The 57,671-nt window shown below is 63.1% G+C and carries 47 protein-coding genes (1 of these 47 cut by a window edge); 29 read left to right on the top strand and 18 right to left on the bottom strand.

Annotated features, from left to right (window positions below):
- Positions 1-92: 92 nt before the first annotated feature.
- Positions 93-1,457, top strand: coding sequence for a DEAD/DEAH box helicase (locus L6418_RS09755; protein ID WP_237246730.1), 1,365 nt, complete (start codon positions 93-95; stop codon positions 1,455-1,457).
- A 69-nt stretch (positions 1,458-1,526) separates the two neighbouring features.
- Here L6418_RS09755 and L6418_RS09750 read toward each other — a convergent pair whose 3' ends face one another.
- The gene (locus tag L6418_RS09750) at positions 1,527-1,664 is read right to left on the bottom strand and encodes a hypothetical protein (protein ID WP_237246729.1); all 138 of its coding nucleotides are present in this window, start codon (positions 1,662-1,664) and stop codon (positions 1,527-1,529) included.
- 367 nt (positions 1,665-2,031) lie between these two features.
- Between L6418_RS09750 and mdoH the strand changes: the two genes are divergently transcribed.
- Positions 2,032-3,918, top strand: coding sequence for a glucans biosynthesis glucosyltransferase MdoH (gene mdoH / locus L6418_RS09745; RefSeq protein ID WP_269807806.1), 1,887 nt, complete (start codon positions 2,032-2,034; stop codon positions 3,916-3,918).
- Positions 3,919-3,970: 52 nt separating this feature from the next.
- On the top strand, positions 3,971-5,590 hold the full coding sequence (locus tag L6418_RS09740; RefSeq protein ID WP_237246727.1) for a glucan biosynthesis protein: 1,620 nt from the start codon (positions 3,971-3,973) through the stop codon (positions 5,588-5,590).
- 24 nt (positions 5,591-5,614) lie between these two features.
- Here L6418_RS09740 and L6418_RS09735 read toward each other — a convergent pair whose 3' ends face one another.
- The 6 genes from L6418_RS09735 to mfd all read right to left on the bottom strand — a co-directional run bounded on the left by L6418_RS09735 (position 5,615) and on the right by mfd (position 14,776).
- Positions 5,615-6,028, bottom strand: coding sequence for a Spy/CpxP family protein refolding chaperone (locus L6418_RS09735; protein WP_237246726.1), 414 nt, complete (start codon positions 6,026-6,028; stop codon positions 5,615-5,617).
- 100 nt (positions 6,029-6,128) lie between these two features.
- On the bottom strand, positions 6,129-6,374 hold the full coding sequence (locus L6418_RS09730) for a hypothetical protein (protein WP_237246725.1): 246 nt from the start codon (positions 6,372-6,374) through the stop codon (positions 6,129-6,131).
- A 283-nt stretch (positions 6,375-6,657) separates the two neighbouring features.
- Positions 6,658-9,486 carry an adenosylcobalamin-dependent ribonucleoside-diphosphate reductase gene (locus L6418_RS09725; RefSeq protein ID WP_237246724.1) on the bottom strand — a complete coding sequence of 943 codons (2,829 nt, stop codon included), beginning with the start codon at positions 9,484-9,486 and terminating at the stop codon, positions 6,658-6,660.
- A 375-nt stretch (positions 9,487-9,861) separates the two neighbouring features.
- Positions 9,862-10,428, bottom strand: coding sequence for a hypothetical protein (locus L6418_RS09720; protein ID WP_237246723.1), 567 nt, complete (start codon positions 10,426-10,428; stop codon positions 9,862-9,864).
- An 87-nt stretch (positions 10,429-10,515) separates the two neighbouring features.
- The gene (serB, locus tag L6418_RS09715) at positions 10,516-11,352 is read right to left on the bottom strand and encodes a phosphoserine phosphatase SerB (RefSeq protein ID WP_237246722.1); all 837 of its coding nucleotides are present in this window, start codon (positions 11,350-11,352) and stop codon (positions 10,516-10,518) included.
- A 4-nt stretch (positions 11,353-11,356) separates the two neighbouring features.
- Positions 11,357-14,776 carry a transcription-repair coupling factor gene (gene mfd, locus L6418_RS09710; protein ID WP_237246721.1) on the bottom strand — a complete coding sequence of 1,140 codons (3,420 nt, stop codon included), beginning with the start codon at positions 14,774-14,776 and terminating at the stop codon, positions 11,357-11,359.
- Between the two features lie 137 nt (positions 14,777-14,913).
- On the opposite strand from mfd, the gene L6418_RS09705 reads away from it, so the two are divergent.
- From L6418_RS09705 to L6418_RS09670, 8 genes are all read left to right on the top strand, one after another.
- Positions 14,914-17,415, top strand: a complete 2,502-nt coding sequence (locus tag L6418_RS09705) for an HD domain-containing phosphohydrolase (RefSeq protein ID WP_237246720.1) — start codon at positions 14,914-14,916, stop codon at positions 17,413-17,415.
- A gap of 46 nt (positions 17,416-17,461) precedes the next feature.
- Positions 17,462-18,145 (top strand): 2-C-methyl-D-erythritol 4-phosphate cytidylyltransferase, encoded by a 684-nt coding sequence (gene ispD, locus L6418_RS09700; RefSeq protein ID WP_237246719.1) that lies wholly within the window; start codon positions 17,462-17,464, stop codon positions 18,143-18,145.
- 87 nt (positions 18,146-18,232) lie between these two features.
- Positions 18,233-18,706 carry a 2-C-methyl-D-erythritol 2,4-cyclodiphosphate synthase gene (ispF, locus tag L6418_RS09695; protein WP_237246718.1) on the top strand — a complete coding sequence of 158 codons (474 nt, stop codon included), beginning with the start codon at positions 18,233-18,235 and terminating at the stop codon, positions 18,704-18,706.
- Positions 18,703-19,416: a tRNA (adenosine(37)-N6)-threonylcarbamoyltransferase complex dimerization subunit type 1 TsaB gene (tsaB, locus tag L6418_RS09690; protein ID WP_237246717.1), complete on the top strand. Its 714-nt coding sequence runs from the start codon at positions 18,703-18,705 to the stop codon at positions 19,414-19,416. Before ispF ends, tsaB begins: the two co-directional genes overlap by 4 nt.
- Positions 19,417-19,854 carry a ribosomal protein S18-alanine N-acetyltransferase gene (gene rimI / locus L6418_RS09685; RefSeq protein WP_237246716.1) on the top strand — a complete coding sequence of 146 codons (438 nt, stop codon included), beginning with the start codon at positions 19,417-19,419 and terminating at the stop codon, positions 19,852-19,854.
- Entirely contained in the window at positions 19,851-20,585 is a 735-nt protein-coding gene (locus tag L6418_RS09680; RefSeq protein ID WP_269807805.1) for a uracil-DNA glycosylase family protein, read from the top strand. The genes rimI and L6418_RS09680 overlap by 4 nt, the downstream gene beginning before the upstream one ends.
- The gene (locus tag L6418_RS09675) at positions 20,582-23,830 is read left to right on the top strand and encodes a PAS domain S-box protein (protein WP_237246715.1); all 3,249 of its coding nucleotides are present in this window, start codon (positions 20,582-20,584) and stop codon (positions 23,828-23,830) included. Before L6418_RS09680 ends, L6418_RS09675 begins: the two co-directional genes overlap by 4 nt.
- Positions 23,831-23,902: 72 nt before the next feature.
- Entirely contained in the window at positions 23,903-24,868 is a 966-nt protein-coding gene (locus L6418_RS09670) for a diguanylate cyclase (protein ID WP_237246714.1), read from the top strand.
- Between the two features lie 83 nt (positions 24,869-24,951).
- On the opposite strand, the gene queD is transcribed toward L6418_RS09670, so the two are convergent.
- From queD to L6418_RS09645, 5 genes are read right to left on the bottom strand one after another with little or no spacing between them, the layout of a single operon-like run.
- Positions 24,952-25,392, bottom strand: a complete 441-nt coding sequence (gene queD / locus L6418_RS09665; RefSeq protein ID WP_237246713.1) for a 6-carboxytetrahydropterin synthase QueD — start codon at positions 25,390-25,392, stop codon at positions 24,952-24,954.
- 30 nt (positions 25,393-25,422) lie between these two features.
- Entirely contained in the window at positions 25,423-27,357 is a 1,935-nt protein-coding gene (locus tag L6418_RS09660) for a DUF3488 and transglutaminase-like domain-containing protein (protein WP_237246712.1), read from the bottom strand.
- Positions 27,354-28,316 (bottom strand): DUF58 domain-containing protein, encoded by a 963-nt coding sequence (locus L6418_RS09655; RefSeq protein WP_237246711.1) that lies wholly within the window; start codon positions 28,314-28,316, stop codon positions 27,354-27,356. Before L6418_RS09655 ends, L6418_RS09660 begins: the two co-directional genes overlap by 4 nt.
- A gap of 12 nt (positions 28,317-28,328) precedes the next feature.
- Positions 28,329-29,246 (bottom strand): MoxR family ATPase, encoded by a 918-nt coding sequence (locus L6418_RS09650; protein WP_237246710.1) that lies wholly within the window; start codon positions 29,244-29,246, stop codon positions 28,329-28,331.
- A gap of 7 nt (positions 29,247-29,253) precedes the next feature.
- Entirely contained in the window at positions 29,254-29,622 is a 369-nt protein-coding gene (locus L6418_RS09645) for an Mth938-like domain-containing protein (RefSeq protein ID WP_237246709.1), read from the bottom strand.
- A 122-nt stretch (positions 29,623-29,744) separates the two neighbouring features.
- Between L6418_RS09645 and L6418_RS09640 the strand changes: the two genes are divergently transcribed.
- The 6 genes from L6418_RS09640 (at position 29,745) to L6418_RS09615 (ending at position 37,015) form a co-directional block, all read left to right on the top strand.
- Positions 29,745-30,995 (top strand): pyridoxal phosphate-dependent aminotransferase, encoded by a 1,251-nt coding sequence (locus L6418_RS09640; protein WP_237246708.1) that lies wholly within the window; start codon positions 29,745-29,747, stop codon positions 30,993-30,995.
- A 22-nt stretch (positions 30,996-31,017) separates the two neighbouring features.
- Entirely contained in the window at positions 31,018-32,331 is a 1,314-nt protein-coding gene (locus L6418_RS09635; protein WP_237248726.1) for a homoserine dehydrogenase, read from the top strand.
- Positions 32,332-32,468: 137 nt separating this feature from the next.
- Positions 32,469-33,902, top strand: a complete 1,434-nt coding sequence (gene thrC / locus L6418_RS09630) for a threonine synthase (RefSeq protein ID WP_237246707.1) — start codon at positions 32,469-32,471, stop codon at positions 33,900-33,902.
- A 182-nt stretch (positions 33,903-34,084) separates the two neighbouring features.
- Complete coding sequence (locus L6418_RS09625) at positions 34,085-34,756, top strand: response regulator transcription factor (protein WP_237246706.1); 672 nt, start codon at positions 34,085-34,087, stop codon at positions 34,754-34,756.
- 12 nt (positions 34,757-34,768) lie between these two features.
- Positions 34,769-35,674: an AEC family transporter gene (locus L6418_RS09620; protein WP_237246705.1), complete on the top strand. Its 906-nt coding sequence runs from the start codon at positions 34,769-34,771 to the stop codon at positions 35,672-35,674.
- Between the two features lie 66 nt (positions 35,675-35,740).
- The gene (locus L6418_RS09615; RefSeq protein ID WP_237246704.1) at positions 35,741-37,015 is read left to right on the top strand and encodes a glycerate kinase; all 1,275 of its coding nucleotides are present in this window, start codon (positions 35,741-35,743) and stop codon (positions 37,013-37,015) included.
- 38 nt (positions 37,016-37,053) lie between these two features.
- On the opposite strand, the gene L6418_RS09610 is transcribed toward L6418_RS09615, so the two are convergent.
- The 6 genes from L6418_RS09610 to L6418_RS09585 all read right to left on the bottom strand — a co-directional run bounded on the left by L6418_RS09610 (position 37,054) and on the right by L6418_RS09585 (position 42,404).
- Positions 37,054-38,235: an alanine--glyoxylate aminotransferase family protein gene (locus L6418_RS09610; protein ID WP_237246703.1), complete on the bottom strand. Its 1,182-nt coding sequence runs from the start codon at positions 38,233-38,235 to the stop codon at positions 37,054-37,056.
- Between the two features lie 90 nt (positions 38,236-38,325).
- Positions 38,326-38,985 carry a lactate utilization protein C gene (locus L6418_RS09605; RefSeq protein WP_237246702.1) on the bottom strand — a complete coding sequence of 220 codons (660 nt, stop codon included), beginning with the start codon at positions 38,983-38,985 and terminating at the stop codon, positions 38,326-38,328.
- Positions 38,982-40,388, bottom strand: coding sequence for a LutB/LldF family L-lactate oxidation iron-sulfur protein (locus tag L6418_RS09600; RefSeq protein WP_237246701.1), 1,407 nt, complete (start codon positions 40,386-40,388; stop codon positions 38,982-38,984). Before L6418_RS09600 ends, L6418_RS09605 begins: the two co-directional genes overlap by 4 nt.
- A complete protein-coding gene (locus L6418_RS09595; RefSeq protein WP_237246700.1) occupies positions 40,388-41,116 on the bottom strand; it encodes a (Fe-S)-binding protein in 729 nt (242 codons plus the stop codon). The genes L6418_RS09600 and L6418_RS09595 overlap by 1 nt, the downstream gene beginning before the upstream one ends.
- Positions 41,117-41,179: 63 nt before the next feature.
- Positions 41,180-41,599, bottom strand: a complete 420-nt coding sequence (locus tag L6418_RS09590; protein ID WP_237246699.1) for a heme-binding protein — start codon at positions 41,597-41,599, stop codon at positions 41,180-41,182.
- 46 nt (positions 41,600-41,645) lie between these two features.
- Positions 41,646-42,404 carry an IclR family transcriptional regulator gene (locus L6418_RS09585; protein WP_237246698.1) on the bottom strand — a complete coding sequence of 253 codons (759 nt, stop codon included), beginning with the start codon at positions 42,402-42,404 and terminating at the stop codon, positions 41,646-41,648.
- Between the two features lie 143 nt (positions 42,405-42,547).
- Between L6418_RS09585 and L6418_RS09580 the strand changes: the two genes are divergently transcribed.
- From L6418_RS09580 to glcD, 12 genes are all read left to right on the top strand, one after another.
- A complete protein-coding gene (locus L6418_RS09580; protein WP_237246697.1) occupies positions 42,548-44,752 on the top strand; it encodes a phosphoketolase in 2,205 nt (734 codons plus the stop codon).
- Between the two features lie 48 nt (positions 44,753-44,800).
- Positions 44,801-46,126: a four-carbon acid sugar kinase family protein gene (locus L6418_RS09575; protein ID WP_237246696.1), complete on the top strand. Its 1,326-nt coding sequence runs from the start codon at positions 44,801-44,803 to the stop codon at positions 46,124-46,126.
- Positions 46,127-46,240: 114 nt separating this feature from the next.
- The gene (locus L6418_RS09570; RefSeq protein WP_237246695.1) at positions 46,241-47,458 is read left to right on the top strand and encodes an ABC transporter substrate-binding protein; all 1,218 of its coding nucleotides are present in this window, start codon (positions 46,241-46,243) and stop codon (positions 47,456-47,458) included.
- A gap of 83 nt (positions 47,459-47,541) precedes the next feature.
- The gene (locus L6418_RS09565) at positions 47,542-48,414 is read left to right on the top strand and encodes a branched-chain amino acid ABC transporter permease (RefSeq protein ID WP_237246694.1); all 873 of its coding nucleotides are present in this window, start codon (positions 47,542-47,544) and stop codon (positions 48,412-48,414) included.
- A gap of 1 nt (position 48,415) precedes the next feature.
- The gene (locus tag L6418_RS09560; RefSeq protein WP_237246693.1) at positions 48,416-50,359 is read left to right on the top strand and encodes an ABC transporter permease subunit; all 1,944 of its coding nucleotides are present in this window, start codon (positions 48,416-48,418) and stop codon (positions 50,357-50,359) included.
- Between the two features lie 10 nt (positions 50,360-50,369).
- A complete protein-coding gene (locus L6418_RS09555; protein ID WP_237246692.1) occupies positions 50,370-51,092 on the top strand; it encodes an ABC transporter ATP-binding protein in 723 nt (240 codons plus the stop codon).
- A 141-nt stretch (positions 51,093-51,233) separates the two neighbouring features.
- Entirely contained in the window at positions 51,234-52,736 is a 1,503-nt protein-coding gene (locus L6418_RS09550) for a CoA-acylating methylmalonate-semialdehyde dehydrogenase (protein WP_237246691.1), read from the top strand.
- Between the two features lie 22 nt (positions 52,737-52,758).
- Positions 52,759-53,712: an AEC family transporter gene (locus L6418_RS09545; protein ID WP_237246690.1), complete on the top strand. Its 954-nt coding sequence runs from the start codon at positions 52,759-52,761 to the stop codon at positions 53,710-53,712.
- Between the two features lie 31 nt (positions 53,713-53,743).
- Complete coding sequence (locus L6418_RS09540) at positions 53,744-54,631, top strand: 2-hydroxy-3-oxopropionate reductase (protein ID WP_408641562.1); 888 nt, start codon at positions 53,744-53,746, stop codon at positions 54,629-54,631.
- A 4-nt stretch (positions 54,632-54,635) separates the two neighbouring features.
- Positions 54,636-55,583 carry a D-2-hydroxyacid dehydrogenase gene (locus L6418_RS09535; RefSeq protein WP_332875542.1) on the top strand — a complete coding sequence of 316 codons (948 nt, stop codon included), beginning with the start codon at positions 54,636-54,638 and terminating at the stop codon, positions 55,581-55,583.
- Between the two features lie 25 nt (positions 55,584-55,608).
- Complete coding sequence (gene aceB, locus L6418_RS09530; RefSeq protein ID WP_237246689.1) at positions 55,609-57,201, top strand: malate synthase A; 1,593 nt, start codon at positions 55,609-55,611, stop codon at positions 57,199-57,201.
- A gap of 22 nt (positions 57,202-57,223) precedes the next feature.
- Positions 57,224-57,671: the start of a glycolate oxidase subunit GlcD gene (glcD, locus tag L6418_RS09525; RefSeq protein WP_237246688.1), read on the top strand. The gene runs 1,007 nt beyond the window's last position; only the first 448 of its 1,455 coding nucleotides appear in the window; it begins with the start codon at positions 57,224-57,226; its stop codon lies beyond the right edge, outside the window.

The raw sequence follows: 57,671 nt of genomic DNA, 5'->3' as shown, positions 1-57,671 counted from the left end.
ATTATACGGCTTCATGACGGTCGCGGCCGGTCTTGGCGCAGGAGCGTATAATGTCATGCATCCAAGCCAGAATTACGATGAAGAGAAGATAATTGAATAACGTCAGTTTTACCGATCTGAAGCTGTCTCCAGAGATCCTCAAGGCGCTGGCCGAAGCCGGCTACACCACTCCCACCCCGATCCAGGCACAAGCCATCCCGGCCGTGCTGGAGGGCCATGACCTGATGGCAGGGGCGCAGACGGGAACGGGCAAGACGGCTGCATTTGCGCTGCCGATGCTGCAGAAGCTGTTGCCGCACGCCAGTTCCAGCACCTCGCCCGCCAGGCATCCGGTGCGGGCGCTGATCCTGGTGCCGACGCGCGAACTGGCGATCCAGGTCGAGGAGAACATCAAGACCTACGCCAGGCATACACACCTGCGCTCGCTGGTGGTGTTCGGCGGGGTGGACATCAAGCAACAGACGCCGCACCTGAAGGCGGGGGTGGAGATACTGGTGGCGACACCGGGACGCTTGCTGGACCATATCGAGCAGAAGACGGTCTTGCTGAACCAGGTGCAGATGCTGGTGCTGGACGAGGCCGACCGCATGCTGGACATGGGCTTCATGCCGGCGCTGAAGCGCATCCTGGCGCTGTTGCCGAGGCAGCGGCAAAGCCTGATGTTCTCCGCGACCTTCTCGAGCGAGATCAAGAAGCTTTCCGAAGATTTCATGAATTACCCGACGTTGATCGAGGTGGCGCGGAGCAATGCCTCTGCCGAGAACATCACGCAGAAGGTCTACCTGGTCGAACAGGCGAACAAGCATCAATTGCTGGCCAAGCTGTTGCAGGGCGACGATGCGAAACAGGTCATCGTCTTCACCAAGACCAAGCTGACGGCCAGCCGCCTGGCCAGGGAATTGCAGCGCGAAGGCGTATCCGCGGATGCCATCCACGGCGACAAGAGCCAGCTGGAGCGCATGCAGGTGCTGGAATCCTTCAAGCAAGGCAAGGTCTCCGTACTGATCGCCACCGATGTGGCGGCGCGGGGACTGGATATCGACAGTTTGCCGATGGTCATCAACTACGAGATACCGCATGCGGCAGAAGACTATGTGCATCGCATCGGCCGCACCGGCCGTGCAGGCGCATCCGGTACCGCGATCTCGCTGGTGTCGCCGGAAGAGGAAAAGTACCTGCTGGAGATCGAGAAACTGATCAAGACGGAGATCCAGAAGGAGCGCGTAAGCTCACCGGGACCGGGTGCGAAAACGCACCGTGCCCAGCGCGGCGAAGCATCCGAACACAGGCGCGAATATCACGCTTCCGCACCGAAGAAGCCCAGCCATGATCCCTGGTTCGACAAGCCTTACGAACCGAGCGTCAGCGCTGCACCGCCGGCAAAGAAAGCGGTCGAGCCGCCGGCAGGCAAACCCAAGGCGCAGATCCCCGCGTTATTCGTGCGCAGGTCGGGCTGATCCGCGCCCCAGTTCGCATGGCGAACCGGACCGGCGCGCTGCTTGTGGTTGGCAGGCGGTGGAAGCTGTTTACCAGTGACGCACGACTTCGGACACCAGGGTGACCGTGACGGCTGCGATGCAGACCAGCATGATCCTCAGGTAGCCGTTCAAGGTTTTCAGTTGGGCCTGGATTGCTTTCAGGTCTTCTTTGACAGTTTCGTCCATGCGCATTCTCGATCGGGTTGATGAATCTGTGTCGCGGGATTGAATCCCGGCGGGGATTCTCGCACGCTGTCGCGCATTGTTTCAATGCCCGCACACCCGTTCCCATGTATTGATTCGTTTCGTTGCGAGCGCTGTCTCCTGTAGGCGACACGGCATTTCCATTAGCGATCACCTGCTTATCGCATCGAGTCGGATATGTTCATGTTTTGTGTCGCCATCAGGCGACATGTGGTTGCGGAATAAGGCCGACATTTCCCGTTCGACATGAACCAAATATTCTATAAATCAGGGCCGTGAACATTTCGTCTGGGCGCGGCACGATAGTTGCTCACCTTGGTGGCATGACAATTACTGCATGACACCATAGATGAAACCTTGCGATATTCCGGATGCGATCAGGTCGACAAGAACGACTCCACCCCTCTGTCGTGGCAGCATGGTGCCGCGACCATGGACAGGATTCTGGCGCGGCTTGTGGCTTGCGTTGTTTGGCGCGAGCAATGTACAGCCGGATGTGCAAACGCCGGGCTGGAAAGCTGCCGCTTCCAGGCGGCGGGCGGCGCTGGTGGCCATCGTGCTCGCCAGCACGGTCATCGCGGCAAGCCTGCTCTTTCATACCCAGGCCGCGAATGGCATGCATCCGGTCCTGCACTTCATCCAGCTTGCCATCTTCGTCGTGCTCTTTGGCTGGGTGACTGCAGGCTTCGTTACCGCCATGATGGGTTTCTGGGTGCAATCGCATCCTGACCCGCATGCGCTGCCATTTGTTGCGCTCGATCCGCGCACCCTGGATCGAGATGCGCGCACCGCCGTCATCATGCCGATATGCAATGAGCCGGTTGCGGCCGTGTTTGCTGGATTGCGCGCCACCTGCGAATCCCTGGCCGCCAGCGGGGCAGCTGCGCTGTTCGATGTCTATGTGCTTTCCGACACCTGCGATCCTGATCTGCGTGCGCAAGAATTGGCCGCCTGGTCGGAGTTACAGGCACAACTGGGCGACCGCAGCCGGATCTATTATCGGCTGCGCCAGCGCCGTACCCGCCGCAAGGCCGGCAATGTAGCGGATTTCTGCCGTCGCTGGGGACGCAACTATCGGTACATGGTGGTGCTCGATGCCGACAGCGTGATGAGCGGGGAATCGATCGCCACCCTGGTGGGCATGATGGAGGCGAATCCGCAGGCCGGCATCATCCAGACTGCTCCGCGCGTTTGCGGGGTGCAGACGCTGCATGCCCGTGCGCAGCAATTTGCCGGTCGGGTGGCCGGACGCCTGTTCACCGCCGGCATGCAGTTCTGGCAGCTGGGCGAATCACATTACTGGGGACATAACGCCATCATCCGCGTCGAGCCGTTCATGCAGCATTGCGCGCTCGATTTGCTGCCGGGGCGCGGCGGCCTGTCGGGCGAGATTCTGTCGCACGATTTTGTGGAAGCGGCCCTGATGCGGCGCGCCGGCTACCATACCTGGCTGACGACCGACCTGGAGGGCAGCTACGAGCAACAGCCTTCCAACCTGATGGAAGAACTGCAACGCGACCGTCGCTGGTGCCAGGGCAACCTGATGAACTTCCGCCTGATCACCGAACCAGGTTTCCAGGCGGTGCACCGTGCCATGCTGTTCACGGGCGCCATGTCCTATGTGTCGGCACCGTTGTGGCTCTGTTTCCTGCTGACCAGCCTGGGCCTGCATCTGCTGGAGCAGCATGCCCCCGCATTGATGTTCCCGTGGCTGGGTCTTTCGTCCACGCTGGGGCTGCTGTGGACGCTGACGCTGACGATGCTGTTCCTGCCCAGGGTCTTGGCTGTGGTGGCGATCATGAAGCATGGTGAACAGGCGGCATACGGCGGCAGTGCGGCACTGATCAAGAGCGCTCTGTTCGAAGCCGGGCTGTCGGCATTGCAGGCGCCGATCCGCATGGTGGCCCATACCCTGTTCGTCATCGGTGCGCTGACCGGCCTGAATCTGGAGTGGAAATCTCCCAGCCGCGAGGCTCAATCGGTCCAGTGGCGCGACGCATTGCGCCGCTTCATGCCGGTCATGGCCATCGTTGCTGCGGCATTGCTGGCGATCTTCCTGTTCCAGCGCAATGCCGTGTGGTGGCTGTTGCCGGTGGGGCTGCCGTTGTTGCTGGCCGTCCCGATCACCGTGTTTACGAGCGAATCCAGGTGGGGGCTCTCGCTGCGCCGCAACCACTGGCTGCTCACCCCCGAGGAGCGCAGTACTCCCTACGTGCTGGTGCGCGCCTGGGCATAAGCTAGAATGCCGGTTCTCATACCGGCATTTCCGAACGAGCAGCGAGACTCCCATGTCGTCAGAATTCGACCGCAGAAAATTTCTGGGCCTGCTGGCCAGCGCCGCAGCTTCCACCGCATTACCCTGGTCCAATGTCATGGCCGCCGAATCTGGCCTGGCGCTGGGCTCCGCCGCGGCATTCTCCTGGGCGGGGCTGGTCGAACAAGCGCGGCGCCAGTCGAAGCAGCCGTATCAGCCCGATCCCCAGCCGGATCGCGATATCCTGGAACAGATCGATTGGGAGGCGCACGGCAAGATCCACTTCAAGCCGGATGATGCGCTCTTCGCCGGCGGTCCCGGACAGTATCCCGTGCAATTTTTCCATCCGGGGCGATTTTTCCAGGACTCGGTCAGGATGTACCGGCTTGACCGTGCCTTGAGCGATAAACAGCCCCACACCCTGGCGCGCGAGATCCTGTTCGACAAGCGCCACTTCGACATGCCGGCGGACAGTCCTGCCCAACGCCTCGGGGCGCAGACGCATTTCGCCGGTTTCCGCATCCAGGAAAGCCGGCTCGGCGATCAGTCGCGCCTCGACTGGCAGCACAACGACTGGGCCGCGTTCCTGGGCGCCTCCTATTTCCGTGCCATCGGCGACGAATACCAATACGGCCTGTCGGCACGCGGCATTGCCATCGATACGGTGGAGTTCGGCAAGACGGAGGAATTTCCGGTATTCACCCGCTTCTATTTTGAATCCGCCGGCGACATATCCAATTCGGTGGTCGTCTATGCATTGCTCGACGGCCCGAGCATCACCGGCGCCTACCGCTTCGTCCTGACCCGGGAAAAGGGCGTGGTGATGGACGTCGAAGCCAACCTGTTCCTGCGGCGCGACGTTGCGCGTTTCGGCATCGCGCCGCTCACTTCGATGTACTGGTTCTCCGGAAGAGACAAGGCGAAGCAGACAGACTGGCGGCCGGAAGTGCACGATTCCGACGGCCTCGCACTGTGGACCGGCGCCAACGAACATATCTGGCGCCCGCTCAACGCACCCGACGGTATCACCGTATCGGCCTTTGCCGACAACAATCCCCGCGGATTCGGCCTGATGCAGCGCGAACGCGATTTCGGCGAATACCTGGATGCCGTTCATTACGAGCGCCGCCCCGGTTTGTGGGTCGAGCCGCTCGAAGGCTGGGGTGAAGGTTCGGTGCAACTGGTCGAACAGCCCACCGACGAGGAACTCTACGACAACATCGGCGCGATGTGGGTCCCGCGCGAAAAAGCGACGGCAGGCTCCAGTTACCGTTTGCGCTATCGCCTGCACTGGACGGCGCAAGAGCCGTTCAAGACCTCCCTCGCGCGTTGCGTGGCGACCCGTATCGGACGAGGCGGCGAGCCGGCCAAGCGTCCGCCCGGGGTGCATAAATTCGTGGTCGAATTCAAGGGCGGAGCGCTCGACCAGCTTGCCGCGGGCGTCACTCCCGAAGTAGTTGTGTCGGCCACGCGCGGCACGCTGAGCCGGATCAGGGCCGAGGCGGTGCCCGACGGCATCCCGGGGCATTGGCACACATTCTTTGACCTGGGAGAACTGGGTACGTCAAAAGAGCCGGTCGAGATACGTCTTTTCCTGCGCAGCGGAGAGCAGACGATCACCGAAACGTGGCTATATCAGTTTCAGCCCGCCTGAACTCCGGCACCGCTCAGGTTCGATTCAATGACGCAGTCTTGAGAAATGCCGGTCGGCTATGGCTTTCTGTTCCGGGGTCAGCGCCGCGTAAAGCTGCTTGAGCGCCTCATCCATCTTTTCGAAGTTGGCCAGACGTTCCTTCATCAATTCGATATGGCGGTCGAAACGCTCAGGCGCGGTCTGCGGCTGCTCATGCGTTGCCTCGTTCATCCGGTCGCGGATGTCCTTGACGCTGCTTCTGGTCTTCTCGACATAAATGCCCCAGGTCGGTTCCTGGTTGCTTGTGATCTTCAGTTCCTTCTTGAATGCGGCAAGATGCTTCTCCGAATTGGCAACCGGGTCGGCATGCTGGCGTGCCTTGCAGCCGGATTCGGTGTTCGACGCGGGTTCCTCTGCACATGCCGTTGTGGTCAGGCTTGCCATAAACAGAGACGACATCAGCATTGTCACAAGTTGCATTCTCTTCATGAATCACTCCTTCAGAATTTATAAAATGCCGGCCCATACGCCGGACCGATACTGCAGACCGTTGCCCGATTCAATCGTCATCTCCCATCCCGCCAAAGCCGCCGTCGCCGAAACCTCCAAAACCGCCGTCATCCATTCCGCCGAAGCCGTCATCATCCATCCCGCCGAACCCCATGCCCGGAAAACCCATGGGGCCGAAGCCCGGCTCGAATCCGGGGTAAGCGGATTGGTAATTGGCGTACCCGCCTTCCATGGGCATGCCTCCGCAACCAGACAGCGCCAACGCCAGCGCGCCCATCAATATCAATTTATTCATTTGGCACCTCGCAGTCAGAAAGAGAATCGACTTACCCGGATGTTGCGATACGGATGGGCAATATAAACATTGCCATCGCAATGCATGATTAATAAAAATTCATTTTCCTGAGCGACCGTTATGAGCGGGCAAGTACATTGGTACTGTTGCTGGAAAAATAAAAGGGAGCTAAAAAGCTCCCTTGGGTCAGAACGTTTTGATGAATATGGCCTGGCAGAATTTTCAGGAAATAGCGCTTAATCGGGAAATTCCGATTTTCGGCCTTATGTGAAGATTCTCAGTTCTAGCCGCACGCCCCGATCGCCCCGCAGCTCGTACAAAACTCGCAGCCGTCCTTCTTGATCAGCGTGGCGTTGCCGCATTCCTTGCACTGTTTGCCGACGATGGGCTTGAGCGCCGAGGTGGGCTTGACCTGTCCCTCCGGTATTTCCAGCACGCCCATTTGCTGCACGGGGTAGCCGTGTTCGTCGAGGATGCCGAGCATGGCATAGCGGTGGATGATGAGTTTGGCGACGTAAGAGACCGTCGACGGGTAGCTTTCCATCTTGTTGCCGCCCGGCACGCGCGCCATGAAGTCGCCCAGCGGTTCGCCGAAGTTCAGCAGCTTGCGCAGCTTCATGCCGATCCAGGCCGGATCGATCACGCGCATGTCCAGGCTGAGCACCTTGCACAAGCCGTCGAGCGAGCGCGGATACACGCCGGACAGCCACATCGAGTAGGGGCGGCGCTGGCCATCTGGCAGCACCAGTTCCTTCAGTCCCAGCACGAAGTCGTCGCCGGTGCCGGCGTTGGAGATGTCCACCGTCCAGCTCATGGTGCCGTCGGTGCCGGTCTTCGGTTCCTTCCTGGCGAACAATGCATCCATCATCGGCGTGGTCACGCCTTCGGTCACCTCCAGCGCGCCGAGCTGTTCGATGCGGTATTTCAGGAGATGGGCGAAGGCGGCAACCAGGCTGGGCATGCGCTTCACTTCGCCATCCGGCGGCATCGGCATGTCGAAGGCATCGTCGCCGGCGGTCTTCATCAGCATCTCCAGCTTCATGCGCACCCACACCGGGTCGCGCGTGCGCATATCCATCGACAGCGACTTCGCCAGCGCGCCGAGTCCGCGCGGCTGCTCCGCGCCGTTCACCCACACCTCGAACGGATGGTTGTGGCCGTTGGTGGTGTGCGACACGAATGTCACGAAGCTGCCGAGCGGATGCTTCACCACTTGCGACACCCAGCCCTCGCTGCCGGCGGTGAGCTTGGGACGGCCCGGCCAGCGCAACGAGGCCAGCGCCGGATTGGGCGTGGCTTCCAGCACGATGCGGCGGTCCTGGTCGAACACGAAATCCTGCGGTTGTTCTTCTGCCTTCTTCTCAGGTGTGACCGACAGCACCGAGCCCAGCACGCTGTTCGGGCGATAGGTCGCCAGGCCTTTCAAGCCGGCCTTCCAGGCTTCGGTATAAAGGTCCTTGAAATCCTCGTACGGATAATCGGCGGGAACGTTGACGGTCTTGCTGATCGAGGTGTCGATGAACGGTGCGACGGCGGCCACCATCTTCATGTGGTCGATGGCAGAGATCTCCAGCGCCGTGACGAAGGGGGGCGGCAGTTTGTCTACGTCACCGCCCTGCTGTTTGTATAAGCGCCAGGCATGGTCTTCAACCTGGTAGTCCTTGTTGCTGCCGTCGGGCATACGCTTCTTGCGGGTGTAGAACCACGAAAAGGGCGGTTCGATGCCGTTGGAGGCGTTGTCGGCGAAGGCCAGCGAAATGGTGCCGGTGGGAGCGATGGAGAGCAGATGGCTGTTGCGGATGCCGTGCTTGCGGATCTTGCTCTTGATCTCCTCCGGCAGGCGCGAGGCGAAGCGCGGTGCGGCGAGATACTTTTCCGCATCCAGCAGCGGGAACTTGCCGCGCTCGACGGCCAGATCGACCGAGGCGAGATACGCCTCATCGCGCATGACGCGCGTGATGTCGGCGGCGAAGGCGCGCGCCTCGTCGGTGTCGTAGCGCAGGCCCAGCATCACCAGCGCATCGCCGAGCCCGGTGAAGCCCAGGCCGACGCGGCGCTTGTTCTGCGCTTCCAGTTGCTGTTCCGGCAGCGGCCATGCGGTCACGTCCAGCACGTTATCCAGCATGCGCACTGCCACGCGCACCAGTTGCCTGAAAGGCTCATGGTCGAAACTGGCGTGTTTCGAGAACGGGTTCTTCACCATGCGCGTCAGGTCGATGGAGCCGAGGCAGCAGCAGCCGTAGGGGGGCAGCGGTTGCTCGGCGCAAGGATTGGTCGCCTCGATCAGTTCGCAATACGACAGGTTATTGTCGCGGTTCATCAGGTCGATGAACAGCACGCCGGGTTCGGCGTGGTCGTAGGTGCTGGCGATGATCTGCTTCCACAGGTTGGTGGCCCGCACTTTGCGGTACACCCATTTGCCGTCCGCGCGCTTTGTTGCGCCAGCTTCCTTGAGTGCCGCAGAGGGTTCGGCAGCGTGCACCAGCTCGAACTCCTGGTCTTTCTCCACGGCCTGCATCAGCGTGTCGGTCACGCCGACCGAGATGTTGAAGTTGCGCAGGTCGCCCTGGTCCTTGGCGCTGATGAATTTCTCGATGTCCGGGTGGTCGCAGCGCAGCACGCCCATCTGTGCGCCGCGCCGCGCGCCGGCCGACTCCACCGTCTCGCAGGAGCGGTCGAACACGCGCATGTAGGAGATGGGGCCGCTGGCGCGCGAGTTGGTGCCTTTCACATGCGCGCCTTCCGGGCGGATGGAAGAGAAGTCGTAACCGACGCCACCGCCGCGGCGCATCGTTTCGGCGGCCTGTTGCAGGGCATCGTAGATGCCGGGCTTGCCGTCGGTGGTGCCGGAGATGGCATCGCCCACCGGCTGCACGAAGCAGTTGATCAGCGTTGCCTGGATCTTCAGGCCGGCTGCGGAATTGATGCGGCCGGCCGGTACGAAGCCGTTCTCCTGTGCGTCAAAGAAGGCTTGTTCCCATTTGGCGCGCTGATCCGGCTTTTCGGCTTGTGCCAGTCCGCGGGCTACCCGGCGACGCACGTCCTGTACGGATTTCTCGTCTGCCTCGGCGTATTTTTCCAACAGGACTTCAGTGCTGATCTCTTGCGTCATTGCGATGGTTCCTTTGTTGGCAGATCCATCTGCCGGATTCCTGGTTGGTGCACCTTCGGGTCCGGCCTGGGGTACTTGAGTCCTGGAGCGGGTTTTTCGGTGTCGATCGGAAGGGGTATTGGAGGTGGTGCCGGATTCGGAATCGTTGCGGACGGACATTGCGGGCAAAACACTTTCGGTATCGAACATTTTGCTACCCCCTTGATTGTACTGGCTACTTCATCAAGATAAGCAAAAACCACTATATCTAGTAGTCAGTCGTTGAATTCTGACTAATTGTAGGGGGTTGGAATTAATTTTCAAGCGAAATATTGGATATCTGGTCCGGCCATGCTGCGGCATGGAAGAAGCGGCCCGGTTTGGCGGTCGCCGCGACTAATTCGAACAGCTCAGGCGCAACTTGTCGTTCTTGCCGGCCAGGCTGGACAGCGCGGCGGAATACACTGCATTGCCGTTGCCGCATTTCCATTCGGCGGCGAAATCCTTGCTGCAATTCGGTGCCGGATCTTCCAGCGCAGCCGTATCGATGACAAAGTCGCAACTGCCGCGTCCGTCGCATGCCTTGGCCACTTGCGCGGTGACATTGCCCGGTTTGACATTGCAGTTGCGGCCATAGCTGCCCGAGACTACCTTGATGGCGACGGTTTCCGCATTGGCGGGCGTACTGGCAGGGGCGACGGCAGCAACGTTCTGCAGGGGCAGGGAGGCCACCATATTTTGCGGCACCCTGGTATACACATCATGCGTCTCGCTCGATTGCATGACGATGCCGATGGCGATCAGCACGCCACCCAGGATGGCAGCGCCGATACGGCCGAAATTGCCGGGTTCGATCTTGCCCTCGATCCTGCCCAGCACGGCGACCATCAGGAAGATGAATCCCCCGAGCACGAACATGCGCGCGATGGGTACGTCCACCAGCCTCAGGATGACATCTTGCATGGCTATCCTTTCTGTCGAGATGCGTTAGAAAAGCGCTTGCACTGTAGCATACCGTGATGATGCCGCGGGACGCCCCGGGCAAACCGGTCAGTTGTCCAGCAACTGCACCAGGCCGTCCAGCCCGACGAAATTCAGGGCATAACTGGCCTGTTCCCGCACCACCGGCTTGGCGTGGTAGGCGATGCTGACGCCGGCCTGCGCCATCATCTTCAGGTCGTTCGCGCCGTCCCCCATCGCGATCACCTGCTCGCGCTTCAGTCCCAGCTCTTCGCGCGTGTGGTTGAGCCAGTCGGCTTTGCCCTGCGCATCGAGGATCTTGCCCAGCACCTTGCCGGTGAGCTTGCCGCCGAAGATCTCCAGCGTGTTGGCGTGTGCGAAATCGAGACCGAGGCGTGCCTTCAGGCGGTCGGTGAAGAAAGTGAAGCCGCCGGAAACCAGCAACGTCCTGATGCCGTGCTTCTGCAGCGCTGCCAGCATCGTCTCCGCACCGGGATTCAACTGCAGGCGTTCGTCGTACACTCGGTTCAGCGCCTGCTCGTCCAATCCTTCCAGCAGCGCCACGCGGCGTTTCAGGCTCTCGGCGAAATCGATTTCGCCACGCATCGCCGATTCGGTGATGGCCGCCACCTGCGGCTTCAGCCCCTGCATGTCGGCGATTTCGTCGATGCACTCGATGCTGATCAGCGTCGAATCCATGTCCATCACCAGCAGGCCGAAATGGGCAAGCTGCTGCTCGCCGTCCACATAGCCGAAATCGAGCTGATGCTCATGGCAGAACCCTGCCACGGCATCGTGCGGCCTGGCGGCGCGCAAACGATAGGCATGGGGCGAGATCTGCTCGGCGCGCACAGCCTGCGACAGGCTGGCAAGGCGGTCGAGATGGGCGGCGGGGATGTCGTGTACTGCCTGGATGATGAGGTTCATGCGTTCACTTCAATTCGTTGAAAAAATTTCTGATGGCGAGTACCCGCTGCTGCAGGTCGCCGTATTTTAACTCGATGCGCAGCTTGTCCTGTCCCGCCATCTTGATGTGCCGCTTGCTCTGGATCATGGTGATGATCTTCATCGGATCGATCGGCGGGTTGGGCACGAACTGGATGACGATGGCCTCGGAGGAGGCATCCACCTTGCTGATGCCGAGCGGCTTCGCCAGGATGCGCAGGCGATGGCTGTCGAGCAGGGTCTGCGCGGGGGCGGGCAGCAGGCCGAAGCGGTCGATGAGTTCCTGCTGCATGTCGTCGAGGTCTTGCTGGGTGTCGCAGTTCGCCAGCCGTTTGTAGATGACCAGGCGCTGGTGGATGTCGCCGCAGTAGTCGTTCGGCAGCAGCGCCGGCGTGTGCAGGTTGATCTCGGTGGTGACGCCCAGCGGGTGCGCCATGTCCGGCTCGTGACCCGCCTTGAGCGACTTGATCGCGGCGTTGAGCATGTCGTTGTAGAGACTGAAACCGATTTCCTGCATCTCGCCGCTTTGCGATTCGCCCAGCACTTCGCCCGCGCCGCGGATCTCGAGGTCGTGCATGGCGAGGAAGAAACCGCTGCCCAGCTGCTCCATCGCCTGGATCGCTTCCAGCCGTTTTTTTGCCTGTGCGGTGAGGCCGTCCATGCTGTCTACCAGCAGGTAGGCATAAGCCTGATGGTGCGAACGGCCGACGCGTCCGCGCAGCTGGTGCAATTGAGCCAGGCCGAAGCGGTCGGCGCGGTTCATGATGATGGTGTTGGCGGTGGGCACGTCGATGCCGGTCTCGATGATGGTCGAGCACAGCAGCAGGTTGAAGCGCTGGTGGTGGAAGTCGCGCATCACCGCTTCCAGTTCGCGTTCGTTCATCTGGCCGTGCGCCATGCGGATGCGTGCTTCCGGCAGCAGCGTCTCCAGCTTCTCCAGCATGTTGGGCATGGTGTCGACTTCGTTGTGCAGGAAGTACACCTGGCCGCCGCGCTTGAGTTCGCGCAGCACCGCTTCGCGGATCACGCCCTGGCTGAAGTTGCTGACGAAGGTCTTGATCGACAGGCGGCGTTGCGGCGCGGTGGCGATCACCGAGAAGTCGCGCAGGCCTTCCAGCGACATCGCCAGCGTGCGCGGGATCGGCGTGGCGGTGAGCGTCAGCACGTCCACCTCGGCGCGCAGCGCCTTCAGGCGTTCCTTCTGCTGCACGCCGAAGCGATGCTCCTCGTCGAGGATCACCAGACCGAGGTTGTGGAATTTCACGTCCTTCTGGATCAGCTTGTGCGTGCCGATGATGATGTCGATCTTGCCTTCGGCCAGGCCTTGCAGGGCCTGCGTCGTTTCCTTGCTGGAGCGGAAGCGCGACAGTTCGGCGATCTTGATCGGCCAGTCGGCGAAGCGGTTGGAGAAATTCTGGAAATGCTGCTCGGCCAGCAGCGTGGTGGGTACCAGCACGGCGACCTGTTTCCCTTCGCTGGCCGCGACGAAGGCCGCACGCAGCGCGACCTCGGTCTTGCCGAAACCGACATCGCCGCAGATCAGCCGGTCCATCGGCTTGCCCGATTGCAGGTCGAGCAGCACCGCCTCGATGGCGGCAGCCTGGTCGGCGGTCTCCTCGAAGCCGAAGCCGGCGGCGAACGCTTCGTAGTCGTGATAGGTGAACTTGAACGCGTGGCCCTTGCGCGTGGCACGCTGGGCATAGAGGTTCAGCAGTTCGGCGGCAGTGTCGCGCACCTGCTGCATGGCGCGGCGCTTGGCCTTGTCCCAGGCACCGCTGCCCAGCTTGTGCAGCGGTGCGGCCTCGGGCGCCCCCCCGCTGTAGCGGCTGATCACATGCAGCTGCGATACCGGCACATACAGCTTGTCCTCGCCGGCATATTCCAGCAGCAGGAATTCGTTCTCGCCCTCGCCGAGGTCGAGGTTCACCAGGCCCTGGTAGCGCGCGATGCCGTGCTGCTCGTGCACCACCGGGTCGCCCGGTTTGAGCTCGGACAGGTCGCGCAGCATGCCCTCGACGTTGCTTTTCTTCGTGGCGCGGGCGGCACGATTTCTGGGTTGCGCGGCATACAGCTCGGTTTCGGTAACGATGGCGATGTTGTCATCGGGCAGCGCGAAACCGAATTGCACCGGACCGACACCGAGCATGAATTTGTCCTGTCCGGCGAGGAACGAGGCGTAGTCCTCGCACACCGACGGGATGAGGCCGTATTCCCTCAGGTAGCCGGACATGATCTCGCGGCGGCCGAGGCTGTCGGCGAGCAGCAGCACGCGGCCTTGGTAGCCGCGCAGGAAGTCTTCGAACTTCTGCGTGGGGACTTCGGCACGGCGGTCCACGGCGATGGGGGGGATGGCGGCGGTGGGGCAGGCTGTCAGTGTCGCACCAGCCTCATTGGTGACGATGTCCAGCCGTGCAAACTCCTTCACCCGGATGAAGAACTGCTCCGCATCGAGGAACAATTCCTTGGTCTCCAGCAACGGGCGCTGCGGATCGCCGCGCAGCAGGTTGTAGCGCGAGGCGGCATCCTTGCCGAAGGTGGCGATGGCTTCGTCCACGTCGTGGTGCAGGCACAGCGTGGCGTTCTTCGGCAGGTAATCGAACAGCGTGGCGGTCTTGTGGAAAAACAGCGGCAGGTAATATTCGATGCCCGCGGGGGCGATGCCCTTGCTGACATCCTTGTAGATGCGCGACTTGGACGGGTCGCCCTCGAAACGGTCGCGGAAATTCTGGCGGAAGGTGGCCTGGCCTTTTTCGTCCATCGGGAATTCGCGCGCGGGCAGCAGGCGGATTTCCGGCACCGGATACAGGGTGCGCTGGGTGTCGACGTCGAAGGTGGCGATGGTTTCGATCTCGTCGCCGAACAGGTCGATGCGGTAAGGCAGCACGCTGCCCATGGCGAACAGGTCGATGATGCCGCCGCGCACGCAGTACTCGCCGGGGGTGAGCACCTGCTGCACGTGGTTGTAGCCGGCGAAGGTGAGCTGCTCGCGCAATTGCGCCAGGTTCAGCTTCTCGCCGCGCTTGAGGAAGAAGGTGTAGGCGGCCAGGTGTTCGACCGGCGGCAGCGGATACAGCGCGGTGGTGATCGGTACGATGACGACATCGCTGGCATTGCTGCGGATATGGTGCAATGTGGCGAGCCGTTCGGAGACCAGATCCTGGTGCGGCGAGAAGTGGTCGTATGGCAGCGTTTCCCAGTCCGGCAGCAGATGCACGCGCAGCCCGGGACCGAAGAACGGGATTTCTTCCACCAGCCGCTGCGCTTCCAATGCGTTGGCGGCGATGATGACGAGCGGCGTTTTGCCCGGCGGCGCCAGCTGCGCAGCGTATTGCGCCAAAGCCAAGGCATCGGACGAACCTTGCAGGTTCGAATAGCGCGGGCGGGAATGGGTGGAGTCGAACAGCATGGGAACGGCCTGAAACAAAGGCGCGCATTATACCCTCGACAATGCGATGCGATGCGATGCGACGACGATGCGCTTGTCATGGGCGGGACGCGTGTATCATCCTCCGGCAGGGATGATGACAAACAGCCCACCTAACGATGCGAAACGCCGAACAACTCAGGAACGTCTTACTGCGCCGCAATACCCATTTCCTTGTGGCGGTATGGAGCGTGATCGTCTTCGTTTCGCTGGGCTGGACACTGTATTTCCAGAATCGTGGAATTGAAGCAGAGCTGCATGCCGAAGCACAAGCCATCCATACCATGGATCTGGAATACCGCAACTGGGTCATACACAACGGCGGGGTGTACGTTCCGGTCGGGGGTAATGTCATCCCCAGTCCCTGGCTGAGCCATGTGCCGGAGCGAGACATCACCACGCCGTCCGGCAAGCATCTCACTTTGCTGAATTCTTCTTATGTCGTAAGGCTGGTGCATGAGGGCATGGCCGCCAGCAGCGAATTGCGCGGGCATATCGCCAGCCTGCGGCCGATCAATCCGGCCAATGCGGCGGATGCGTGGGAGCGCCAGGCGCTGGAAAGCTTCGCCCAAGGCGGCAAGGAACTGGCATCGGTCGAACTGATGGCGGACGGCAAGACTTATTACCGCTTCATGAAGCCGATGGTCACGGAACGGGATTGCCTGAAGTGCCATGCCAAATATGGCGACAAGCTGGGGGGTATACACGGCGGGGTGAGCATCTCGATACCGGTCGATGAAGAGCTGCGCGACGAGCAAAACGAACGCAATGCGCTGATCGGCGGGCATGGCCTGATCTGGGGGCTGGGCCTGTTTGGCTTGTTCCTGCGCGGCAAACAGCAGCGGCGAGCGATGCGGCAGGTCGAGCAAAGCGAAGCGCAGGTCACCCTGCTGGCGAATTCCATCGCGCATTCCATATACGGGCAGGATGTTGATGGCAACTGTACCTTTGCCAACGCGGCCTGTGTGCAAGCTCTCGGTTACGCGGATGCTTCCGAACTGCTGGGCAAGAATATGCATGCACTGGTACACCATACCCGCCCGGATGGCTCCCTTTATCCTTATGCGGAGTGCCCGACTTTCTTGTCCATCCGGGATGGAAGGTCGTTCTATGTCGAAGACGAGTTCCTGTGGCGCAAGGATGGCAGCCGCTTCCCGGCTGCCTACTGGTCCTATCCGGTGATGGTCGAGGGGCATGCGCAGGGCGCAGTGGTGACCTTTCTCGACATCACCGAACAATTGCGCGTCAAGAATGAATTGAAGCAATCGCAGGCCTTGCTGGCGGCTATCGTCGAGAACATCCCGGCCATGATCTTCCTCAAGAGCGCCAGGGATCTGCGTTTTGAGCTGTTCAACCGCGCCGGTGAAGAATTGCTGGGATATTCCCGAGCCGACCTGTTGGGCAAGAACGATCACAATTTCTTCCCCGAAGAGCAGGCTGATTTCTTTGCCCAGAAAGATATTGCGGTATTGGAAAGCCGTCGCTTGCTGGAGATACCGGAGGAACCGATCAAGACGGCCGACGGCAGCGAGAAATGGCTGCATACGTTCAAGATCGGCCTGTATGACGAAAAAGGCGAGCCGACTCACCTGCTTGGCATTTCCGTGGACATCACTGCGCACAAGCATGCTCAAGATGATCTGCGCGAGAGCGAAGCCAGGCTGGCGGAAGCACAGCGCATGGCCCATCTGGGGCATTGGCAGCTCGACCAGAAAACCAGCGCATTGAAATGGTCGGACGAGATCTATCGCATCTTCGAGATCGACCCGAAGCAGTTCGGCGCCACTTACGATGCATTCCTCGCAGCGATTCATCCGGATGACCGAGATACGGTGAACAGGGCCTATACCGACTCGCTGAAGAACCGCTCTCCATATCAGATCGAGCACCGGCTGCTGATGAAGGACGGTCGTATCAAGTATGTGCTGGAAAAGTGCGAATCGAGCTTCGATGACGAGGGCAAGCCGCTGCGCTCACTGGGAACGGTGCAGGACGTGACTGTGACCAAGTTCGCCGAGATCGCCTTGCGCGAACAGCACCATTTGCTGGAACAGGCACTGGAAGGCACGATCCACACGGTTTCGATGGCAGTCGAACTGCGCGACCCATATACGGCAGGTCACCAGCGGCGGGTGGCTGAACTGGCAGTCGCCATTGCGCAGGTGATGGGGCTGGATGAGGAGCGTATCAAGGGTATCCGCATGGGGGCGACGATCCACGATATCGGCAAGATCGCCGTTCCGGCAGAAATACTCAGCAAGCCGAGCCGGCTGATGTCGACCGAATTGCAGCTTGTGCGAGGGCACGCCGAGATGGGGTTCGATATCCTCAAGGACGTCCATTTCCCGTGGCCGGTAACCGATATCGTTCACCAGCATCATGAACGCATGGATGGTTCCGGTTACCCGCAGGGGCTCAAGGGCGAGGAGATTTGCCTGGAGGCAAGGATCGTTGCGGTCGCCGATGTGGTCGAGTCGATGGCGTCCCATCGGCCATACCGCGCTGCTTTGGGCATACCGGCTGCAGTGGAGGAGATCGTTGCCAAGCGCGGGGTAAGCTACGATGCGCAGGTGGTCGACGCCTGCCGGCAGGTGCTGGATAACGGGTTCAAGTTCACCTGATCGATCAATCCGCGTTCGGAATGCGGGAGTTTGGTAAACTCTGCCCATGTCCGAATTCTATGCTTTAGTTCCCGCCGCCGGCTTCGGCGCACGCATGGGTAACGAGTTGCCCAAGCAATATCTCGATCTGGCCGGTCGGCCCATGATCTGGCACGCGCTTTCCACCTTGTGCGCCAATCCCAATATCCGGACCGTGTTCGTGGTGCTGGCGCCGGACGACGGATATTTTGCGCGCTATGACTGGTCGCATTGTGCCGGCAAGCTGGCGCCGCTGTACTGCGGCGGCAAGACGCGCGCCGAGAGCGTGGAGAACGGCCTGCTGGCTTCCGAGCTGGATGCGGACGACTGGGTGCTGGTGCACGACGCGGCAAGGCCCTGCCTGAGCGCACACCTGCTGGCCCGGATGATTGCCGAGCTGCGCGACGATCCGGTCGGCGGCATCCTTGCGGTGCCGGTAGCCGATACTTTGAAGCGCGCCGACGCGCAGCAGCGCATCGCCCACACCGAGCCGCGCGAAGGACTGTGGCAGGCGCAGACCCCGCAGATGTTCCGCGCCGGATTGCTGGCGCAGGCATTGGCCCGCAGCAACAACGTCACCGACGACGCATCGGCCATCGAGGCGCTGGGGCTGCAGCCGAAACTGGTGGCGAGCGATACCAGCAATTTCAAGGTGACCTATCCGCAGGACATCGTGCTGGCGGAATTGTTGTTGAGGCAGGAAAACAACTAGCTGCCGGGGAGGCAGGGAGCGCGGAGAAAGCCGGTCATACCTCTCCGTGATCCCCGTCTTGATCATGGATATCGATTGAGAGGTTATATGCGTATCGGACAAGGTTTCGACGTCCACCAGCTGGTGCAAGGCCGCAAGCTGATCATCGGGGGGGTGGATATCCCCTTCAGCAAGGGCCTGCTCGGCCATTCCGATGCCGACGTGCTGCTGCATGCGATCTGCGACGCGCTGCTCGGCGCCGCGGCGCTGGGAGATATCGGCAAGCATTTCGCCGACACCGATGCAAAATACAAAGATATCGACAGCCGCATCCTGCTGCGCGACGTGGCGAAGAAGATCGAGGCGCTCGGCTATCGCATCGCCAACGTTGATGCCACCATCGTCGCGCAGGCGCCGAAGATGGCGCCGCACATTCCGCTGATGGTCACCAACATCGCCGCCGACCTGGGGATCGCCCATAACGCCGTGAACGTGAAGGCGACCACCACCGAGCAGCTCGGCTACACCGGCCGCGGCGAAGGCATCGCGGCACAGGCGGTGACATTGCTGTTGAGCAGATGAACATCCTGGCGATTGAAACCTCCACCGAATACTGTTCGGTCGCGTTGTGGCAGGACGGGATGGTGCGCGAGCGCTGCGAGCAGGTCGGGCAGAAGCACTCCGAAATCCTGATGGCAATGCTGGATGCGTTGTTGCAGGACGCCGGCGTCGGGATCAGGCAGGTCGACGGCATTGCCTTCGGCAAGGGGCCGGGCTCCTTCACCGGCGTGCGCATTGCCTGCGGCGTGGCTCAAGGTCTGGCGCTCGGTGCCGATGTCAAGGTCGTCGGCGTGAATACGCTGGAAGCGCTGGCGCAGGCGAGCGGCCATGGCAAGGTTGTCGCGGCGCTGGATGCCCGCATGGGCGAGCTGTATCTTGCGGCATACGAGCAGCGGGACGGGGCATGGGCGACGGTGATTGCGCCTTGCCTGTGCAACGCAGGGACGGCACCGGACATCGCCGGGGAGGGCTGGTTTGGCGCGGGCAGCGGATTTGCGGTGAACGAGGCGGCGCTCCCGCTCCATTACGGCAAGCAATTGTCTGCAGTGGATGCGCAGGCGGTGCCGATGGCCGGTGCCATCGCGCAGCTGGCCGCTGTCGAATTTGCCCGGGGCAGGGGACTGGATGCGGCGCTGGCGTTGCCGCTCTACCTGCGCGACAAGGTCGCGCTGAAGACCAGCGAGCGCGAGGAAGCGCGTGCCGGGGCTGCAGTAGCGGGTACGGACGGCTGAATGATATTGCGCGACATGACCGAGGCCGATCTGGATGCCGTACTGCGCATCGAGCGCGCGGTGCATGCGCACCCCTGGACACGGGGCAATTTCAGCGATGCCTTGCGCAGCAGATACCAGTGCAAAGTATTCGAGTCGGACGGGTTCATGCTCGGTTACGCCATACTGATGCTGGCCGTGGACGAATCCGAACTGCTCGACATTGCGATCGATGCCGGGCAGCAACGCCGTGGCTGGGGGCGAAAACTGCTGGATGAGCTGATGGTGCTGGCGCGCCATCATGGCAAGCACAGGATGGTGCTGGAGGTGCGCGCATCCAATGCGGCGGCGATCGCGCTGTACCGCAAGGCCGGCTTTGCCGATATCGGGTTGCGCCGGGATTATTATCCGGCGGAGAATGGACGCGAAGACGCGATCCTGATGGGACGGGAACTGTGAATATTCGAGACGAAGCCGTTCTGCGCGAGCTGAATCTTTACCCGCTGTGGGTGCGGCGGACTGTTGTTGCGTCCACCGAGGCCGCGCCCGTAACGCCTGTTCCGGTGGTCGAAGCGACACCCGTCGCTGTTGCGCCGGGCCCGGTTACGGTGCGGCAGGCGCCTGTTGCTTCTCCTTCTGCGCTGGACTGGCCCGAACTCAAACGCCAGGTGCATGACTGCGCTGCCTGCAAACTGCGTGGCGGTTGCACGCAGACGGTGTTCGGCGTGGGCGATGAAAAAGCCGAGTGGCTGTTCGTCGGCGAAGGGCCCGGGGCGGACGAGGATGCGCAGGGCGAACCTTTCGTGGGCCAGGCCGGCAAACTGCTCGACAACATGCTGGCGGCGATCCAGTTGAAACGCGGCAGCAACGTGTATATCGCCAATATCGTCAAATGCCGTCCACCCGGCAACCGCACGCCGGAGGCGGACGAGATCGCCGCCTGTCTGCCTTATCTGCAACGGCAGATCGAACTGATCAAGCCCAGGCTCATCGTGGCACTGGGCAAGACCGCGGCGACGTCGCTGCTGGGGCGAGATGCCACACTCGGCTCGTTGCGCGGCACGCTGCACGACTATCGTGGCACGCCGCTGATCGTGACCTATCACCCTGCCTACCTGTTGCGCAGCCCGGCCGAGAAAGCCAAAGCCTGGCAGGATCTGTGTTTTGCCCGACAGAGGATGCTGACGTGAAACTCAGGGACATCGGCCTGACTACGCGCATCACTTTATGGGCATTGCTCTTCGTGGTGGCTGGTGGACTGTTGTGGATGGACAAGGACAGCGAGCGGGAGCAGGAATCCTACCTCGACCAGCGCAGCGCCGACTTCGGGTTGAACCTGCATCTCGAGCAAGTGCGGCTGACCCAGGCTATCGAATCGCTGCGCCAGGATGTGTTGTTCCTTGCCTCCTTGCCTTCGGTTTCGGGGATCGTGCGCGCCAGCGCGAACGACGGGATCGATCCGCGCGACAAATCGACCTATGCGGAATGGGAGACGCGCCTGCAGGACATCCTTGCCGCCTTTCTGCGCGCCCATCCGGAGTATTACCAGGCGAGCTATATCGCTGCGGCAGGCGAAGGCCGCGAACTGGTCCGTGTCGACAGCCGCAACGGCCGCGTCGAGGTGGTGCCGCATGATGCCCTGCAGGCGAAAGGCGACCAGGATTATTTCAAGGCAGGCCTGACACTGACGGCCGGGCGCGTCCATCTTTCCGAATTCGTGCTCGATCGCGAGCATGGCAAGCCAGAAGAGGCTCCCCGTCCCGCGTTGCATGCCGTCACCACCGTGTTCGATGCGAACGGCCGGGTATTCGGGATGGTCGTGCTGAGCAAGGATGCGCGTTCTCTGCTGGTTTCGGCATCGCAAGGGTTGCCGGCCGACATGCGCAGTTATATCGCCGATCAATATGGGCGCTATCTGCTGCATCCGGAGGAGGGACGGGCCTTTACCTCCAGGCCGGACGGCAAGGAGAATATTGCCGACGATTTCCCGATGCTCAAGACGATGTTCGCCCCGCAAGCCAGGCAGGACGGCGCTTCGCCCCTGGTGGTGGGCGATGGCAAGGGCGGCTACCTGGCGGCCGAGCGGGTGTACTTCGATGCCAGCGACCCTTCGCGTTTCCTGTTGCTGGCCTGCCATCTTCCGGCAAGCGCGGCGGCTCGCGGGTTCGAGGACGTCTCCATGCCGAACGCCGGTTACACGCTGCTGCTGATGCTGCTGGTGAGCGGGGTGTTCATGCTGATCCTGCGCCGTACCTTTGCGCCGCTCAGGCGCATCATCGCCGCCGCCCGGGAGATATCCTCCGGCAACCGGCAGGTTCGCCTGCCGCGCAAGGGCGGGGGGGAGATCGGCGAGCTGGCCGAGGCGCTGAATGTCATGCTGGACAAGCTGTCGGATAGCGACCTGGTCGAGAAGGAGAATGCGTTCCGCAAGGCGATGATCGAGGCGCTGCCCGGAGTCTTCTACATGATCGATGCTGAAGGGCGCTTCCGCATGTGGAACCACAACCTGGAGCAGGTTGTGCAGCGCAGCGCGGCGGAAATGGCGACCTGTCATCCGCTGGAGTTCTTTGAGGGAGACGACAAGGCCGGCATCGAACGGGCGATCCGGCAGGTGTTCGAGACGGGGGATGCCTCGGTGGAGGCCGAGATGGTGTCCAGGGACGGCACCAGGACGCCTTACCACTTCACCGGACGGCGGATCATGCACGAAGGCGCGCCGGTGCTGGTCGGCCTCGGCCTGGATATCAGCGAACAGCGTGAAAGCGTGCGCCTGACGCACGAACTGCTGCGCCGCAACCAGGCGCTGATGCTGAGTTCGATGGAAGGCTTTCATGTCTTGGACATCGACGGCAATGTGCTCGAAGCGAACGATGCCTTCTGCGACATGCTGGGATACACGCGCGAGGAGGTCTTGCGGCTCAATGTGGCAGACTGGAACGACCAGTACACTGCGGAAGAACTGCGTGCCCGGATCAGGTCGTTCATCGGCAAGAGCGTGATGTTCGAGACGGTGCACCGCGGCAAGGACGGCAGGCTGCACGATGTCGAGATCTGCGCCAATGGTGCGCTGATCGACGACAGGGCCTATCTGTTCGCCTCCTGCCGCGACATCACCGAGCGCAAGAAGGCCGAAGCCGCGCTGCAGCGATACAAGCTGGTGCTCGATACCGCCATGGACGGCTTCTGGCTGGCCAATGCCCATGGTTTCCTGGAGGAGGCCAACGAGGCGTACGCGAAAATGTCCGGCTACACGGTGCAGGAACTGGTGGGCATGCATATCAGCCAGCTGGATGCGAACGAGAGCGAAGCGGATACCCGCGCGCATATCGAGAACCTCATGGTGCGCGGATACGACCGCTTCGAGACCCGGCATCGTTGCAAGGATGGGCGCATCGTCGATATCGCGGTGTCGGCGACCTTCCTGCAGGAAATGGAAAAAATCTTTGTGTTCTGCCACAACATCACGTTGCGCAAACAGGCGGAACAGGCATTGCGTGTCGCTGCGGCGACCTTCGAGACGCACGAGGCCATCCTCATCACCGATGCCCAGGCCAACATCGTCCGCGTCAACCGCGCGTTCACCGAGGTCACCGGATATACGGCGGAAGAGGTCATGGGCAAGAATCCCCGCCTCATGAGCTCGGGGCGGCAGGACAAGGATTTCTATGCCGCCATGTGGAAACAGGTCCTGGAGACGGGCTCCTGGGCGGGCGAGATCTGGGACCGGCGCAAGAATGGCGAGATCTTCCCGAAATGGATGAACCTCACTGCGGTGAAGAACGAACGCGGCGAAACGATCCAGTACGTGTCCATCTTCAGCGACATTACCGAGCGCAAGCGGGCCGAGGAGGAGATACGCAGCCTGGCGTTCTACGATGCGCTGACCCGGTTGCCCAACCGCCGCCTGTTCCTGGATCGTTTCCACGCGGCGCTGGCAGCCTCGGCGCGCTATGGCGATTACGGCGCGCTGCTGTTCATCGACCTGGACCGTTTCAAGCAATTGAACGATACGTTCGGGCACGATTGCGGCGACCTGCTGCTGGTCGAAGTCGCGGCGCGCATCAGGTTGTGCGTGCGCGAGGTCGATACCGTGGCGCGTTATGGCGGCGACGAGTTCGTGGTGTTGCTGGAGAGCATCAGCAGCAAGCGCGACGAGGCTTCGCTCAAGGCGGGCGTGGTGGCCGAGAAGATGCGCGAGGCGTTGTCACATCCTTACCGGCTCAAGCAGCACGAGTATTCCAGTTCGCCCAGCATCGGTATCAGCCTGTACCACGGCAACGACGAGTCGATGGATGCCTTGCTCAAATATGCGGATGCCGCGATGTACCAGGCCAAGGATGCGGGGCGCAACAACCTGCATTTCTACGACCCGGTGCTGCAGCAGGGCTGGGAAGCGGCAGCGAAGCATCCGGGGAAACTTCCCGAGGGGCGCTGACGTGGACAGGCATGCATACCTGCCGGAGGCCGGTTCCGCTCTATAATGCGGCAAAATCTCGAGCGGCCGGATATGAAAAAAAGAACAGACGCACTCAAAGTGCTGGTAGTGGAAGACAGCAAGGTCACCCTGAAGGTGCTGTGCAATTTTCTCGAACGGATGGATATAAAGCCGCTGACCGCGGAAACCGGCGCCGGCGCCATCGACACCTATCGCAAGGAACGTCCCGACATCATCCTGCTGGATGCGCAATTGCCCGACATCGACGGTTTCGAGATCGCCAGGCAGATTCGCGCGCAGGAGCAGAAAGACGACTGGACCGCAATCATCTTCCTGACCAGCATGAGCAAGGATGCCGATCTGGCGCGGGGCATCGAAGTCGGCGGCGATGATTACCTGATGAAGCCGGTCAGCGAGGTGGTGCTGCATGCCAAGGTGCGCGCCATGCGCCGGCTGATCGAGATGCAGCGCTCGCTGGTGGACGTTTCGCACCAGCTGAATGCGGCCAACAAGGAATTGCAGCGCCTTTCCACCACCGATGGACTGACCGGCATTGCCAACCGCCGCATGTTCGACGAGCTGTCGATCCGCGAGTGGCGCCGTTGCGAACGCATGAAGAAGCCGATTGCGCTGGTGATGCTGGATATCGACAGCTTCAAGCTGTTCAACGACCATTATGGTCACCAGATGGGAGATGAATGCCTGCGCGCCGTGGCCGGCCAGGTGGCGCGCGCCGCACCGCGGGCGGCCGACCTGGCGGCGCGCTACGGCGGCGAGGAGTTCGCGCTGGTGCTGGGCGAAACGGACGCCGATGGCGCACGCTGGGTGGCGGAGAACGTGCGCCAGCATGTGGCCGATCTCGGCATCTCGCACGTCACGCCGGCGCGACGCGTCACCATCAGCTGCGGCGTCGTTTCCGTCCTGCCGCAAAGCGGCTACTCGTTCGAGACCCTGCTGCGCTCGGCCGATCGCGCGCTGTATCAGGCCAAGAAAAACGGTCGCGACACGGTGGCGGTGGGGGAATACGGCAAAGTCTGACGGGGCAGCCCCGATCCCGGCGCGGAAGTGATGCCCTGCGTTACCTCATGTGCGGGAGCGTGGAATGCGGCGCGGGCCCCGGATCAGCGCGAATGATCGGCCCAGTTGTTGGGCGTTTCGTACAGGCGCACGCGCTCGAGCCGCAGGTGGTTGCCGTAGGTGTCGTGGTAGGCGTCCCGCAGCAGGTCGAAGGCGACCCTGGCCAGGTTCTCGGCGGTCGGGATCACTTCCAGTACCACGGTCTTGTGGCCGGGCAGCGAATTCAGGAAATCCAGCACAGCCTTGTCGCCCCGATACACCAGGAACGCATGGTCCCATGCGTCGACCACGTGTTCCTTGGCAATATGCTTCACATCCGAAAAATCCATCACCATGCCCTGTTCCGATACGCCTTCGGTGGTGATGACATCGCCGGACAGCGTGATCTCGATGGTATAGCGGTGTCCGTGCAGGTGCTTGCACTGGCTGTTGTGGTTGGGAATGCGGTGTCCGGCATCGAATTCCAGGCGGCGGGTGATTTGCATGATGGTGTTTCAGTAAACGGTCGGGCGCGATTATAGCTTGAATGCCGCGACCGCATGCCTGAAGCCTTGCAGCGAGGCGGGGTCGTTGCGCCCCTCATAGCGCAGCGCAAGATAGCGCGCCGTGATGTCGGCGATGGCGCCGGCCTGCTGCGGGAATCGCGCGCTGGCCCGTGCGGCGAAATCCTGTGCCCCTTCGTGCGCCGCGCGCACCATGCCGCGTTTGGCGAGCCTGGTGCAGAAGCGCCGGTAGACGCGCTGCACCGCGTCGATGTCGCGCTGGTAGAGATGGCGCAGCATGAACAGTGCCAGCACGCCGACGATCAGCGCGACTCCCGCCAGCAGGTTCATCGCCAGCCTTTGCCAGGTGACGTCTTCCATGCCCAGCCGGGTCAGGAAGGCGAACTGGCGTTCCGTGTTGTATCCCAGCACCCACTGGTTCCACTGGTTGGTGAGCGCATCGAGGTTGAAGCGCAGCCTGAGCAGGAAGGGCGATTGCGTGCGGGCAAGGAACGGCAATGCGGCGTTGTCCGGCAGGGCGGCGCTCAGGCCGTTCTGTATCCGCGCCGGGGCGATGGCCGCGGTCGGGTCGATGCGCACCCAGCCGCTGTCCGGCAGCCACACCTCCGCCCAGGCGTGTGCATCCCACTGGCGCAGGATGTAGTAGCCGCCGAGATCGTTGTATTCGCCGCCCTGATAGCCGGTCACCACTCGCGCCGGGATGCCGGCCGCGCGCATCAGGAACACGAAACTGCCGGCATAGTGTTCGCAGAAGCCTTTCCTGGTGGTGAACAGGAATTCGTCGATGCTATTGGTGCCGAGCAGCGGCGGTTCCAGCGTGTATTCGAAGCCGTTGCGGTTGAAATAGGCAAGTGCGGTGCGAACCACCGCCATGTCGCCGCCGCCAGCGGCACGCCATTCGGCAGCCAGGCGCATTGCCTGCGGATCGTATCCCGGTGGCAGTGCCAGTGCGCGCCGCAGCTGCTGCGGCGGTTCGCCGCGATTGGCGCGGTAGCTCAGCAGCGAGCGTACGTTGTAACGCAGCCGTGCGTTTACCGGTGTCCGGTTGAGCAGCTGGAAGTCCGGCGCGAGATCGGCCGGGATCGAGATCTGCGTCGGCATCTCCAGTGCGAACAGCCACGGCTTGTTGTGAGGTTCCAGCGTGACTGTGTAGTCGATGGGCGTTGCCGCGTCATCCAGTTGCGGGCGCTGCAGGGTTGCGTTGCGACCGCGCGTCCAGGTGGTGCCGTCGAAGTCCCACAGTACCGGTCCGCGCCAGTACATCTGGTCTCGCGGCGGTGCTTTGCCGTTGAAGGCGACGCGGAATGCCACCGCGTCGGACATTGACAGTTTGCTCATGCTGCCCGGTGCCATCCTGTCGGTCAGGCCGCTGCTGGCATACGCATCCTGCGGCATCCCCCACAGCGGGCCTTGCACGCGGGGGAACAGGATGAACAGCAACAGCATCAGCGGGATGGCCTGCAGCAGCAGCATGCCGGCGATGCGCATGCGCGGCAGCAGGTGCAGCGTGCCGGTCTGCAGGTGCAGCCAGGTCGTGACGATCGCCAGCAGCGACAGCAGCATGAACAGGGCGGTGGGAATGCTCTGGGAATAGAAGAAATTGGTGATGATGATGAAGCAGGACAGGTAGATCAGTATCGTGGCGTCGCGCACCGCGCGCAGTTCCAGCAGCTTGAGCGTGGCGAGCAGGATCAGCAGCGTGACGCCGACCTCGCGTCCGAACAGCGTGCGGAAGTTGATGGCGATGCCGACGACGCATGCGACGGTGACGGCGAGCAGCAGCCAGCGCGCAGGCAGCGGGTTGCCGGAATAGGTCAGATAGGCGCGCCAGGCGAGCAGCATCATGCACACCGCGCTCACCCACAGCGGCAAGTGGTCGGCATGCGGTGCGCTCACCAGCAGGATGCAGGCAAGCAGGCCGTAGACGAGCGGGGCGGTGAGTTTCATGCCGCTGCCTCGCCGAGGCCGAACAGCGCGAGTGCCCGCAGGCATTCGGTACGATGCGAGGGGCCGTGTCCCGGCGGCAATTCGATGCCGGGCAGGCTCAGGCCGTAGCGCAATCCCTGCCCCTCGGCATCCAGCACCCAGCGCGTGAGCAATTCCAGTTTGCGCTCATCCGCGATGGCGGGCAGTTGCGACCAGTCCAGCCACAGCTCGCGGCCCTGCTGAGCATTGAATTGCTTGACCTGCAGACCCTGTTCGCGAGCCAGCGCCTTCCAGGCGATGCGCTGCAAGGCGTCGCCGGCGACATAGCCGCGCAGCCCGGCGAAATCCTCGTCCCCGGCGACGGCCTGTTTGCCGCTGCCGTCATCGGCCGAAGCGGCAGGCAGGGGTAGCCGCGCGGCCGGTCGCGGATAGACCAGGCCGCGCACATCGAAGTGCAGGTACGACCATGCATGGAACAGCCCGAGCGGGAAGTGCGTGTACAGCGTCAGCCGCCCGGGGTTGAGCCAGCCGCGTTGCGGCGCGGGGATGCCCAGCTCCGCCTCGGTGTGACCGAAGGCGGCCACGCCGAACGACGTGCTGTGGCCGTGCGCGTCGTGCAGGATGATGCAGTGACGCTGCAGTTTGCTGGCGTTGTGGACGTGGAAGACGAAGCGGGCAGAATCGCCCGCGAATACCGGCTCGACATGGCCGGCGCGTACCTGCAGCTGTGCCATGTTGCGGAAGGCGTGCAGCATCGACATGCCGCCCATGGTGGCGAGCAGGAAGGTGAGCACATATCCCAGGCTCAGGTTGTAGTTGATATCGCCCAGCAGCATCAGCACCAGCACGAAACCGAAGGCGAACCCCTGGCGGGTCGGCAGGATGTAGATGCTGCGCTGGTTGAGCGTGACCGTGCCGCTGTCGTAGCGCTGGCGGCGCAATGCCCAGGTGTCGAAACGTTGTTGGAGTGCGGCGAGCACGGTCGAGCCGGGTTACGGGATGGCGACGGCTTCGATCAGTTCGCGCGCCAGTTTGTCGCCGTCGGAGACCTGCATGTCCTGCACGCTTTGCAGGCGGTGGCTGGCGACGCCGGGCAGCACGGCCTGCACATCTTCCGGGATCACGGCATTGCGGCCGTCGATCAGGGACCATGCGCGCGCGGCGGCGAGCAGCGCCAGCCCGGCGCGGGGCGACAGCCCGTGTATGAAGCGCGCCGACTCGCGCGTGTGGCGCAGGATGGCCTGCACGTAATCGAGCAGCGCGGGCGCAACGACCACCTGCCTGACCTGTTGCTGCAAGGCGAGCAGTTCCGCCGCGCTCATCTGCGGCGCGAGGCCGGAGACGATCTCGCGCCGTTCCACCCCGGCGAGCAGGCCGCGCTCCGCCTGGGCGTCCGGGTAACCCAGCTGGATGCGCATCAGGAAGCGGTCGAGCTGCGATTCCGGCAGCGGGAAAGTGCCGATCTGGTAGGTGGGATTCTGCGTGGCGATGACGAAGAACGGCGTCGGCAGCGGGCGGGTACTGCCCTCGGTGGTGACCTGCTGTTCTTCCATGGCTTCCAGCAGCGCGCTCTGCGTCTTCGGCATGGCGCGGTTCACTTCGTCCGCCAGGATCATCTGCGCGAAGATCGGGCCGGCGTGGAACTCGAATTTCTCGTGCTCGCGGTGATACACCGATACGCCCAGGATATCGGCGGGCAGCATGTCGCTGGTGAACTGGATACGCTGGAACTGCAGGCCGAGCGACCGCGCCAGCGCATGCGCCAGCGTGGTCTTGCCGACGCCGGGCAAGTCCTCGATCAGCAGGTGGCCGCGCGCCAGCAGGCAGGCGAGGGCAAGCCTGATCTGGTGGGGCTTGCCGAGAATGACTCGTTCGGTCTGGGCGATGACGTTCTTCAGGGCAGTGCTCATGATGTCCTTATAGCAGGATCGCGGCGACCACCTTGCGGTCTTCGGCGATGAGGATGTTGTAGGTGCGGCAGGCGGCAGGGGTGTCCATGAATTCGATGGCAACGCCTGCGGCGACCAGGTTGCGGTAGAGCTGGGGCGGGGCGAAGTGCTGCCTGGCGCCGGTGCCCAGCAGCAGCACTTCCGGTTTCAGGGCGATGAAATAATCGAAATGCGCCTGGTCGAGCGAGGCGAAATCGCTGGCGGGCCAGTCGGTATGCACGGCGGCGGCCGTCACCACCACGGATTGCCGGTAGGGATGGCCGTTGATGGCGACATACCCCGCCCCGTGTGCGGTGAACAATCTCTGGTTGTTGCCTGTTTGCAGATGTAATGCCACAGCGGTGTCTCCATTTGCGGCGGATAGTGGCGGCGCGGTAGAATCGCGGCCTTTGCAACGCCTTGTCCGGATGCCGCTGATTCTACCATCGGTGCCGGCCTGGCAAATCAGGAAGCGCCCACGTGAAAGCCGAAAAAGAGATCTCCAAGCCTGTGCTGAAATCAGCCAAACTGGCCAATGTCTGCTACGACATCCGCGGGCCCGTCATGGCGCGCTCCAAGCAGATGGAGGAAGAGGGCCAGCGCATCATCAAGCTGAACATCGGCAACCTGGCGCCGTTCGGCTTCGATGCGCCGGAGGAAGTGCAGCAGGATGTGATCCTGAACCTGCCCAACTCGTCCGGCTATTCCGATTCCAAGGGCCTGTTCGCCGCGCGCAAGGCGATCATGCACTACACCCAGCTGAAGAAGATCGCGGGCGTCACCATCGACGACATCTACATCGGCAACGGCGCTTCCGAACTCATCGTGATGTCGATGCAGGGACTGCTCAACCCGGGCGACGAAGTGCTGGTGCCCGCGCCCGACTATCCCTTGTGGACGGCGGCGGTGACGCTGGCCGGCGGCACGCCGCGCCATTACATCTGCGACGAGGCCAACGAGTGGAATCCCGACTTGCAGGACATGCGCAGCAAGATCACGCCGAACACCAGGGCCATTGTCGTGATCAATCCCAACAACCCGACCGGCGCGGTGTACTCCGACGAGACGCTCAAGGCGATCATCCAGCTGGCGCGCGAGCATAGCCTGATCATCTTCGCCGACGAGATCTACGACAAGGTGCTGTACGACGGCGTGACGCACACCTCCATCGCTTCGCTGGCCGACGACGTATTGTTCGTCACGCTGAACGGCCTGTCCAAGAACTATCGCGCCTGCGGCTACCGCTCCGGCTGGATGGTCGTCTCCGGTGCGAAAAAATCGGCGCAGGACTACCTGGATGGATTGAATATCCTCGCTTCGATGCGTTTGTGTTCCAACGTGCCGGGGCAATACGCCATCCAGACCGCGCTCGGCGGCTACCAGAGCATCAACGACCTGGTCGCACCCGGCGGGCGCCTGTACAAGCAGCGCGAACTGGCCTACCAGTTGCTCACCGCCATTCCCGGCGTGACCTGCGTCAAGCCGAAGGCGGCGCTGTACATGTTCCCCAGGCTCGATCCCAAAATGTATCCGATCGAGGACGACCAGAAATTCATCCTCGAACTGCTGGAGACCGAGAAGGTGCTGGTGGTGCAGGGCACCGGCTTCAACTGGCCGCAGACCGATCATTTCCGCGTGGTGTTCCTGCCGAACTCCGACGACCTGACCGAGGCCATAGCACGCATCGCGCGCTTCCTGGAAAACTATCGCAAAAAGCACGGTACCAACTAACTTAGGTAAACGAAACATGAGCATTAAGCCAATCAATGTAGGTCTGTTGGGTATCGGCACGGTCGGCGGCGGCACCTTCACCGTATTGCAACGCAACGCCGAAGAGATCACCCGCCGTGCCGGCCGTCCCATCCGCATCACCGTGGTGGCGGACAAGAATCTGGAGCTGGCGAAGAAGGTCACCGGCGGCGCCTGCCGCGTGACGGACGATGCGTTCTCGGTGGTGGCTGACCCGGAAGTGGATATCGTCGTCGAACTGATCGGCGGCTACGGCGTGGCCAAGGAACTGGTGCTGAAGGCGATCGCCAACGGCAAGCATGTGGTCACCGCCAACAAGGCGCTGCTGGCCGCGCACGGCAACGAGATATTCAAGGCGGCGCAGGACAAGGGCGTGATGGTGGCGTTCGAGGCGGCGGTGGCGGGCGGCATCCCCATCATCAAGGCGCTGCGCGAAGGACTCACCGCGAACCGCATCGAGTGGATCGCCGGCATCATCAACGGCACCACCAACTTCATCCTGTCCGAGATGCGCGACAAGGGCTTGAGCTTCGACACCGTGCTGAAGGAAGCGCAGCGTTTGGGCTATGCCGAGGCCGACCCGACCTTCGACATCGAGGGCGTGGACGCGGCGCACAAGATCACCATCCTGTCCGCGCTCGCCTTCGGCATCCCGATGCAGTTCGACAAGGCCTACATCGAAGGCATCTCCAAACTGGATGCGGCCGATATCAGATATGCCGAACAGCTCGGCTATCGCATCAAGCTGCTGGGCATCACCAAGCGTACGCCGGAAGGCATCGAGCTGCGCGTGCATCCCACGCTGATCCCGGCCAAGCGCCTGATCGCCAACGTGGAAGGCGCAATGAACGCAGTTGTGGTGCAAGGCGATGCCGTCGGCGCAACCCTTTATTACGGCAAGGGCGCAGGTGCGGAGCCGACCGCCAGCGCAGTGATCGCCGACCTGGTGGACGTGACGCGCATGGCAACCTCCGATCCGCAGAACCGTGTGCCCCATCTGGCGTTCCAGCCGAACGCGATGGCCGACCTGAAGGTGCTGCCGATGGACGATGTGATCACCAGCTACTACCTGCGCCTGCGCGTGCAGGACAAACCCGGCGTGCTGGCCGACATCACGCGCATCCTGGCTGACGAGCAGATCTCCATCGACGCCGTGATCCAGAAGGAACCCGGCGAAGGCGAAGACCAGACCGACCTCATCATGCTCACGCACCAGACCCGCGAGAAGCGCATCAATGCGGCGATCGCCAAGATCGAGAAGCTGGGTGTGGTGGCAGGGAAGGTGACGAAGCTGCGGCTGGAAGAACTGGGAAAATAAAGGTCATTCCGGCGCAGTCCGGAATCCAGCGAAATTATGATCCGGCGAAGCCGACCGCCAGGTTTTGTCCCGCTGTGCGGGGCTGTTTGACGAACTGGATTCCGGCCTGCGCCGGAATGACAGAAAGCGAGTAACGAATGAAATATATTTCCACCCGCGGCAATGCACCCGCCAAGACCTTCACCGAGATCCTGCTGGGTGGTCTTGCGCCGGACGGCGGGCTGTACCTGCCGGAGCAATACCCGCAAGTGACGCGCGCCGAGCTGGACGCGTGGCGCAAGCTGTCGTATGCCGATCTCGCTTTCGCGGTGCTGTCCAAATTCGCCACCGATATCCCGGCAACCGACCTGAAAGCCATCGTCGGCAAGACCTATACCGCACAGGTCTACAGCAACGGCCGTGCCGACAGCGATGCCGCGCAGATCACTCCGCTGCGCACCCTCAGCGAAGGCGTGCACATCCTCGAACTCTCCAACGGCCCGACGCTGGCATTCAAGGACATGGCGATGCAGCTGCTCGGCAACCTGTTCGAGTACGCATTGGCGAAGAAAAATGAAGAACTGAACATCCTCGGCGCGACTTCCGGCGACACCGGTTCCGCCGCCGAATACGCGATGCGCGGCAAGAAGGGCATCCGCGTGTTCATGCTGTCCCCGAACGGCAAGATGTCGGCCTTCCAGCGTGCGCAGATGTATTCGCTGCAGGACCCGAACATCCACAACATCGCCATCAACGGCATGTTCGACGACGCTCAGGACATGGTGAAGGCGGTGTCCAACGACCATGCGTTCAAGGCCAGATACAAGATCGGCACGGTCAACTCGATCAACTGGGCGCGCGTGTCGGCGCAGGTGGTCTACTACTTCAAGGGCTACTTCGCCGCTACGAAATCCAACGACGAGCAGGTCGCGTTCTCCGTGCCGTCCGGCAACTTTGGCAACATCTGCGCCGGCCACATCGCGCGCATGATGGGCCTGCCCATCGGCCAGCTCATCCTGGCGACCAACGAGAACGACGTGCTGGACGAATTCTTCCGCACCGGCGTCTATCGCCCGCGCGGCACCGACCACACCTACGAGACCAGCAGCCCGTCGATGGATATCAGCAAGGCATCCAACTTCGAGCGCTTCGTGTTCGACCTGGTCGGGCGCGATGGTGCCAAGGTGCGCGAGTTCTGGAGTGCGGTGGACAAGGGCGGCGCGTTCGACATCAAGGGCAGTTCGTACTGGAACGACCTGTCCAGGTTCAACTTCGCTTCCGGCAAGAGCTCGCATCAGGATCGCCTGAAGACGATCCGCGAAGTCTGGCAGGAATATGGCGTGATGATCGACCCGCATACTGCCGACGGGCTCAAGGTAGGATTGGAACAGCGCCGCCCCAGTCTGCCGCTGATCTGCCTGGAAACCGCGCTGCCGGCGAAATTTGCCGCGACCATCCAGGAAGCGTTGAGCCGCCAGCCTGAACGTCCCGCAGCGATGGAAGGGATCGAAGACCTGCCTCAACGCTGTGAGGTGATGGATGCGGATGTGGGCAAACTGAAGTCGTTCATCGCTGCAAATGTTCCGCAATAATCCCGTCCGCGTTGCCGGATCCGGCCGGGTAGCGGCTTCACCGATTTTGTCCGGCTCGCTCAGGGGGGCGTGACAGGCGGTACGCGGATTGTTCTCCGGTGCGATAGAACAGGCTTTCCGCGAGGCTGCGGCGGCACGCGTGGCGGTTGCGTCGCCTTTGGTGCATCAGGAACGAGGAGCATATGCAGTACCCATTCAATTCGGAACGGAAAGCCAGGGTGATAGTGGTGGACGATCACGCCATCATCCGGCAGGGCATGTCCATGCTGATCAATCGCGAACCGGACCTGCACGTCTGCTGCGAGGCCGCGAGCGTCGAGCAGGCGGTTGATGCGAATCGTGCCTGCGCCCATGACATCGCGATTGTGGACATGTCCTTGTCCAATGCGTCGGGGCTGGAGCTGGTGCGGCGTTTCCAGTTCCTGTTCCCGCAATTGCCCATCCTGATCCTGTCGATGCACGACGAGGCGATTTATGCCGAGCCGGCATTGAAGGCCGGCGCCTCCGGTTACCTGATGAAGCAGATGGCGACCGATGTCTTGCTGCACGCGATCCGCAAGATCCTGCAAGGCGAGCTTTACCTGAGCGACCAGATGCATTCCCGCATGCTGAAAAAGATGATGGGCAGCGAGAAGAGCGAATCGCCGGTCGGCAACCTGTCGCCGGCGGAGCTGGAAGTCCTGCACCTGATCGGCCTGGGGATGGGAACCAGCGAGATCGCCGAAAGGCTGGTGCGCAGCGTCAAGACCATCGAATCGCACAAGGCCAATATCAAGAAGAAGCTCAACCTGGACAGCGGCAACCAGCTGACATTGTTCGCCATCAATCTGGTCGCATCGCGCGTCGGATCGTAGACTCCCGGCCGCATGAACAATCTTGTCCTGCTGATTCTCTGCTTCATCGCCGGCATGTCGCTGCATCGCTTCAAGCGCATGCCGGTGAATGCCCCGGCCGTACTCAACTCCGTCATCCTGCATGTCTCGCTGCCTGCATTGACGCTGCTGTCGGTGCACGGGCTGAGGATCAGCGGCGATGTCGGCCTGATGGCGGCGATGGGATGGCTGAACTTCGCCATGTCCGCCGGCTTCTTCTGGCTGGTGGGGCGCTGGCTGGACCTGCCCCGTTCCACCGTCGGAGCGCTGATTCTGACCGGCGGGCTGGGTAACACCGCCTATGTCGGCTTGCCGATGATCGAGGCGTACTACGGGCACCAGGCTCTCGCCAGCGGCATCATCGTCGACCAGCTCGGTTCCTTCCTGGCGCTATCCACCCTGGGCATCACCTTCGCCGGTCTCTATTCGTCGGGTCGCCCCGGCATCGGCGAGATGGCAAAACGCGTGTTCCGGTTCCCGCCGTTCATCGCATTGCTGCTCGCGCTGGTACTCATCCCCTTCGATTACCCGGAATGGCTGACAGTCGTGCTCAAGCGCCTGAGCGATACAATGGCGCCGCTGGCACTGCTGGCGGTCGGTTTTCAGCTGCGGCTCGGGCATCTCGCCGGCAACGGGCGCAACCTGGCCATAGGCCTGGCGTTCAAGCTGGTGCTGGCGCCGCTGGTGTTGTTCCTGTTGTATGTGCCGCTGCTCGGCGCGCACGGCCAGGCGATTCAGATCACGCTGTTCCAGGCGGCCATGCCGCCGATGATCACCGCTGCGATCCTGGCCACCGAGCATGATCTCGATCCGCCCCTGGCGACGCTGATGACGACGGTGGGGTTGATGCTGTCGTTCGTTACGCTGACCGGCTGGTGGTGGCTGATGCAGGGCGTATGAGACGGATGCGCTGCAACCATGCATCCCGGTACCGGCTCTTGGTTGCAATGCCCTGGGGGAGCGAGAATGAATAAGGGACAGATGAATCCGCGCGAACTGTTGCAGCACATGTTTTCCGCAGCCGTCGCCGCGGCCCAGCCCGATGTGTGCATTCCCCGGTATCTGCCGCAGCCGCCGCAAGGCCGCTTGGTCGTCATCGGTGCCGGCAAGGCGTCGGCGGCGATGGCGCGCGCGGTGGAAAACTGCTGGCCGTCCCGACTCGAAGGGCTCGTTGTCACCCGTTACGGCTACGCGGTGCCGTGCCAACACATCGAGATCGTGGAGGCCGCGCACCCGGTGCCGGACCAGGCGGGAGAGGCGGCCAGCAGGCGCATGCTCGAACTCGTTGCGGGCCTCACCGCCGACGACCTGGTGCTTTGCCTGATTTCCGGCGGCGGTTCGTCGCTGCTGCCGTTGCCGGCCGCCGGGCTGTCGCTGGAGGACAAGCAGGCGATCAATCGCAATCTGCTCAAGAGCGGCGCTACCATCGCGGAGATGAATTGCGTGCGCCGCCATCTGTCGGCGATCAAGGGCGGCCGTTTGGCCGCCGCCTGCCATCCGGCGCGTGTGGTGAACCTGATCATCTCGGATGTGCCCGGGGACAACCCGGCCGACATCGCCTCGGGCCCGACCCTCGCCGATGCCAGCACCTGCAGCGAGGCGCTCGCCATCCTGCGCCGCTATGCCATCGATGTCCCGCAGCGGGTGATCGACCTGCTGGCAAGCGGCGCAGGCGAGTCGATCAAGCCCGGCGATGAGCGGTTGCCTGCGATAGAGACGCACCTGATTGCCACGCCGCAGATGGCGCTGGAGGCGGCTGCCACTGTGGCCCGCAATCACGGCATCGCATGCCATATCTTGGGCGATTCGATCGAGGGTGAGGCGCGCGATGTGGGCAAGGTCATGGCCGGGATCGCGTTGCAGGTGAGCCGGCGCGGGCAGCCGTTCCGGCCGCCGTGCGTGCTGCTGTCCGGCGGCGAGACCACGGTGACTGTGCGCGGCGACGGTCGCGGCGGGAGAAACGTCGAGTTCCTGTTGTCTCTCGGCATCGCTCTGCAAGGCGAGCCGGGTATCCATGCGATCGCGGGCGATACCGATGGCGTCGACGGCAGCGAGGAGATCGCCGGCGCTTATCTTGCGCCCGATACGCTCGCCCGCGCCTGGGCGCAAGGCATCCGGCCGGCCGACAGCCTGGCGCGCAACGATGGGCACGGCTTCTTTCGGGCGCTGGGCGATTCCCTCGTCACCGGACCCACGCTGACCAATGTGAACGACTTCCGCGCCATACTCGTCACCGGGTAAATATCGGCGGGCGTTAACGTGCGCGCGCCTGCCGGATGTCAGGCAGCCAGGTGCAGGTTCGCCGCATCCACTGCGACGCCGCGCGTGATCGGTGCCTGCATGCGGCCAAGCACATCGTCCAGCGCGCCCAGGCACAGACGCACGTTGCGCGGGTTGCTGGCGTGTCCCATCAGGCCGATGCGCCACACCTTTCCGGCCATTGCGCCGAGGCCGGCACCGATCTCCAGCTGGTAATCGGACAGCAGCAGCGCACGCACGGCGGCTTCGTCCACGCCTTGCGGCACGGAGATCGCGTTCAGCTGCGGCAGGCGTTCGTTTTCCGGCACGACGAAATCCAGCCCCATCGCTTCCAGCCCGGCGCGCAGCGCCAGGTGGTTACGCTGATGGCGCGCCCAGGCGTTTTCCAGCTCTTCCTCCTGCAGCATCACCAGCGCCTCATGCAGGCCATACAGCGCGTTGATCGGTGCGGTGTGATGGTAGGCGCGCTTGGTCGCACCGCCCCAGTAACCCATCACCAGGTTGAGGTCCATGAACCAGCTCTGCACCTTGCTCTTGCGGTTCCTGATCTTCTCCTGCGCCCTCGGGCTGAAACTGACGGGCGAGAGGCCGGGCGTGCAGGACAGGCATTTCTGCGTGCCGGAATAGATCGCGTCGATGTCCCATGCATCGACCATGACCGGCGAGCCGCCCAGCGAGGTGATCGCGTCGACGATGGTCAGGCAGCCGTGGCGGTGCGCCACTTCGACCAGCGCCTGCGCATCGGACAGCGCGCCGGTGGAGGTCTCCGCGTGCACGAACGCCACGACCTTGGCATCCGGATTGGCTTTCAGCGCATCTTCCAGCTTTTGCGGATCGACCGCGCGACCCCAGTCGTCCTGCACCATCACGGCGATGCCGCCGCAGCGCTCGACGTTCTCCTGCATGCGTCCGCCGAACACGCCGTTCTGGCACACCACGACCTTGTCGCCCGGCTCCACCAGGTTGACGAAGCAGGTCTCCATGCCGGCGGAACCGGGTGCGGAGACCGGCATGGTCAGTTCGTTTTGGGTCTGGAACGCGTATTTCAGCAGGGATTTCATTTCGTCCATCAGCTCGACGAACTTCGGATCGAGATGGCCGATGGTGGGGCGCGCCATCGCAGCCAGCACACGGGGGCTGACATCCGAAGGGCCGGGTCCCATCAGGACGCGTTGAGGTGGATGAAATGATTTTATTTTCATGTGTCTCCCTTTCCAGTCTGCTCTGCGGTCAAGTGTATTCCCGGGCAACGGCTGCCCGGAAAGGTTTGCTGCGGTTTGCGATCCCCGGATTCATTGGGCGGGTGCAAGGATCAGCAGCACCCGGTAAGGCCCATGTGCGCCCAGCGTCACGGTCTGCTCGATATCGGCAGTGCGCGAAGGCCCCGACACGAAGTTGACCGCGCGCGGCGGTTGCTTGCATTCCCGGCGCAACAGGTCCCATGCGTCTTCCATGGTCGCCACGATGCGGCGCGGGTCGATGACGGCCACATGGGTCTCCGGCAACAGGCTGGTGGTGGCCGGGGTCTCCGCGCCCGACAGCAGCATCAGCGTGCCGGTCTCCGCGATGGCGCAGAACGCGCCGGTCACGCCGACCAGGTCGCTGTCCCTGGCCGGGCGCGACTGCATGTCGAGTCCGGCGCCGCTCCAGGGCAGGCCGATCAGCGACGGCCAGCATACGCCGCCGGGGGGCAGCTTCCTTTCGTTCAGGTAGCGCGCCAGCAATGCAGGCACCTCCTTGCGGTCGGCGGTTTCCAGCACGTCGCTGGACAGCTTGAGCGCGCGCTCCCTGAAACGTGCGGGCAGGTCGTCGGGCATCGCGGGCGCAGGGCCGCGCGGGTGTCGGGCGAGGTGGCTGGCTATTGCATCTGCAGGGGCCGCGGCTTGCAAGCTCTGGCCCTTGTCGCTGCGGGCATTTCGTATCCTGCCGAGGATGGCGTCGCGCGCGTTCATTTGCGGCTCCCGTGTCGATAAAGTTCCCGAAAGGTCCGTCCCGCCGGCGCCGGGAAGTCGCGCCCATCGCTCCAGCCGTGCGCGCCGGGCAGGCGATGCAGCAGCCCTTCCTTGCCGCCCAGCAGCCGCATGCCGCGCACGGCGATCCGGGTTGCCAGCGCATACAGGTTCGGACGGAGTGCCAGCCATGCCCAGGCCTTGAGCATGAACGTCTCCCGGTGCGACTTCATGCCGCGCTCCATCTGCTTCTCGCGCAGTTTGCGCAACAGGTCGGGCAGGGGGATCTTGACCGGGCATACTGCCGCGCAGGCGCCGCAGAAGGTCGAGGCGTTGGGCAGGTCCGGCGATTTTTCCAGGCCGGATAGCAGCGGCGTGAGTATCGAACCCATCGGTCCGGGATACACCCAGCCATAGGCATGGCCGCCGATGTTCTGGTAGACCGGGCAATGGTTCATGCAGGCGCCGCAGCGGATGCAGCGCAGCATTTCCTGCATCTCGCTGCCGAGCAGTTTGCTGCGGCCGTTGTCGAGCAGGACGATGTGGAAATGTTCCGGGCCGTCGTGGTCGTCACGGCCCCTGGTTCCGGTCAGGACGGAAACATAGTTGGTGATGGACTGGCCGGTGGCCGAACGGGGCAGCAGGCGCAGGAGCGTGCTCACGTCTTCCAGCGTCGGCACCACTTTCTCGATGCCGGTGATGGCGACATGCACCCTCGGCAGTGTGGTCACCAGCCGGCCGTTGCCTTCGTTGGTGACGATCAGCGCGGAGCCGGTCTCCGCCACCAGGAAATTGGCGCCGGAGATGCCCATGTCGGCATTCAGGAAAGCGGGGCGCAGGATCTCGCGCGCTTCGCGGCACAGCTCGGCGATCCCGGTCTTGCGCGGCAGCTGATGTTTTTCCGCGAACAGGTCGGCGACCTCTTCCTTGTTCTTGTGCACGACCGGCGCGACGATGTGCGAAGGCGCTTCGTGCGCCAGCTGCAGGATATATTCGCCCAGGTCGGTCTCCATCACCTCGACGCCGGCCTGTTCCAGCGCGTCGTTCAGCCCGCACTCTTCGCTCACCATGGACTTCGATTTCGCCGCCGTGCGCACGCTGTGCTGCCTGGCGATCTCGGCGACGATGCGGTTCACGTCCTCGCCGGTCTCGGCCCAGTGCACGATCGCACCGCGCGCCGTTGCCTGTTGCTCGAATTGCAGCAGCCAGTGTTCCAGGTCGTTCAGCACGCGGTCGCGGATCGCCGCTGCGGCGTTGCGCGTCTCCGGCAGGTCGGCGATTTCGCTGATGACTGCGGAGCGTCCTTCGACGAAACGGGACTGCAGCCGCGACAGCGCGCCCTGCAGCTTGATGTCGGCCAGCTTGACGGTGACCTGGCGCTTGAAATCGATGGCGTTGTTCTGCATCACTTCTCCTCGCCGGACAGCACTTCCGCAACGTGCAGCACGCGGGTGGCATGGTCGCCGGTGCGGCGCAGGCGGCCTTCGATGTTCAGCAGGCAGCCGAGGTCGCCGCCGACGATCGCGTCCGCGCCGGCGGCGGTGATGTGCTGGCATTTGTTGTCGGCCATGCGCGTCGACAGCTCGCCGTACTTGAGCGAGAACGTCCCGCCGAAACCGCAGCAGGTGGTCGATTCCACCATCTCCTGCAGCTTGACGTCCGGCATGGTGGCCAGCAGCGCCCGCGGCTGCTTGTAGACATCGAGCTCGCGCAGGCCGGAGCAGGAGTCGTGATAGGTCACCGTGCCCCGGAAGGTGCCGGGCGCCTTTTCCAGTCTGGCGACCCGGTGCAGGAAATCGGTCAGCTCGTAGGTGCGCTGCGCCAGGGCGGCGAATCTTGCCGACAGGTCGGGATCGTTCTTGAACAGGTCGGGGTAGTGCACGCGGACCATGCCGGCGCAGGAGCCGGAAGGCAGCACCACATAGTCGAACGCTTCGAACTCGGCGAGGAATTTCAGCGCCATGGCCCGGGCGGACTCGTGGTCGCCCGAATTGTATCCGGGCTGTCCGCAGCAGGTCTGGTGCTCGGGAACGATCACTTCGCAACCGGCTGCTTCCAGCAGTTTCAGGGAAGCGAAGCCTATGCTGGGGCGCATGGTGTCAACCAGGCAGGTGACGAAAAATCCTACTCGCATCGTTGTGTTCTCCGGATGGTCTGGTTCGGCAGGCTGCAACTATACGCCTAAGCCGACGTGAGTTCAGTGTTGCAGGCTGGCAAGCAGGGCGCCGATGCCGGCACGTGCGACTTGCGCATCCTCGGCGGATTTGACGCCGGAGACGCCTACTGCCCCCACCACTTCGCCGGCGACCACGACAGGTTCCCCGCCTTCCAGGAAGGTGAGGTCGCCGGGCATGGACATGACGGCCACGCGACCGTTGCTCACCATGTCTTCGTAGGCCTTGGAGGTGCGGCGCCCCAGCGCCGAGGTACGCGCCTTGCCGATGGCGATATCCGTGCTGGTCAGCGGTGCGTCATCCAGCCGTTGCAGCCACATCGGATGCCCGCCGTCGTCGACGACGGCGATGGCCACGGCCCAGCCTTGTTCGAGTGCAGCGCTTTCACAACCCGATGCGATGATTTTTGCATCCGCAAGCGTCAGGCAATTTTTCTGTTTCATGCGATCGTTCCTTGGTTGTTGTGGGGAAGGGGATGGTGCAATGTCCTCAGGCGGGCCGGTAGCCGAGCTGGGCCGACAGCTGCTCGCCGGTTTCCATGACCTGGGCGATCCATTCGCGTTTGCGGCGCTCGATGGGGGCGGAAACGGACAGCCCGGCGACGACGTGGCCGCTGGCATCGCGTACCAGGGTCCCGATGCATCCCACGCCCAACTCGGCCTCTTCGTTGTCGAGCGCGTACCCCCGCTTTGCCGAGGCGATGCAGTCCTGTGCGAGCGACGTGACCTTGGTCAGGGTGTTGGGGGTGTACGCGGCCAGCTTGTTGCGTTTGGCATAGCTGCGGCAGGCCGCTTCACCCTGTTCGCCCAGCATCATCTTGCCCACCGCCGTCACATGCAGGGGGGCGCGGCTGCCGATCACCTGTTCCACGCGGATCATGCGTTTGGCCAGCGCGCGTTCGATGTACACCACCTCGTCGCCTTCGCGCACGGTCAGGTTGACCGTTTCGCCCAGCTGGTTGCGCAGCCCTTCCATCAGGGGCAGCGCGATCTTCCTGATGTCGACCCCGGTGCTGACGCGGCTGCCCAGCTGCATCAGCCTGATGCCCAGCTGATAGTTGCCGCGCGTGGTGCGTTCCACGAAGCCGTGCTCGGCCAGCGAAGACAGGATGCGGAAGGCGGTGGACGGGTGCAGCCCCGTCTCGGCCGAGAGGATCTTCAGGCTCACCGGCTCTTCGTGCATCGCGATCGCATCGAACAATTGCGACATGCGGTCGATCACCTGGATGGAATTCGATTCTTTTTTCATTTTTCGCATTATGAAATCGATTGTGTATTGTGAAATTATATAGCAGCCAGTATTCTGCCATCAAATAAATCTGACGACGTTTTTCAGCCGCCCGATGTCGGGGTGGTGTTCATTTTCCGGAACCATTTTTTGGAGCAATCGTAATGACCATGACAGCCGCTGCACCCAAGTTTTGTGAAGGTATTCAATATTTCGGCCCGGCCTGGGAGGGGTTCTCCCAGCATGCCAAGGCGGCGGTGATCAAGGAGGGCCAGTCGGCGATCGGCGATGCCGGCGCGGCCGATGCTGCGTATCAGACGCTGTTGATGGCGGACGCCTTGCGCTACCTGACGCTGCAGACCTGCGGCTCGAAAGGTTCGGGGCATCCCGGCGGTTTCGCCAGCAGCGCCGAGGCCTACGCTTCGCTGGTGATGCTGGGGCACACCAACATCGTGACCGAGGTCGGACACCATGCGCCCGGATTCTACAGCGCGATGTTCCTCGACACCTCGCTCGAGTCGATGGGCATCACGAACGTCACCGAACTGATGGCGCGCTTCCGCGAAAAGCACGGCCTGCTTGGCCACCTGTCGGGTGCGATTCCGGGGCTGCTGGCACCCGCCGGCCCGCTGGGGCAGGGCCAGCATTTTGCGATGGCCGGCGCCCTGCTGCACCCGGGCAAGCTGTTCCCGGTCACCATCGGCGACGGCGGCATGGGTGAGCCCTACGTGCTCAATTCGATGATGCACTTCAACACTGCATACCCCAAGGTGACCAACTTCCTGCCGACGCTGATCTGGAACGGTTACAGCCAGGAGCACCATTCCATGGTGTCGCGCTTTACCAACGAAGAGATGATCGCTTACTGGAAGGGGCACGGTTTCAAGGAGGTGGTGCTGGTCGATGCCAAGGAATTCGACGACACCAACCAGCCGAGCGCCTATGCGGACAGCTCGTACTTCTCGCACAAGCAGCGCCTGGCGTTCGCCGCCGCCGTGCTGAAAGGCGTGGACAAGGCCGCGAAGTCGGCGCTGGGCGGCACCCTGACGGCCTTCATCATCAAGCAGATGAAAGGCACCGGCGTGCATACGGTGGGCGCCAAGTCGCACAACCTGTACCCGGCCGACAGCCTGGACAAGCCGCACATGATCGAAGGCCTGAAGCGCCGCGCGCTGCCGCCGGAGGCATGGACCATCGTGCGCGAGAACTTTGTGCGCGCCGGCGGCGGTCCCGCGGTCAGGACCGCGGTCACCGAGCATGTGCTGGACATGGCCCCGCTCGGCAAGATGCCGATCCATGAATACGCCAAGGGCGAGAAGGCGGTGCCGGCCACCGCGATGGGCGCGCTGGTAGCCTACGTGGGCACCCAGGACAGGCGTTTCGTGGTGACCAATGCCGACGGCAACGAAGCGTCGGCGATGAAGAACATCAACGACGCGCTGAAGATTCGCCATCCGACCGTCGATCCGCTCTACAACCAGATGCCGGACGGCCAGGTTTACGAGCCGCTGAACGAGGATGCCTGCGCCGGCTTGGCGTCTGCATTGGCCCTGTTCGGTTCGCGCGCCCTGTGGCTGTCGTACGAGAGCTTCGCGATCAACGGCTGGCCCATCGTGCAGACGGTGACCCAGGCGATGGCCGAACTGCGCCGCAAGACGCCTTCCATCGTGACCATGTTCACCGCGGGCGCACTGGAGCAGGGGCGCAACGGCTGGACGCACCAGCGTCCCGAGATCGAGAACTATTTCGCCGCGCAGATGCGCAACGGCAACACCTATCCGTTGTTCCCGTGCGATGCGAACGCGATCCAGGCTGCCTACGATTACGCCACCAACAGCTTCAACAAGTGCATGGTGATCATCGCTTCCAAGAGCCCGTTGCCGGTCTACATGAGCGTGGAAGAGGCCCGCAATGCGGTGGAAACGGGCGCGGCGGTGATCTATGAAAGCAAGAGCGGCAGCAAGGGCACGGTGGTATTCGCAGTCACCGGCGACATGGTGTTCCTGCCGGTGTTCGAGGCCAGGGACAAGCTGGAGGCCGATGGCTACAAGGTGCGCATCGTCGCGGTGGTGAACCCGCGCTGCCTGTACCGTCCCACCGACATCGCGTGGGACACCGTGGCGGAGCCGGACAACAAGTTCATGGATGACGCGCATTTCAACGCGCTGTTCGACGGCGATGCGTTGCTGGCGGTGAGCGGCGGACCGAGTGCCGTGCTGGAGCCGGTGCTGTTGCGCACCCGTGCGGCCAAGCGGGACACCTTCGCGTGGAAGCGCGGCGAGACGACGGCCAGCCCGGCCGAGATCATGGAATTCAACGGCCTGACCGGCGAAGCGATGGCCAAGCGCGTGAAGGCGATGGCGGGATGATCCGATCGACAGCCGGATCCGCGTATCCGGATATTTGGGGAACTATCCATGGCTGAAACCAAGATCATCGTACTGGATGACGATCCCACGGGATCGCAGACGGTGCATAGCTGCCTGCTGCTGACGCGCTGGGATGCGGCGACCCTGCGCGAGGCGGTGCTGGACGATTCGCCGCTGTTCTTCGTGCTGACCAACACCCGCGGCATGGCGGCAAGGCCGGCGGCGGACATCACGCGCGAGGTATGCCGCAACCTGAAGCAGGTGCTGGCCGAGCTGAAGCAGGACGGGCGCGACATCAATCCCATCCTGGTCAGCCGTTCGGATTCGACGCTGCGCGGCCACTACCCGGTGGAGACGGATGTGATCGCGGAAGAGCTGGGTCCGTTCGATGCGCACTTCCTGGTGCCCGCGTTCTTCGAAGGCGGGCGCGTCACGCGCGACAGCGTGCATTACCTGATGGTGCAGGGCCAGCCGGTGCCGGTGCACGAGACCGAGTTCGCGCGCGACTCGGTGTTCGGCTACCGCCACAGCTATCTGCCCGCCTACGTCGAGGAGAAGACCGGCGGGCGCATCCGGGCCGCGCAGGTCGAACGCTTCCTGCTGGCGGACGTGCGCGGCGACAGCCTGCCGCGCCTGATGCAATTGCACGGCAATGCGTGCTGCGTCGTTGATGCCGAAACGCAGGGCGACCTGAACCATTTTGCCGGGCAGTTGCGCCTGGCGGCCGGCCAGGGCAAGCGTTTCCTGTTCCGCAGTGCGGCCAGCCTGCTGACCGCGCTGGCGGGCCTGCCGACGCAGCCGGTGGCGGCCCAGGACATGGCGCGCTATGTGCGCGGCGGCAAGCCGGGCGCGGTCATCGTCGGCTCGCACGTCAAAAAGACCACCCTGCAGCTCGAGCAGTTGCTGAAGATGCCGGGCATCACCCCCATCGAGGTCAACGTCGAGTTGTTGCCTGCAAGACGCGATATGCTATTGGCGGAGATCGTGCGGCTGTGCGAGCAGAATCATGCGGCGGGATTCACCCCGGTGGTGTTTACCAGCCGCCTGGAAAAAGTGTTCCCCGACCAGGCGGCGCGGCTGGCATTCGGCGAAATGGTGTCCGCGTTCCTGATGGACGTGGTGCGCAACCTGCCGCGGACGCTGGGTTTCCTGATCAGCAAGGGCGGCATCACATCCAACGATGTGCTGAGCTCGGGGCTGGCCTTGCGAACCTCGCGCGTGGTCGGGCAGATACTGCCCGGGTGTTCGGTAGTATGCTGTCCGTCCGATCATCCGCGTTACCCTGACCTGCCTGTGGTCATTTTTCCGGGCAACGTCGGGGACGATCATGCGGTAGCAACGGCATATGGCAGGCTGACTGGCCATCAACGTTGAGCAGTGTCAGTAATTTTGCAGTAAGGATAGTATGTTTTCATGAGTCTGCTTTTGTTGTGAGTAGGTGTTTTCGAGCCTGAGCTGTTTTGATCAACCTTATCCAGGGAGAGATATATGAACATTAGAACAATGCCTGTCGTTGCCGTATTGGCGTTTGCAGCATCCTGCAGCGCGTTCGCTGCCGATTCGATCAAGATCGGCGTCTCCGGTCCTTACACCGGCGGTTCCAGCCCGATGGGCGCTTCCATGCGCGACGGCGTCAGGCTGGCTGCCGCCGAGATCAACGCCAAGGGCGGTATCCTCGGACGCAAGATCGAGCTGGTCGAGCGCGATGACCAGGCGCAGAACGACCGCGGCGTGCAGGTGGCGCAGGAGCTGATCAACAAGGAGCACGTCGTCGCCACGGTGGGCTACATCAATACCGGCGTTTCGCTGGCCTCGCAGCGCTTCTACGAGGAAGCCAGGATCCCGGTGATCAACAACGTTTCCACCGGTTCGCTGGTGACCAAGCAGTTCCTGCCGCCGGAGTTTCCCGATAACTACATCTTCCGCAATGCCGCCAACGACACCATCCAGTCGGCAATGATTGTGCGGGAGGCCATCGACGTCAACAAATACACCAAGGTCGCAATCCTGGCCGACTCCACCAACTATGGACAGCTGGGCCGCGAAGACCTGGAAAAGGCGCTGGCAGCCAAGAACATCAAGCCGGTCGCAGTGGAGAAGTTCAACGTCAAGGACGTGGACATGACCGCGCAGCTGCTCAAGGCCAAGGAAGCCGGCGCACAGGCGATCCTGACCTATGCCATCGGACCCGAGCTGGCGCAGATCGCCAACGGCATGGAGAAGCTGGGCTGGAAGGTGCCGATGATCGGCAGCTGGACCTTGTCCATGGCCAACTTCATCGACAACGCCGGCAAGAATGGCGAAGGCGCACGCATGCCGCAGACCTTCATCCAGGAGCCGAACACGCCCAAGCGCAAGGCTTTCATCGCAGCGTACCAGCAGGCCTACAATCCGCCCAATGGCCGCATTCCTTCGCCGGTGTCGGCAGCCCAGGGCTACGACTCGATGTACATCCTGGCAGCAGCCATCAAGCAGGCGGGAGATACCGATGGCGTGAAGATCCGTCAGGCACTGGAGAACCTGCAGGAGAAAGTCGACGGCGTCGTCACCACATACGACCATCCCTATACGCATGACGACCACGAGGCCATCACCATGAACATGGTGGTGATGGGGCAGGTCAAGGACGGCCATGTGGTATACGCCAACGCGGCCGACAAGGCCAACGCGGTGCGCGAAAAAGCATCGGGCAAGGCCAAGAAGTAATTGGTGCCGGTGCAATGACTTGGTAATTCGCATTTGGGCCGGGTTTCCCCCGGCCCAAATTGCAAACGGATGGAGCACTACATATGGAAATCCTCGCACAACTCATCGTCAGCGGTATCGCCCTCGGGATGATCTACGCGCTGATCGCATTCGGCTATCAGCTGACTTTCGCCACCTCGGGAACGCTGAACTTCGGCCAGGGCGAGGCATTGATGCTGGGCGCGCTGGTCGGCCTCACGCTGGTCGGGCACATGAGCTACTGGCTGATGATCCCGCTGGTGCTGGTGTTCGGCGCCTTGCAGGGCATCTTTGTGGAACGCGTCGGCGTGCAGCCCGCGATCAAGACAAAATCGGAATTCGGCTGGATCATGACCACGATCTCGCTGGCCATCATTTTCAAGAACGTCGCCGAGAACATCTGGGGACATGACGACATCACCTTCCCGTCGCCGTTGCCGACGGAGCCGTTGCAGTTCATGGGCATCCGCGTGCTGCCGATGGAGATACTGGTGGTGGTGGGCGCGCTGGCGATCATGCTCGCCGTCGAGCTGTTCAACCGCAAATCCATCTACGGCAAGGCCGTGGTGGCCACTTCCAACGACCGCGATGCAGCCGGGCTGATGGGGATCAACACCGGCATGGTGATCACGTTCTCCTACGCGCTGAGCTCGATGACTGCGGCCTTCGCCGGCGTGCTGGTGGCGCCGCTGACGCTGACCGGCGCCACCATGGGCGTGGTACTCGGCCTGAAGGCCTTTGCGGTCGCCATCATCGGCGGATTGAACAGCGGCATGGGCGTGATCGTGGGCGGCCTGATCCTGGGCATCGCCGAGACCACCACCGGATACTACGTCTCGACCGGCTACAAGGATGTGCCGGGATTGTTGTTGCTGTTGCTGGTACTGGCGATCAAGCCGGCCGGCATGTTCGGCAAGTCTGTCATCAAAAAGGTATAGCATGAGCGCGGTCAAAAATATTTCCATCGTTCTTGCCATTGCGGCCGCAGCAGTGCTGCCGACAGTATGGCCGAATCCTTACTACATCCATCTGATGGTGGTGATAGGCATCTACGCGATCCTGCTGCTGGGCCTGGACATCGTGGTGGGCTATGTGGGCGAAGTGTCGCTGGGCCATGCCGCCCTGTTCGGCATCGGCTCCTATACCGCCGGGGTGCTGCATTTCCAGCTGGCGGTGCCGTTCCTGCTGGCGGTGCCGGCGAGTATCGCCGTCACCGGCCTGTTCGGTGCCATCCTCGCCTTGCCGGCCTTGCGCGTGAACGGCCCCTATCTGGCGATGGTGACCCTGGCGTTCGGCACCATCATCCAGATATTGATCAACGAGATGACCTTCCTCACCAACGGTCCGCTCGGCCTGTCGGTGCGCAAGCCGATCTGGTTCGGTCACCAGATCACCGGTACCGACTATTACTACATCGTGCTGGTCGCGCTGGTGCTGGCCCTGTTCGTCGTGCAACGCATACTCAAGTCGCACCTGGGGCGCGCCTTCGAAGCCCTGCACGACAGCCCGATCGCGTCGGACTGCATGGGTGTCAGCGTGTATGCCTACAAGGTCTACGCCTTCGTGCTGAGCGCCGGGATGGCGGGCCTGGCAGGCAGCCTGTTCACCTATTCCGAAGAATACATCTCGCCCAACACCTACAACTTCGAACTGACGATCCTGTTCCTGCTGGCCGTGATCATGGGCGGGCGCAAGACGCGGACCGGGCCGATCCTGGGGGCCATCATCGTGGTGATGCTGCCGAACGTGCTGTCGGATATCGACCTGTTCCGCAAGATCTCGATCGGCATCGCCGTCATCACGGTGATGTATGCCGCTTATGCGATAACGGCGCGCATACGCAGCGTCAGGCAGCTCACGCTGCCGCTGATCGTCACCATCTCGCTGGCCGTGTCGGGATTCTTCATCAGCGACATTTCCGAGCACCGCCTGACGATCTTCGGCGTGATGATCCTGTTCGTGGTGTATTACCTGCCGAACGGCATCATGGGCTTCGTGCGTAGCATCGTGGTGCGATTCAGGCCGCAGTGGATACATCGCCATGTGCAGATACTGGAGCACGGCGACAAGCAGCATATCTGGGCCGTGCCTGACCACCCGGTCACCTCCAACGGCTTCCTGCTCGAGGCGCGCAACATCGTGATGCAGTTCGGCGGCCTGAAAGCGCTGAACGACGTCAACCTGCAGATCAAGAAGGGTTCCGTGCACGGCCTGATCGGACCCAACGGTTCGGGCAAGAGCACCACCATGAACGTGCTGACCGGCATCTACAGCCCGACCGCGGGCGAGATCGAGTTCAACGGCAAGATCATCACCGGCACCACGCCTTCTTCGATCGCCGGGGAGGGCATCGCGCGCACCTTCCAGAACGTGCAGCTGTTCGGCGAGATGACCGCCATCGAGAACGTGCTGGTCGGCCTGCACCACACCTTTCGCCACAGCCTGATCGACGTGGTGTTCCAGACACCGCGCTGCCGCAAGGAAAAGAATTCGGCGGAAGTGCGTGCCGCCAGCCTGCTGCAGTTCGTCGGCCTGGCCGACCTCGCCAACGAGGAGGCGCGCAACCTGCCGTACGGCAAGCAGCGCCTGCTCGAGATCGCCCGTGCGCTGGCGCTGAATCCGAGCCTGCTGCTGCTGGACGAACCGGCTGCCGGCCTGACCGCGCCCGACATCAAGGAACTGATCTCGATGATCGAGAAGATCCGCAGCCATGGCATCACCGTGATCCTGATCGAGCACCACATGGATGTGGTGATGAGCATCTGCGATACCGTGACGGTGCTCGACTTCGGCCAGAAGATCGCGGAAGGCACACCGGCGGCAGTCCAGTCCGACGAGAAAGTCATCGAAGCCTATCTTGGCGGCAGCGCCAAGACAGCGTGAGGAGTTAACGATGTTACAGATCCAGAATTTACATGCGGCCTACGGCAAAGTGGAAGTGTTGCACGACATCTCGCTCGAGGTGCCGAAAGGCAAAGTCGTGACCCTCATCGGTTCCAACGGTGCGGGCAAGACCACGACCATGCGCGCGATCTCCGGCATGATCAAGCCCTCGGGCGGCAGCATCATGCTGAACGGCAAAGCCATCACCGGCCTTTCCTCCAACAAGATCGCCCGCGCCGGGCTGGCCCATTCGCCCGAGGGGCGGCGCGTGTTCGCCACCCTGTCGGTGACCGACAACCTGTTGCTGGGCGCCTTCCCGCGCCTGACCTTCGGCCGCGAGCGCGGCGATGTGCAGGGCGACCTGGCACGCGTGTTCGAGCTGTTCCCGCGCCTGAAGGAACGCGCCAGCCAGCAGGCCGGCACGCTCTCCGGCGGCGAACAGCAGATGCTCGCCATGGGGCGCGCGCTGATGCTCAATCCGGAAGTGCTGCTGCTGGACGAGCCGTCCATGGGCCTGGCCCCGCTGCTGGTGAACGAGGTGTTCCGCATCATCGCCGAGCTGAAAGGGCGCGGCATCACCATGCTGCTGGTCGAGCAATTCGCCGCCGCTGCGCTGGAAGTGGCCGACTACGGCTATGTGCTGGAGAACGGCCGCATCGCCTGCCACGGGCCGGCGCAACAGCTGAAGGACGATCCGGCGGTGAAGGCCGCGTACCTGGGGGCGTCGCACTAACCACCGGGCAGCGTCCGTCGCAGTTGCATGAGCCGCGGGCGGCCGGTTTCGGCCGCCCCATCCCTGAACTGGATAGCACCACCCATCGCCGCTGCATCGCGGTCGCCGCACCGGCATCACACAATTTATCTGGAGGACGAAATGGCTAAGCAAACCCTATCATTATGGATCAACGGTCAACACGTACAGAGTTCGGGCGCACGCCTGGCGGACGTGACCAACCCGGCCAGGGGCGAGGTGATACGCCAGGTGCCGCTGGCCAATCGGGCCGACGTGGACAAGGCGGTCGCAGCCGCGAAAGCCGCATTCCCGGCCTGGCGCGACACGCCGCCGTTGCGCCGCAGCCGCATCCTGAACAAGTTCCGCGATCTGCTGGAGACCCATCGCGCCGAGCTGGCGCAGCTGGCGAGCGAAGAGCACGGCAAGACGCTGGAAGACGCGGCCGGCTCGGTGCAGCGCGGCATCGAAGTGGTCGAGTTCGCGGTCGGTGCGCCGCACCTGCTCAAGGGCGAGCATGCCGAGAACGTCGGGCGCGGCGTCGACTGCCATTCCATGCTGCAGCCCATCGGCGTATGTACCGGCATCACGCCGTTCAACTTCCCCGCGATGGTGCCAATGTGGATGTTCCCCATCGCCATCGCCTGCGGCAACACCTTCATCCTCAAGCCGTCCGAGAAAGTGCCGTCCTGCAGCCTGCGCATGGGAGAACTGCTGAAGGAAGCCGGATTGCCCGACGGCGTGTTCAACGTGGTGCCGGGCGACAAGGAGGCGGTCGATGCGCTGCTGGTCCATCCCGATGTGCGCGCCGTGTCCTTCGTCGGCTCCACCCCGATCGCCAAATACATCTACGAGACCGCCGCGCACCACGGCAAGCGCGTGCAGGCGCTGGGCGGAGCCAAGAACCATGCGGTGGTCATGCCCGATGCGCCGCTGGAGTTCACCGCCGATGCGATCATGGGCGCCGCCTACGGTTCCGCCGGCGAACGCTGCATGGCGATCTCCACTGTGGTCGCGGTCGGCGCAGTCGCCGATGCGCTGGTGGCCAGGCTGAAGGAAAAGGCGGAGAAACTGGTGGTCGGTCCCGGGGACCGCAAAGGGGTGGACATGGGGCCGGTGATTTCGGCCCAGCACCGCGACAAGATTGTCGGCTATATCGACAGCGGCGTGGCGCAGGGCGCCAGGCTGGTGACCGACGGGCGCGGCATCAAGGTGGACGGCCACGAGCATGGCTACTTCGTCGGCCCGACCCTGTTTGATAACGTCGACACCGGCATGACGATCTACCGCGAAGAGATATTCGGCCCGGTGCTGATCGTGCTGCGCGTCGCCAGCCTGGACGAGGCGATCGCCCTGGTGAACAGCAACCCGTACGCCAACGGCACCGCCATCTTCACCGCCTCGGGGGCGGCGGCGCGCCGTTTCCAGAACGAGATCGAAGTCGGCATGGTCGGCATCAACGTGCCGATCCCGGTGCCGATGGCGTTCTTCTCCTTCGGCGGCTGGAAGGCTTCGCTGTTCGGCGACCTGCACATGCACGGCATGGAAGGCGTGTACTTCTATACCCGCACCAAGGCCATCACTTCGCGCTGGCCCGAGGTGGCGGAAAAGAACGTCTCCACCCTGGTGATGCCGACGCTGGGCTGAGCGCGGACGGAGCGAATGCGTCATGAACCTGAATCATCTGTCCAGGCTGGCGATCGAGGTGATGCTGCCGATCTCCATCCTGGTCGGCGCCGGCGCGATATGGCCGGTGTATTTCAGGGAAATTTCCGGCAAGACGCTGCGCATCCAGCTCAACCGCCTGGTGCTGAACCTGTTCTACCCGGCCATCCTGTTCTCCATCGCCGCCACCACACCGATCACGCCGGAGCTGCTCTCGGTGCCGCTGCTGGTCGGCATCGGCACGCTGCTGGCGGGCGCCGTGCTCTACCTGCTGCTGTACCGTTCGCCGCTGGGGTGCGGCATGCACAACGGCACCCGCGCGGCATTGACGGTGAGCGGCATGTTCGGCAACACCTTCTTCGTCGGCGTGCCGGTGCTGGTCTATTTCTACGGTGCGGAAGCGTCGCGTTATGCCGCTTTCAACGACATGCTGATGACCATGCCCATCATGTGGAGCCTGGGCGTGTGGATATGTACCCGGCTGGGGCCGCCGGAATCGGCCGGGCTGCATCCGCCGATCTGGCGCCTGATGATGGGCATCCCGCCGATCTGGGCGTTCATCGCCGGCGCCCTGATGCAGCTGAGCGGGTTCGTGTTCGAGCCGCTTATCCATGCCGCACGCCTGATCGGGCAGGCGACCATCCCGGTGACGATGTTCGTGCTGGGACTGTCCATCCCGTGGCGCAACCTGAAGCCGCGCATGGCGATCCTGGGCGTGGCCGCGGTGAAGATCGGGCTGATGCCGCTGCTGGTGGCGGTCGCCGCCTCGCTGCTGTATGTGCATACGACGGAGCCGCAGCAGGCTGCGGTGATCGAAGCCGGCATGCCGACCATGATGTCGGCGCTGATCCTGTCCGACCGCTTCCACCTGGATACCGAGGCGGCGGCATTGATGATAGGCTGGACCACGGTGCTGTACTGGTTTTCCTTGCCGGCGATGGCCTGGCTGATGCACTGACGCTTCAACACTTGTTACTCGGGAGACACTTATGACGATCAACGTTGGATTCATCGGCCCCGGCATCATGGGCGCCCCCATGGCACTCAACCTGATGAAGGGCGGCCACAGGCTGTGGGTCTATGCACGGCGTCCCGCCGCCACGCAGCCGCTGGTCGCCGCGGGTGCGACCGCCTGCGCCACCCCTGCCGACGTGGCGCGCCACGCGGATGTGATCTTCACCATCGTGTCGGACACACCGGACGTGGAGAGCGTGATCTTCGGCGCGCAGGGCATCGCCAGCCAGGCGCGCCCGGGCACGGTGATCGTCGACATGAGCACCATCTCGCCCACCGCCACCAAGTCGTTCGCCGAACGGCTGGCGCAGCAGGGCGTCGAGATGCTGGACGCACCGGTTTCCGGCGGCGAGACCGGCGCGATCAACGGCACCCTGTCCATCATGGTGGGCGGCAAGCCCCAGGTATTCGAGCGCGTCAAACCGCTGTTCGAATGCATGGGCAAGAACATCGTGCATATCGGCGACAACGGCGCCGGCCAGGTGGCGAAGGCGTGCAACCAGATCGTGGTGGCGGTGACCATCGAGGCGGTGGCCGAAGCGCTGACTTTCGCGCGCAGGAACGGCGCCGATCCGGCCAAGGTGCGCGAGGCGCTGATGGGCGGCTTCGCCGGCAGCAAGATCATGGAAGTGCACGGCAAACGCATGCTGGACAACGATTTCAAACCCGGCTTCAAGGTCGGCCTGCACCAGAAGGACATGCGCATCGTCATGGAGACCGCGCACCAGCTGGGCGTGGCATTGCCGGCCGCTGCGCTGGTCACCCAGCACCTCAATGCGCTGATGGGCACCGGCGACACCAACCTCGATTCCGCCGCCGTGGTGAAAGTCATCGAACGCATGTCCGGCATGGGCGGCAAATAAGATCATGGAAAAGATCGTGTTCCTCGATTCGGCCACCGTCATCGCCGATGTGCGCCGCCCGGCCTTCGCGCACCGGTGGGAGACGCACGCCGCCACGACGGCCGAGCAGGTGGTGGCGCGGCTGCAGGATGCGACCATCGCCATCACCAACAAGGTGCCGTTGCGCCGCGAAGCGCTGCAGCAGTTGCCCGGGCTGAAGATGGTCGCCATTGCTGCAACCGGCACCGACAACGTCGATATCGACTATTGCCGCGAACGCGGCATCGTGGTGTCCAACATCCGCAACTACTCGGTGCACACCGTGCCGGAGCATGTGTTCATGCTGCTGCTGGCGCTGCGCCGCAACCTGCTGGCGTTCCGTGCCGACGTGCGCAACGGCGAATGGCAGAAATCCGCACAGTTCTGCCTGTTCACCCACCCGGTGTACGACCTGCACGGCAGCACGCTGGGCATCGTCGGCCGCGGTGCGATCGGCACATCGGTGGGACAGATCGCTGCAGCATTCGGCATGCGCGTGCTGTATGCGGAGCACAAGGGCGCCGCCGCGGTCAGGCCTGGCTACACTGCGTTCGACACGGTGCTGCGCGAAAGCGACGCGATCACCCTGCACCTGCCGCTGAAGGAACAGACCCGCAACCTGATCGGTGCGGCCGAATTCGCCGTCATGAAACCGCAGGCCCTGTTGATCAATACGGCGCGCGGCGGCCTGGTGGACGAGACCGCCTTGCACGACGCCCTGCGTTCCGGCCGCATCGCCGGCGCCGGCTTCGACGTGCTGGGCAAGGAACCGCCGAGCGCCGGACACCCGCTGCTCGACCTGGACCTGCCCAACTTCATCCTGACGCCGCACATCGCCTGGTCGGGCAGGGCGGCGATGCAGACGCTGGCCGACCAGCTCATCGACAACATCGAAGCGTTCGTGGCCGGCGCACCCAACAATCGCGTCGCCTGACGCAGTTTTCAACGAGGAGGCGAACATGGCTCACCCCACAGGAATTGAAATCAAGGCTCCGGCACTCCCGCAGCAGGCCGGCATCCTTACGCCGGAAGCACTCACCTTCATCGCCGGTCTGGCACGCAAGTTCGAGCCGGTGCGGCAATCGCTGCTGCAGAACCGGGTGCGGCGCCAGGCCGAACTGGATGCCGGCAAGAACCCCGACTTCCTGGCCGAGACCGCTGCCGTGCGCAACGGCGACTGGACCATCGCGCCGGTGCCCGCCGAGCTGCAGGACAGGCGCGTTGAGATCACCGGCCCGGCCGAACGCAAGATGCTGATCAACGGCCTCAACGCCGGCGCCAACGTGTACATGGCGGACCTGGAAGATTCCATGACCCCGACCTGGAGCAACGTGATCGAGGCGCAGGCCAATTTGCGCGACGCGGTCGCGCGCACCATCAGTCACGTCAACCCAGACGGCAAGACCTACCAGCTCAACGACAAGGTCGCCGTGCTGTTCGTGCGTCCGCGCGGCTGGCACATGATCGAGAAGCATGTGACGGTGGACGGGCATCCCGTATCCGCCAGCCTGTTCGACTTCGGGCTGTATTTCTTCCACAACGCGAAAGCGCTGCTGGCGCGCGGCAGCGCACCTTACTTCTACCTGCCCAAGATGGAGAGCCACCTGGAGGCGCGCCTGTGGAACGACGTCTTCGTGCACGCGCAGCAGCAACTGGGCATCCCGCGCGGCACCATCAAGGCGACGGCATTGATCGAGACGATACTCGCCGCTTTCGAGATGGACGAATTTCTGTACGAGCTGCGCGAGCATTCCGCCGGCCTCAACTGCGGCCGCTGGGATTACATCTTCAGCTGCATCAAGAAATTCGGCGCGCGGCCGGACTTCATCCTCGCCGACCGCGGCCTGGTGACCATGACCTCGCCTTTCATGCGCGCCTATTCGCTGCTGTCGATCAAGACCTGCCACCGCCGCAATGCGCACGCCATGGGCGGCATGGCGGCACAGATACCGATCAGGTCGGATGCCGAGGCGAATGCCGTCGCGCTGGCCAAGGTGCGCGCCGACAAGGAACGCGAAGCGGGCGACGGGCACGACGGCACCTGGGTCGCCCACCCGGGCCTGGTGCCGGTGGCGAAAGAGGTGTTCGACCGGCTGATGCCCACGCCGAACCAGTTGCACAAGCAGCGTGCCGACGTGCACACGACCGCGGCCGACCTGCTGCGCTTCGAGCCGCAGGGGCCGATCACCGAAGCCGGCGTGCGCATCAACATCGAAGTGGCGCTCTGCTATCTCGGCGCCTGGCTGGCCGGCACCGGCTGCGTGCCCATCCATCACCTGATGGAAGACGCCGCCACTGCCGAGATCTCGCGCTCGCAGGTGTGGCAGTGGGTACACAGCCCGCGCGGCGTGCTGGACGACGGGCGCAAGGTGACGCTGGAGCTGGTGCGCGGGCTGCTCCCCGGCGTGCTGGCCGGCATCAACGCCGGCGTGCAGGAGAAGCGTTTCATCCCGGGGAATTACGAGCAGGCCGCGACGGTGTTCGAGCAGTTGATCGCGCGGCAGCCCATCGTCGAATTCCTCACCAACCATTGCTACGAAGTGATGGACTGATTTTTTGCGGCAACGGGAATTTATGAAGAACCAGGAACTGATCAGACAGTTGCTCGACATCCTGCCGGCGGAAGCGGTGTTGTCCGAGCAGGAAGACCTCAAGCCGTTCGAGTGCGACGGCCTGTCGGCCTATCGCCAGGTGCCGCTGGCCGTGGTGCTGCCGGAGACCGAGGAGCAGGTGCGCGAAATACTGCAGCTGTGCCGCCGCGAGAACGTGCCGGTGGTCGCGCGCGGTTCCGGCACCGGACTGTCGGGCGGCGCGCTGCCGCTTGCCGACGGCGTGCTGCTCAGCATGGCCAAGTTCAAGCGCATCCTGACGCTCGACCCGGTCGCCCGCACCGCGCGCGTCCAGCCGGGCGTGCGCAACCTGGCGATCTCCGAAGCGGCCGCGCCGCACGGCCTGTACTACGCACCCGATCCGTCCAGCCAGATCGCCTGTTCCATCGGCGGCAACGTGGCGGAAAACGCCG

Source organism: Sideroxyarcus emersonii (assembly GCF_021654335.1).
Classification (GTDB): Bacteria; Pseudomonadota; Gammaproteobacteria; order Burkholderiales; family Gallionellaceae; genus Sideroxyarcus; species Sideroxyarcus emersonii.
The sequence above is the reverse complement of the archived record's forward strand: the minus strand, read 5'-3'. Positions and strand labels throughout refer to the sequence as shown.

What these genes read in the sequence shown, in the direction of transcription:
- L6418_RS09720 (WP_237246723.1), bottom strand. Translation starts at nt 10,428, where the DNA reads ATGCAAGATGTCATCCTGAGGCTGGTGGACGTACCCATCGCGCGCATG.
- L6418_RS09555 (WP_237246692.1), top strand. Translation starts at nt 50,370, where the DNA reads ATGTTACAGATCCAGAATTTACATGCGGCCTACGGCAAAGTGGAAGTG.
- mdoH (WP_269807806.1), top strand. Translation starts at nt 2,032, where the DNA reads ATGAAACCTTGCGATATTCCGGATGCGATCAGGTCGACAAGAACGACT.
- L6418_RS09560 (WP_237246693.1), top strand. Translation starts at nt 48,416, where the DNA reads ATGAGCGCGGTCAAAAATATTTCCATCGTTCTTGCCATTGCGGCCGCA.
- L6418_RS09575 (WP_237246696.1), top strand. Translation starts at nt 44,801, where the DNA reads ATGGCTGAAACCAAGATCATCGTACTGGATGACGATCCCACGGGATCG.
- L6418_RS09545 (WP_237246690.1), top strand. Translation starts at nt 52,759, where the DNA reads ATGAACCTGAATCATCTGTCCAGGCTGGCGATCGAGGTGATGCTGCCG.
- L6418_RS09615 (WP_237246704.1), top strand. Translation starts at nt 35,741, where the DNA reads ATGAATAAGGGACAGATGAATCCGCGCGAACTGTTGCAGCACATGTTT.
- L6418_RS09590 (WP_237246699.1), bottom strand. Translation starts at nt 41,599, where the DNA reads ATGAAACAGAAAAATTGCCTGACGCTTGCGGATGCAAAAATCATCGCA.
- L6418_RS09600 (WP_237246701.1), bottom strand. Translation starts at nt 40,388, where the DNA reads ATGCAGAACAACGCCATCGATTTCAAGCGCCAGGTCACCGTCAAGCTG.
- ispF (WP_237246718.1), top strand. Translation starts at nt 18,233, where the DNA reads ATGCGTATCGGACAAGGTTTCGACGTCCACCAGCTGGTGCAAGGCCGC.
- L6418_RS09740 (WP_237246727.1), top strand. Translation starts at nt 3,971, where the DNA reads ATGTCGTCAGAATTCGACCGCAGAAAATTTCTGGGCCTGCTGGCCAGC.
- L6418_RS09540 (WP_408641562.1), top strand. Translation starts at nt 53,744, where the DNA reads ATGACGATCAACGTTGGATTCATCGGCCCCGGCATCATGGGCGCCCCC.
- queD (WP_237246713.1), bottom strand. Translation starts at nt 25,392, where the DNA reads ATGCAAATCACCCGCCGCCTGGAATTCGATGCCGGACACCGCATTCCC.
- mfd (WP_237246721.1), bottom strand. Translation starts at nt 14,776, where the DNA reads ATGCTGTTCGACTCCACCCATTCCCGCCCGCGCTATTCGAACCTGCAA.
- aceB (WP_237246689.1), top strand. Translation starts at nt 55,609, where the DNA reads ATGGCTCACCCCACAGGAATTGAAATCAAGGCTCCGGCACTCCCGCAG.
- L6418_RS09625 (WP_237246706.1), top strand. Translation starts at nt 34,085, where the DNA reads ATGCAGTACCCATTCAATTCGGAACGGAAAGCCAGGGTGATAGTGGTG.
- serB (WP_237246722.1), bottom strand. Translation starts at nt 11,352, where the DNA reads ATGAACCTCATCATCCAGGCAGTACACGACATCCCCGCCGCCCATCTC.
- L6418_RS09730 (WP_237246725.1), bottom strand. Translation starts at nt 6,374, where the DNA reads ATGAATAAATTGATATTGATGGGCGCGCTGGCGTTGGCGCTGTCTGGT.
- L6418_RS09620 (WP_237246705.1), top strand. Translation starts at nt 34,769, where the DNA reads ATGAACAATCTTGTCCTGCTGATTCTCTGCTTCATCGCCGGCATGTCG.
- L6418_RS09725 (WP_237246724.1), bottom strand. Translation starts at nt 9,486, where the DNA reads ATGACGCAAGAGATCAGCACTGAAGTCCTGTTGGAAAAATACGCCGAG.
- L6418_RS09580 (WP_237246697.1), top strand. Translation starts at nt 42,548, where the DNA reads ATGACCATGACAGCCGCTGCACCCAAGTTTTGTGAAGGTATTCAATAT.
- L6418_RS09750 (WP_237246729.1), bottom strand. Translation starts at nt 1,664, where the DNA reads ATGGACGAAACTGTCAAAGAAGACCTGAAAGCAATCCAGGCCCAACTG.
- L6418_RS09610 (WP_237246703.1), bottom strand. Translation starts at nt 38,235, where the DNA reads ATGAAAATAAAATCATTTCATCCACCTCAACGCGTCCTGATGGGACCC.
- ispD (WP_237246719.1), top strand. Translation starts at nt 17,462, where the DNA reads ATGTCCGAATTCTATGCTTTAGTTCCCGCCGCCGGCTTCGGCGCACGC.
- L6418_RS09670 (WP_237246714.1), top strand. Translation starts at nt 23,903, where the DNA reads ATGAAAAAAAGAACAGACGCACTCAAAGTGCTGGTAGTGGAAGACAGC.
- L6418_RS09565 (WP_237246694.1), top strand. Translation starts at nt 47,542, where the DNA reads ATGGAAATCCTCGCACAACTCATCGTCAGCGGTATCGCCCTCGGGATG.
- tsaB (WP_237246717.1), top strand. Translation starts at nt 18,703, where the DNA reads ATGAACATCCTGGCGATTGAAACCTCCACCGAATACTGTTCGGTCGCG.
- L6418_RS09605 (WP_237246702.1), bottom strand. Translation starts at nt 38,985, where the DNA reads ATGAACGCGCGCGACGCCATCCTCGGCAGGATACGAAATGCCCGCAGC.
- L6418_RS09705 (WP_237246720.1), top strand. Translation starts at nt 14,914, where the DNA reads ATGCGAAACGCCGAACAACTCAGGAACGTCTTACTGCGCCGCAATACC.
- rimI (WP_237246716.1), top strand. Translation starts at nt 19,417, where the DNA reads ATGATATTGCGCGACATGACCGAGGCCGATCTGGATGCCGTACTGCGC.
- L6418_RS09735 (WP_237246726.1), bottom strand. Translation starts at nt 6,028, where the DNA reads ATGTCGTCTCTGTTTATGGCAAGCCTGACCACAACGGCATGTGCAGAG.
- thrC (WP_237246707.1), top strand. Translation starts at nt 32,469, where the DNA reads ATGAAATATATTTCCACCCGCGGCAATGCACCCGCCAAGACCTTCACC.
- L6418_RS09595 (WP_237246700.1), bottom strand. Translation starts at nt 41,116, where the DNA reads ATGCGAGTAGGATTTTTCGTCACCTGCCTGGTTGACACCATGCGCCCC.
- L6418_RS09650 (WP_237246710.1), bottom strand. Translation starts at nt 29,246, where the DNA reads ATGAGCACTGCCCTGAAGAACGTCATCGCCCAGACCGAACGAGTCATT.
- L6418_RS09570 (WP_237246695.1), top strand. Translation starts at nt 46,241, where the DNA reads ATGAACATTAGAACAATGCCTGTCGTTGCCGTATTGGCGTTTGCAGCA.
- L6418_RS09585 (WP_237246698.1), bottom strand. Translation starts at nt 42,404, where the DNA reads ATGAAAAAAGAATCGAATTCCATCCAGGTGATCGACCGCATGTCGCAA.
- L6418_RS09660 (WP_237246712.1), bottom strand. Translation starts at nt 27,357, where the DNA reads ATGAAACTCACCGCCCCGCTCGTCTACGGCCTGCTTGCCTGCATCCTG.
- L6418_RS09535 (WP_332875542.1), top strand. Translation starts at nt 54,636, where the DNA reads ATGGAAAAGATCGTGTTCCTCGATTCGGCCACCGTCATCGCCGATGTG.
- L6418_RS09550 (WP_237246691.1), top strand. Translation starts at nt 51,234, where the DNA reads ATGGCTAAGCAAACCCTATCATTATGGATCAACGGTCAACACGTACAG.